56 protein-coding genes, 2 tRNA genes and 1 pseudogene (1 of these 59 only partly in view) are annotated in these 54,810 nt (G+C 62.7%); 24 read left to right on the top strand and 35 right to left on the bottom strand.

All coding sequences use genetic code 11. The features are described from left to right. The 9 genes from AC1DMA_RS00295 to AC1DMA_RS00255 all read right to left on the bottom strand — a co-directional run. A protein-coding gene (locus tag AC1DMA_RS00295) for a head-tail connector protein (protein ID WP_478142893.1) crosses the window boundary here: on the bottom strand, positions 1–19 show its 5' portion. Its footprint begins 479 nt before the window's first position; the window shows 19 of its 498 coding nt (coding positions 1–19); its start codon is at positions 17–19; the stop codon falls past the left edge of the window. 102 nt (positions 20–121) lie between these two features. Next, the gene (locus tag AC1DMA_RS00290) at positions 122–472 is read right to left on the bottom strand and encodes a hypothetical protein (RefSeq protein WP_478142892.1); all 351 of its coding nucleotides are present in this window, start codon (positions 470–472) and stop codon (positions 122–124) included. Positions 473–558: 86 nt separating this feature from the next. Further along, a complete protein-coding gene (locus AC1DMA_RS00285) occupies positions 559–1,788 on the bottom strand; it encodes a phage major capsid protein (RefSeq protein ID WP_478142891.1) in 1,230 nt (409 codons plus the stop codon). Positions 1,789–1,864: 76 nt separating this feature from the next. Next, on the bottom strand, positions 1,865–2,614 hold the full coding sequence (locus AC1DMA_RS00280) for a head maturation protease, ClpP-related (RefSeq protein WP_478142890.1): 750 nt from the start codon (positions 2,612–2,614) through the stop codon (positions 1,865–1,867). Beyond that, a complete protein-coding gene (locus AC1DMA_RS00275; RefSeq protein WP_478142889.1) occupies positions 2,580–3,938 on the bottom strand; it encodes a phage portal protein in 1,359 nt (452 codons plus the stop codon). The genes AC1DMA_RS00280 and AC1DMA_RS00275 overlap by 35 nt, the downstream gene beginning before the upstream one ends. Continuing rightward, positions 3,935–5,641 (bottom strand): terminase large subunit, encoded by a 1,707-nt coding sequence (locus AC1DMA_RS00270; RefSeq protein WP_478142888.1) that lies wholly within the window; start codon positions 5,639–5,641, stop codon positions 3,935–3,937. Before AC1DMA_RS00270 ends, AC1DMA_RS00275 begins: the two co-directional genes overlap by 4 nt. Further along, complete coding sequence (locus tag AC1DMA_RS00265; protein ID WP_478142887.1) at positions 5,641–6,159, bottom strand: phage terminase small subunit P27 family; 519 nt, start codon at positions 6,157–6,159, stop codon at positions 5,641–5,643. The genes AC1DMA_RS00270 and AC1DMA_RS00265 overlap by 1 nt, the downstream gene beginning before the upstream one ends. Before the next feature lie 2 nt (positions 6,160–6,161). Further along, positions 6,162–7,502, bottom strand: a complete 1,341-nt coding sequence (locus AC1DMA_RS00260; protein ID WP_478142886.1) for a site-specific DNA-methyltransferase — start codon at positions 7,500–7,502, stop codon at positions 6,162–6,164. A 124-nt stretch (positions 7,503–7,626) separates the two neighbouring features. Continuing rightward, the gene (locus AC1DMA_RS00255) at positions 7,627–7,992 is read right to left on the bottom strand and encodes an HNH endonuclease (RefSeq protein ID WP_478142885.1); all 366 of its coding nucleotides are present in this window, start codon (positions 7,990–7,992) and stop codon (positions 7,627–7,629) included. Between the two features lie 115 nt (positions 7,993–8,107). On the opposite strand from AC1DMA_RS00255, the gene AC1DMA_RS00250 reads away from it, so the two are divergent. Next, a complete protein-coding gene (locus AC1DMA_RS00250; RefSeq protein ID WP_478142884.1) occupies positions 8,108–8,833 on the top strand; it encodes an MltR family transcriptional regulator in 726 nt (241 codons plus the stop codon). Between the two features lie 61 nt (positions 8,834–8,894). On the opposite strand, the gene AC1DMA_RS00245 is transcribed toward AC1DMA_RS00250, so the two are convergent. The 7 genes from AC1DMA_RS00245 to AC1DMA_RS00215 all read right to left on the bottom strand — a co-directional run bounded on the left by AC1DMA_RS00245 (position 8,895) and on the right by AC1DMA_RS00215 (position 14,149). Next, positions 8,895–9,098, bottom strand: a complete 204-nt coding sequence (locus AC1DMA_RS00245) for a hypothetical protein (RefSeq protein ID WP_478142883.1) — start codon at positions 9,096–9,098, stop codon at positions 8,895–8,897. Positions 9,099–9,229: 131 nt separating this feature from the next. Further along, positions 9,230–9,637 (bottom strand): hypothetical protein, encoded by a 408-nt coding sequence (locus AC1DMA_RS00240; protein ID WP_478142882.1) that lies wholly within the window; start codon positions 9,635–9,637, stop codon positions 9,230–9,232. Beyond that, a complete protein-coding gene (locus AC1DMA_RS00235) occupies positions 9,624–9,911 on the bottom strand; it encodes a hypothetical protein (RefSeq protein WP_478142881.1) in 288 nt (95 codons plus the stop codon). The genes AC1DMA_RS00240 and AC1DMA_RS00235 overlap by 14 nt, the downstream gene beginning before the upstream one ends. A gap of 391 nt (positions 9,912–10,302) precedes the next feature. Next, on the bottom strand, positions 10,303–12,939 hold the full coding sequence (locus AC1DMA_RS00230; RefSeq protein WP_478142880.1) for a VapE domain-containing protein: 2,637 nt from the start codon (positions 12,937–12,939) through the stop codon (positions 10,303–10,305). Further along, positions 12,939–13,244 (bottom strand): hypothetical protein, encoded by a 306-nt coding sequence (locus AC1DMA_RS00225; RefSeq protein WP_478142879.1) that lies wholly within the window; start codon positions 13,242–13,244, stop codon positions 12,939–12,941. Before AC1DMA_RS00225 ends, AC1DMA_RS00230 begins: the two co-directional genes overlap by 1 nt. Then, positions 13,241–13,642: a hypothetical protein gene (locus AC1DMA_RS00220; RefSeq protein ID WP_478142878.1), complete on the bottom strand. Its 402-nt coding sequence runs from the start codon at positions 13,640–13,642 to the stop codon at positions 13,241–13,243. The genes AC1DMA_RS00225 and AC1DMA_RS00220 overlap by 4 nt, the downstream gene beginning before the upstream one ends. Positions 13,643–13,894: 252 nt before the next feature. Further along, positions 13,895–14,149 (bottom strand): hypothetical protein, encoded by a 255-nt coding sequence (locus AC1DMA_RS00215; protein WP_478142877.1) that lies wholly within the window; start codon positions 14,147–14,149, stop codon positions 13,895–13,897. A 73-nt stretch (positions 14,150–14,222) separates the two neighbouring features. On the opposite strand from AC1DMA_RS00215, the gene AC1DMA_RS00210 reads away from it, so the two are divergent. The 13 genes from AC1DMA_RS00210 (at position 14,223) to AC1DMA_RS00150 (ending at position 20,826) form a co-directional block, all read left to right on the top strand. Continuing rightward, positions 14,223–14,618 carry a hypothetical protein gene (locus AC1DMA_RS00210; RefSeq protein ID WP_478142876.1) on the top strand — a complete coding sequence of 132 codons (396 nt, stop codon included), beginning with the start codon at positions 14,223–14,225 and terminating at the stop codon, positions 14,616–14,618. Between the two features lie 226 nt (positions 14,619–14,844). After that, positions 14,845–15,144 carry a hypothetical protein gene (locus AC1DMA_RS00205; protein WP_478142875.1) on the top strand — a complete coding sequence of 100 codons (300 nt, stop codon included), beginning with the start codon at positions 14,845–14,847 and terminating at the stop codon, positions 15,142–15,144. Then, a complete protein-coding gene (locus AC1DMA_RS00200) occupies positions 15,141–15,323 on the top strand; it encodes a hypothetical protein (RefSeq protein WP_478142874.1) in 183 nt (60 codons plus the stop codon). The genes AC1DMA_RS00205 and AC1DMA_RS00200 overlap by 4 nt, the downstream gene beginning before the upstream one ends. Then, positions 15,320–15,550: a hypothetical protein gene (locus tag AC1DMA_RS00195; RefSeq protein ID WP_478142873.1), complete on the top strand. Its 231-nt coding sequence runs from the start codon at positions 15,320–15,322 to the stop codon at positions 15,548–15,550. Before AC1DMA_RS00200 ends, AC1DMA_RS00195 begins: the two co-directional genes overlap by 4 nt. After that, positions 15,547–15,771, top strand: a complete 225-nt coding sequence (locus AC1DMA_RS00190) for a hypothetical protein (RefSeq protein ID WP_478142872.1) — start codon at positions 15,547–15,549, stop codon at positions 15,769–15,771. The genes AC1DMA_RS00195 and AC1DMA_RS00190 overlap by 4 nt, the downstream gene beginning before the upstream one ends. After that, the gene (locus AC1DMA_RS00185) at positions 15,771–15,983 is read left to right on the top strand and encodes a hypothetical protein (RefSeq protein WP_478142871.1); all 213 of its coding nucleotides are present in this window, start codon (positions 15,771–15,773) and stop codon (positions 15,981–15,983) included. Before AC1DMA_RS00190 ends, AC1DMA_RS00185 begins: the two co-directional genes overlap by 1 nt. An 8-nt stretch (positions 15,984–15,991) precedes the next feature. Continuing rightward, on the top strand, positions 15,992–16,366 hold the full coding sequence (locus AC1DMA_RS00180; protein WP_478142870.1) for a hypothetical protein: 375 nt from the start codon (positions 15,992–15,994) through the stop codon (positions 16,364–16,366). Continuing rightward, a complete protein-coding gene (locus AC1DMA_RS00175; RefSeq protein ID WP_478142869.1) occupies positions 16,366–16,719 on the top strand; it encodes a hypothetical protein in 354 nt (117 codons plus the stop codon). Before AC1DMA_RS00180 ends, AC1DMA_RS00175 begins: the two co-directional genes overlap by 1 nt. Next, positions 16,716–17,372 carry a hypothetical protein gene (locus tag AC1DMA_RS00170; RefSeq protein ID WP_478142868.1) on the top strand — a complete coding sequence of 219 codons (657 nt, stop codon included), beginning with the start codon at positions 16,716–16,718 and terminating at the stop codon, positions 17,370–17,372. The genes AC1DMA_RS00175 and AC1DMA_RS00170 overlap by 4 nt, the downstream gene beginning before the upstream one ends. Positions 17,373–17,388: 16 nt before the next feature. Next, positions 17,389–19,563: a ParB/RepB/Spo0J family partition protein gene (locus AC1DMA_RS00165; RefSeq protein ID WP_478142867.1), complete on the top strand. Its 2,175-nt coding sequence runs from the start codon at positions 17,389–17,391 to the stop codon at positions 19,561–19,563. Next, entirely contained in the window at positions 19,560–20,135 is a 576-nt protein-coding gene (locus tag AC1DMA_RS00160; protein WP_478142866.1) for a hypothetical protein, read from the top strand. Before AC1DMA_RS00165 ends, AC1DMA_RS00160 begins: the two co-directional genes overlap by 4 nt. Further along, positions 20,132–20,533 carry a hypothetical protein gene (locus tag AC1DMA_RS00155; protein WP_478142865.1) on the top strand — a complete coding sequence of 134 codons (402 nt, stop codon included), beginning with the start codon at positions 20,132–20,134 and terminating at the stop codon, positions 20,531–20,533. The genes AC1DMA_RS00160 and AC1DMA_RS00155 overlap by 4 nt, the downstream gene beginning before the upstream one ends. Next, a complete protein-coding gene (locus AC1DMA_RS00150) occupies positions 20,530–20,826 on the top strand; it encodes a helix-turn-helix transcriptional regulator (RefSeq protein WP_478142864.1) in 297 nt (98 codons plus the stop codon). Before AC1DMA_RS00155 ends, AC1DMA_RS00150 begins: the two co-directional genes overlap by 4 nt. On the opposite strand, the gene AC1DMA_RS00145 is transcribed toward AC1DMA_RS00150, so the two are convergent. From AC1DMA_RS00145 to AC1DMA_RS00120, 6 genes are all read right to left on the bottom strand, one after another. After that, the gene (locus AC1DMA_RS00145; RefSeq protein ID WP_478142863.1) at positions 20,823–21,863 is read right to left on the bottom strand and encodes a DUF4062 domain-containing protein; all 1,041 of its coding nucleotides are present in this window, start codon (positions 21,861–21,863) and stop codon (positions 20,823–20,825) included. The genes AC1DMA_RS00150 and AC1DMA_RS00145 overlap by 4 nt on opposite strands. Positions 21,864–22,026: 163 nt before the next feature. Further along, positions 22,027–23,433 (bottom strand): 30S ribosomal protein S12 methylthiotransferase RimO, encoded by a 1,407-nt coding sequence (gene rimO, locus AC1DMA_RS00140; RefSeq protein ID WP_478123427.1) that lies wholly within the window; start codon positions 23,431–23,433, stop codon positions 22,027–22,029. Between the two features lie 39 nt (positions 23,434–23,472). After that, positions 23,473–24,006: a polyhydroxyalkanoate synthesis repressor PhaR gene (phaR, locus tag AC1DMA_RS00135; RefSeq protein WP_478123428.1), complete on the bottom strand. Its 534-nt coding sequence runs from the start codon at positions 24,004–24,006 to the stop codon at positions 23,473–23,475. Between the two features lie 126 nt (positions 24,007–24,132). Continuing rightward, on the bottom strand, positions 24,133–24,498 hold the full coding sequence (locus AC1DMA_RS00130) for a hypothetical protein (RefSeq protein ID WP_478123429.1): 366 nt from the start codon (positions 24,496–24,498) through the stop codon (positions 24,133–24,135). A 188-nt stretch (positions 24,499–24,686) separates the two neighbouring features. Beyond that, a tRNA-Val gene (locus AC1DMA_RS00125) sits at positions 24,687–24,763 on the bottom strand. A gap of 47 nt (positions 24,764–24,810) precedes the next feature. Beyond that, positions 24,811–26,952, bottom strand: coding sequence for a RelA/SpoT family protein (locus AC1DMA_RS00120; protein WP_478123971.1), 2,142 nt, complete (start codon positions 26,950–26,952; stop codon positions 24,811–24,813). A 246-nt stretch (positions 26,953–27,198) separates the two neighbouring features. Between AC1DMA_RS00120 and AC1DMA_RS00115 the strand changes: the two genes are divergently transcribed. Further along, complete coding sequence (locus tag AC1DMA_RS00115) at positions 27,199–27,969, top strand: 3-hydroxybutyrate dehydrogenase (RefSeq protein ID WP_478142862.1); 771 nt, start codon at positions 27,199–27,201, stop codon at positions 27,967–27,969. 33 nt (positions 27,970–28,002) lie between these two features. On the opposite strand, the gene AC1DMA_RS00110 is transcribed toward AC1DMA_RS00115, so the two are convergent. Together AC1DMA_RS00110 and AC1DMA_RS00105 are read right to left on the bottom strand one after the other, a co-directional pair. After that, positions 28,003–28,674 carry an SIMPL domain-containing protein gene (locus AC1DMA_RS00110; protein ID WP_478142861.1) on the bottom strand — a complete coding sequence of 224 codons (672 nt, stop codon included), beginning with the start codon at positions 28,672–28,674 and terminating at the stop codon, positions 28,003–28,005. A 96-nt stretch (positions 28,675–28,770) separates the two neighbouring features. Beyond that, on the bottom strand, positions 28,771–29,130 hold the full coding sequence (locus AC1DMA_RS00105) for a hypothetical protein (protein WP_478123432.1): 360 nt from the start codon (positions 29,128–29,130) through the stop codon (positions 28,771–28,773). Between the two features lie 171 nt (positions 29,131–29,301). Here AC1DMA_RS00105 and ompR point away from each other — a divergent pair, with 171 nt between their 5' ends. Both ompR and AC1DMA_RS00095 read left to right on the top strand, forming a co-directional pair. After that, positions 29,302–30,033 (top strand): osmolarity response regulator transcription factor OmpR, encoded by a 732-nt coding sequence (gene ompR, locus AC1DMA_RS00100; protein WP_028250078.1) that lies wholly within the window; start codon positions 29,302–29,304, stop codon positions 30,031–30,033. Between the two features lie 83 nt (positions 30,034–30,116). After that, positions 30,117–31,565: a sensor histidine kinase gene (locus AC1DMA_RS00095; RefSeq protein ID WP_478143335.1), complete on the top strand. Its 1,449-nt coding sequence runs from the start codon at positions 30,117–30,119 to the stop codon at positions 31,563–31,565. Here the strand turns inward: AC1DMA_RS00095 and ispF are convergent. Beyond that, on the bottom strand, positions 31,556–32,041 hold the full coding sequence (gene ispF, locus AC1DMA_RS00090) for a 2-C-methyl-D-erythritol 2,4-cyclodiphosphate synthase (RefSeq protein ID WP_478142860.1): 486 nt from the start codon (positions 32,039–32,041) through the stop codon (positions 31,556–31,558). The two genes, AC1DMA_RS00095 and ispF, sit on opposite strands and share 10 nt — an antisense overlap. Beyond that, positions 32,034–32,750 carry a 2-C-methyl-D-erythritol 4-phosphate cytidylyltransferase gene (ispD, locus tag AC1DMA_RS00085; protein ID WP_478142859.1) on the bottom strand — a complete coding sequence of 239 codons (717 nt, stop codon included), beginning with the start codon at positions 32,748–32,750 and terminating at the stop codon, positions 32,034–32,036. The genes ispF and ispD overlap by 8 nt, the downstream gene beginning before the upstream one ends. Positions 32,751–32,879: 129 nt before the next feature. On the opposite strand from ispD, the gene mfd reads away from it, so the two are divergent. The 3 genes from mfd to AC1DMA_RS00070 are packed head-to-tail and all read left to right on the top strand — an operon-like array spanning position 32,880 to position 38,345. Beyond that, positions 32,880–36,362 carry a transcription-repair coupling factor gene (gene mfd, locus AC1DMA_RS00080; RefSeq protein ID WP_478142858.1) on the top strand — a complete coding sequence of 1,161 codons (3,483 nt, stop codon included), beginning with the start codon at positions 32,880–32,882 and terminating at the stop codon, positions 36,360–36,362. Then, complete coding sequence (serB, locus tag AC1DMA_RS00075) at positions 36,359–37,069, top strand: phosphoserine phosphatase SerB (RefSeq protein WP_478142857.1); 711 nt, start codon at positions 36,359–36,361, stop codon at positions 37,067–37,069. The genes mfd and serB overlap by 4 nt, the downstream gene beginning before the upstream one ends. A 4-nt stretch (positions 37,070–37,073) precedes the next feature. Next, positions 37,074–38,345, top strand: a complete 1,272-nt coding sequence (locus AC1DMA_RS00070; protein ID WP_478142856.1) for a cystathionine gamma-synthase family protein — start codon at positions 37,074–37,076, stop codon at positions 38,343–38,345. 17 nt (positions 38,346–38,362) lie between these two features. Here AC1DMA_RS00070 and AC1DMA_RS00065 read toward each other — a convergent pair whose 3' ends face one another. Beyond that, complete coding sequence (locus AC1DMA_RS00065) at positions 38,363–39,514, bottom strand: serine hydrolase domain-containing protein (protein WP_478142855.1); 1,152 nt, start codon at positions 39,512–39,514, stop codon at positions 38,363–38,365. Positions 39,515–39,647: 133 nt separating this feature from the next. Here AC1DMA_RS00065 and blaOXA point away from each other — a divergent pair, with 133 nt between their 5' ends. Beyond that, a complete protein-coding gene (blaOXA, locus tag AC1DMA_RS00060; protein WP_478142854.1) occupies positions 39,648–40,457 on the top strand; it encodes a class D beta-lactamase in 810 nt (269 codons plus the stop codon). 40 nt (positions 40,458–40,497) lie between these two features. Here blaOXA and AC1DMA_RS00055 read toward each other — a convergent pair whose 3' ends face one another. Beyond that, positions 40,498–41,685, bottom strand: coding sequence for an aminotransferase-like domain-containing protein (locus tag AC1DMA_RS00055; RefSeq protein ID WP_478142853.1), 1,188 nt, complete (start codon positions 41,683–41,685; stop codon positions 40,498–40,500). Between the two features lie 95 nt (positions 41,686–41,780). On the opposite strand from AC1DMA_RS00055, the pseudogene AC1DMA_RS00050 reads away from it, so the two are divergent. Together AC1DMA_RS00050 and AC1DMA_RS00045 are read left to right on the top strand one after the other, a co-directional pair. Continuing rightward, positions 41,781–41,980 (top strand): annotated as a pseudogene (locus AC1DMA_RS00050) (transposase); the annotation flags it as partial. 603 nt (positions 41,981–42,583) lie between these two features. Further along, positions 42,584–42,660: transfer RNA gene (locus tag AC1DMA_RS00045), tRNA-Asp, on the top strand. A gap of 991 nt (positions 42,661–43,651) precedes the next feature. On the opposite strand, the gene AC1DMA_RS00040 is transcribed toward AC1DMA_RS00045, so the two are convergent. Further along, positions 43,652–44,494, bottom strand: coding sequence for a D-alanyl-D-alanine carboxypeptidase family protein (locus AC1DMA_RS00040; RefSeq protein WP_478142852.1), 843 nt, complete (start codon positions 44,492–44,494; stop codon positions 43,652–43,654). Positions 44,495–45,031: 537 nt separating this feature from the next. Between AC1DMA_RS00040 and AC1DMA_RS00035 the strand changes: the two genes are divergently transcribed. Further along, positions 45,032–45,598 carry a hypothetical protein gene (locus tag AC1DMA_RS00035; RefSeq protein ID WP_478142851.1) on the top strand — a complete coding sequence of 189 codons (567 nt, stop codon included), beginning with the start codon at positions 45,032–45,034 and terminating at the stop codon, positions 45,596–45,598. A 225-nt stretch (positions 45,599–45,823) separates the two neighbouring features. Here AC1DMA_RS00035 and AC1DMA_RS00030 read toward each other — a convergent pair whose 3' ends face one another. The 6 genes from AC1DMA_RS00030 to AC1DMA_RS00005 all read right to left on the bottom strand — a co-directional run. Further along, positions 45,824–46,780: a D-alanine--D-alanine ligase gene (locus tag AC1DMA_RS00030; RefSeq protein WP_478142850.1), complete on the bottom strand. Its 957-nt coding sequence runs from the start codon at positions 46,778–46,780 to the stop codon at positions 45,824–45,826. Between the two features lie 80 nt (positions 46,781–46,860). Continuing rightward, positions 46,861–47,808 carry an alpha/beta hydrolase family protein gene (locus AC1DMA_RS00025; protein WP_478123443.1) on the bottom strand — a complete coding sequence of 316 codons (948 nt, stop codon included), beginning with the start codon at positions 47,806–47,808 and terminating at the stop codon, positions 46,861–46,863. A gap of 393 nt (positions 47,809–48,201) precedes the next feature. After that, a complete protein-coding gene (locus AC1DMA_RS00020) occupies positions 48,202–51,297 on the bottom strand; it encodes a UDP-N-acetylmuramoyl-tripeptide--D-alanyl-D-alanine ligase (protein ID WP_478142849.1) in 3,096 nt (1,031 codons plus the stop codon). A 232-nt stretch (positions 51,298–51,529) separates the two neighbouring features. Beyond that, complete coding sequence (locus AC1DMA_RS00015; protein WP_478142848.1) at positions 51,530–51,757, bottom strand: hypothetical protein; 228 nt, start codon at positions 51,755–51,757, stop codon at positions 51,530–51,532. 136 nt (positions 51,758–51,893) lie between these two features. After that, a complete protein-coding gene (locus AC1DMA_RS00010; protein ID WP_478123446.1) occupies positions 51,894–52,916 on the bottom strand; it encodes an OmpA family protein in 1,023 nt (340 codons plus the stop codon). 114 nt (positions 52,917–53,030) lie between these two features. Beyond that, a partial coding sequence (locus AC1DMA_RS00005) for an Ig-like domain-containing protein (protein ID WP_478142847.1) occupies positions 53,031–54,810 on the bottom strand: 1,780 nt, incomplete at its 5' end.

Genomic DNA, 54,810 nt, shown 5'->3' with positions numbered 1-54,810 from the left:
TGATGATCTTGGGGTTCATGGTGTTTTCGTGGTTCACGAAAGGCGAAAGCGTTTGCAGCTTGTGAAAGCCGACGACCTGCCAGCTTTCACAAGGACTCGCGCGAGCGAGCCTTGCAAGCGATCAGGACTTGTTCTGCTCGAGCGTCAGCGCATAGGCGACTGCTTCCTTGCTGCTATCCACAAGGTTCTCGCCCTCCAGCCTCTTGACGTCGGCGGCGTCGACTTCGACGACGTCGTTGCAGTTGCCGATTGCGCTGTCGACCAGCAAGCGCACCCTGGTTCGCTTCACAGCCTTCGCAGGCTTGGTGCTTTCGCCGACTTCGGGCACCACCTCGGCGACCTTGTCGGCCACCAACTTGTCAATCAGCTCTTGGCTGAGCGGCGTATCGATGAGGTCGCCCTTCGCGATCTCGGGCTGATCGGGACCATAGGTGCCGGCAGCGATGAGCGCCAGCGCGATGAGTTTTGCCATGAAAGGGGCTCCTTCGAGTGATATAAGAAAAAGCCGTGCACACGCGTGCACGGCCCAAGGCTCCTGCAAAGGGACAGGTATGCCGATCAGGCGGCCGGATGCTGGTAGACCTTGACGCCGCCCACATCCATGAGGTTGCCGCCCGCGCGGCAGAACGCCAGGAAGCCGACCTGACCCTTCGTTGCGAAGGCGCTGTCGTCGAAGCGATAGATCGTCACCTGCATCGAGTCGCGGATCTTGTAGTTGTGCAGGTTGCCGAACGCGATCGACTTCGCGTTGACCGCCGGCGCCGGCATGTTGTTGTTGATCGCGACCGGAAAGTCGAGCAGCATGTCGGCGCCACCGCCCGAGATGCCCTCGTCATAGCTCGGCGTCCAGATCGGGCGTCCGGCGGTGTCCTTGATCTTGCGCACGACCTTTCGCATGGCCTGCGAGAACATCCAGCCGGGATGCACGTCCTCCGCCCCATCGTCACCTGGTTCGGGCTCAAGGTACGCGACATCCAACGCGTCCGCCATATCCACCAGGTCGTCGTAGGTGACGGTGGCGACCTGACCGGCGGCGCCCACCTTCCCCACACCAGCCGCAGTCACCAAGCCCATCGGTTCGGTCGTTCCGACGCCCACGGTAAATAGGCGATTCTGGATGCGACCGATGCGGCTGCGCAGGCGGCGGTTCACCAGCGCCACAATGTCGATCTGCGAGTCCTGCAGGAGCTCGAGCGGTACCGTGACGACCTTGGAACTGAATTTGAAGACGTTCAACGAGCGGGTACCGAAGCTGATGTCGCCCGTGCTCGCGGGGGCGTTCTGGGCGACGATTTCGCCTTCCTCGCCAGTGCCATCCGTGGTCGGATAGTTGAGGTCCGCGCCGTTCTCGGTGGTGAACGACTCTGCCACACGGCGCATTGCGCCGTACGACTTGAGCGCTTCGATCAGCGTCGCGGACACGATCGGCTGGACCGTGTAGCCGCCTTCGGTGTTGGTCGTGGTGCTCATGGTATTGCGCACCTTGGCCATGTCGTCCGCGCTCATGTCCTTGAACGACTTGCGCAGGAAGAGCTCGAAACCTTCCAGCTTCTCGTTCTTCGGAGCGCCGTTCTTGGTCGGAGCGTTGCGGAAGCTGGACTCGGCTTCCTTGTCCAGCATGCGCTGGTGCGCATCGAGCTGTGATTGCACGCGCTCGGCTTCGTCCATCTTGCCGTCGAAGCTGGCCTGGTCTTCCTTCGACCAAACCGTGCTGCCCTTCTCGGCCAGCATGTTCTTGGCTTCCTTGTTCAGGGCGTTGAGACGCTCCCGGAGTGCTTGCATGCTCATGTGATTTCCTTTCAGGTGTGAATGAGCGGTCGAAAAAAAGCCGCCTCGAAAGGCGGCCGGTCGCTGCGCGAGAGCGTCAGGCGATCTGCAGGACCCGCAGCCGGCGCTCGTTGTGAGCACGCAGCGCTGCGAAGTCGGGTTCAGGGTCGGTGGGCGCCGGCGGCTCGATCAAAGCCTTCGGTGCTTTGTCGTAGGCGGCGAGGTTCCACTTCCGACTGGAGGCGTCGGCTGGGGCCTTCTCGGGCAAGGTGGCCAGGCGCGAAGCAAAGCCGTGCTCGACCGCCTCGCTCGCTTCGAACCAGGTCTCGTCGTCCATCCATTGGGCGAGCTGCGCCACGTCCAGACCGGTACGCCGCGCGTAGTCGGCGACGATCGCCGCGTCGACCTTCTCCAGGAGGTCGGCCGTTTTGCGATGCTCGTGCCGGTTGCCATAGCCCAGCGTCCAGCCGTTGTGGATCATGTAGAAGCCGCCCTCAGCGATCTCGATCTCGTCGCAGGCATCGATCACCGTGGTGGCTGCGCTTGCGGCCAGGCCGTCGACGTGGCCGATGGTCTTGCCCTTGAACTGCTGGATCGCGGTGCGGATGGCCCGACCCTCGAAGACATCCCCCCCCGGCGAGTTAACGCGCACGTGCAGCGTGCTGGCCGCGTCCAGCGACGCAATTACAGGTGCGACTTGCAGCGCAGCGACGCCCCACCAGGCGTCGATGACGTCGTAGATGTAGAGCGTCGACTCGCCGGCATCTTCGTTGCGCACCAAGTTAAGCGGCTTGCGCTCGGTGGCCGCGTTGTCACGCAGCAGCTGGAGTAGGTTCTGGATCTTCATCGGAATTTTCCTTCGGAGTGGTAGCCGGTTTCTCCGGCGGGAAATACACATCGGCGCACTTGCCACCGCGCGGAGGCAGGTTCTTCGAGGCGCGCACCTCGTCCACGCTCATATATCCCGGCCCCTGGCCAGGGCCACCGAGTGCCGCGCGATCACGCTTCGACTGCGCTTCGCTGTCGCCAACGATCAGTGAGTCGCGATCGAACTCGACGAAGTAGCGCGACGTCATAAACAGCTTGCGGTTGAGCTCCTGCTCGATGCGTTTCAGGTGAGGCTGCAGCGATACCATGATGAACGCGCGCATCATCTGTTCGAGACCTGACCCCCAGCTGGTGCTGCCACTGGTCTCGCCGATCAAATGGGGCGGCACGCCGTAGGCGCGGGCAATGTCGAGCACCTGGAACTTGCGAGCCTCGAGCAGCTGGCTGTCTTCAGCATTGAGGCTCAGCTCGTTGGCCTTCAGGCCCTCGGTCAGCACGAGCGGCAGCTTGTGCATGTTCTCCATGCCGCTGTACTTGGCGGCGAAGGCGAGCTGCAGGTTGGTGATCGTGTCCGGCTTCATCGATTTGTCCGTCGACAGGACAATCGATGGATGTGCGCCGCCCGCAAAGAAGCGGCCGCTGTATTCATCCATGGCCATCGCCGAGCCCGCTGCGTTTCTTGCCGCCCACTTGATGACGCTCATGCCGCGCACGCCGTCGAAGCCGAAGCCCGGGAAGTGCAGCATGTCGTCCTGGTCCGCGCCCCAGGTGCGCAGGCCGTCCTGCAGGTAGTACTTCAGGCGATCAGTCGAATCTGTCTGCGACCTCTCGACGCGAACCGCCGCCCATGGCATCGGCACGAACTCCCGCACAGTGCCGGAGCGCGAGCGGCCGATGAATGTGAAGGAGTCGCCCCGCTGCAGTGTGTTGATGCCGACACCCTCCCAGTGCGACGCCGCAGAGAAGCGATCAGTCGGCTCCTCGTTCAACAGGTAGAAGTACGGGGCATCGGGCACTTCCGCGCGATTGCGCCCGCCATCGGTTCGCTCGTACTGCCTGATTGGCATCGAGGCCAGCATGCCGCAGATCGTTCGAACGCAGGCGAACACAGCAGAGACCCGCATCGCGGATTCTGGGCTGACAGTGACGCCAGCGGCCGAATGCCCGATGCCGAACATGTCCAGAACGCGCGGATCACTGCTCTTGATCACCTGGGTGCTGTCGGTGACATCGTTTCGCAGCACGATACCGCCCATGCGATCCGCGGCGCCAGGACGCGACGCCGCCCAGTTCGCCAGGACGCGCGAACCGTGCGCCTTGGCCTGAAGGTCGATCGTGGTCATAGTTGGACGAAGCCCTGTTCAACCGAGTTGGATTCGCGACCGGCGATGATTCGTCCGATCCCCATGATCGTGGCCACGGGCCCGTCGATCTTGTTTTCCTCCCGCTCTTTGCGCGGGTAGATGTTGTCCTTCGCATCGACGTGGCAAACGACGTTGCTCATCATCCAGGCCATCATCGGGTTGCCATCCTGCGTGATCTTTCCATCGAGCACGATCGCCTCAAGCGTCTTCATCGGCTCGCTCATGTTCTGCACCGTTTGCCGGTACTCAACCATGGGCGCCCCTTCCGCCAGCATGTGCGAAGCGAGCTGAGTGGCCTGCCACGGGTCGAACGGGAACTCCTGCATGTCGAGCGTCGCGTTGTCGTTGCGCAGGTCGTCTTCGATCAAGTCGAAGTCGATGACTTCGCCGTCCGTCACGGTCAAATGCCCGGAGCGCCTCCACCCGTCGTACTGGCTGTTGGCTCCGATCTGGATCGCCCGCTCCGGTAGCCAGAATCGCGAGATGAGGTAGTAGTGATCCTTGACCTCGTCGTAGAACAGGTACGGCGCGGCAGCTACGTCGACCTTGCTGGCGAGGTCGAGCGGTCTCCAGCACGGCAAGTGCTTGACCCGCTCGATCGTCAGCGTATGGTCGGCGCAACGGTCCCACGCTTGCATGTCCATCCATGCACTGTCCGAACTGACCCAGACATTCAGGCGCTTAGTCAGGAAGTTGGCCTGCGCGCTGGGCAGGTGGATGGCGCCACGACATGCGGCCTCGAGATCGTCCAGGTAGACGCTGATGCCAAGGTTGGGATTGGCCTTACGCCACACTTTTGGGTCGCGCCAGTCGTCGCCATCGTCGATGGTGTAGATGATCCCGAACCAGGTCTCGTCGACCATCACCCCCTTGAGCACCATGATCGTCTTCGTGCGAAGCTCGTAGCAGATCCCCGCCCGATTGCTGCCGGCCGTCGTGATCGCACTCAGCAAGGCCTGCGAGCGCGCACCGGTGGCCGAATCCAACACATCCCACAGGTCGCGCTTCTTGTGTGCGTGCACCTCGTCAGCTACGCCGCCGTGAACGTTCAGACCGTCCAGCGTCGAGCCTTCGGCATTCAGCGGCTCGAGCGCACTGGCGGTCTCATCGACCGTCAAGGAATGCATTCCCACCAGCACGCCGAAGCGATCGACGAAGCCGCGGGCACGCAATGCCATGTTGCGTGCCACGTCGAAAACCTCGCGGGCCTGCTTGCCAGTCGTGGCCGCGTTGTAGCAGTGCGCACCAGGCTCACCATCCGCGACCAACAGGTACAGCAGCCGGCCCGCAGCGCGCGTGCTCTTCGCATTCTTCCGTGCGATCTCTTCATAGGAGCGGCGGAAGCGGCGCTTGCCCGTGGTGCGGTGCACCCAACCAAACAGCTGGAACTCGGGGAAGACCTGCCAATCCTCAAGACGGATCGTCGGGTAAATCGCCTCGCCGTTGATCCACTCGGGCTGCGCCCAATCGCCTTTGATGTGGGGCAGCAGCTCCTGGAACGCGCACGCACGGGAGCCGGCCGCCTCATCGATGACATAGGGAAACTCGTCGGTGTTCTGCCGATCCATGTCTCGCAGAAAGCGCTCGCAAGCCAAGCGTTCGAAGAGGCCCGCGACCTCCTCGCCCGCAACGATGCGGCGTGCATACATCTGCACGCGTGCGAAATAGGACGCTGCAGGCACTAGCGGAACCCTCCAAAGCCGGTGGGCGCGGGCTGGCCAGCGCCCTCCTCTCCCTCTGCCGGGAACAACGACGTTTGCGACGTCATCGGTACCGCCCGCACGCGCGCCGCCGGCGTCAGACCGAACTCGGCACACAAGCCCTTGTACTGCTCGATCGCCTTGTTGCTGACAGCCAGCCAGGGCGACTGGATCGGAAAGTTGTTCGGCGACTTCACGAACAGGCCTGCCGATCCCGGCGACTGCACCGCGGCCTTCTCGATCATCTCCTCCGCAGCGACATACCGGCCCCAAAGCGTGCAGAGCATCGCGAGCGCGCCGCGATCGACCTCTGAAATCATCCCGTACTTGTCGAGCTCTTCAGTGATCCGCTTCCACTCCTTGCGCGACTCTCCCTTGAGGTGCCGCGGGCACGAGGGAATGGCGCGCTGCGGCTTGAACTCATCCATGCGCATCGGGCGCTTGCCCGGGTTGCCGCGAATGAGCTTAAGGTTCGTCGGAGTGGGCTTACGGCCGCGCATGATCAGTCGACAAAGGGTTGGTCGGTGCGTGCGTGCCGCGCGCGCTGGCCGGTGTATTCCTGCCAGCGGCGCACGATCACGTCCGCGAACTTGGGGTCTAGCTCGACGATGCGCGCGCGCATCCCGAGCCGGTCAGCGGCCACCAGCGTGGAGCCGGAGCCGCCGCATACGTCCAGCGCGATGTCGCCAGGCAGCGCGCTGTTCTTCAGCATCTTTTCAATCAGAGCAACCGGCTTCATCGTCGGGTGCAGGTCGGAGCGTTTCGGCCGCGCCTCAAACACCACCGACGACACCACCTCCTGCACCTCGGCCTCACCGGTGATCAGCAGCACCTGGTCGCCGACCGTGACCTGCCAGCGGCCGTCCTCGAGCTGCACGAAGGCGCTGGCGTTGGGCGAGAGCTGCAGCGTCGTCTGCTTGCGCCCGCCGAACCAGCGGTGCGCTTTGCCGGGCTTCCAGCCGTAGAGGATCGGCTCGTGAATCCACTGGTAGTCGGAGCGACCGAGCACCAGCGCATCCTTGCGCCACACCAGGCAGCCGGACAGCTTGAACCCGGCGGCCTCGAAACCGTTCCGGAACGCGAAGCCCTCGGTGTCCGAGTGCGCGACGTAGAGCGACGCGCCCGGCTTCATGGCATCGAACATGACCTTGTGGAGATCCACCAGGAACGCCCGGAACTTGTCGGCGGCCATGTCGTCGTTCTTGATCTTCCCGGCCGTGCCCTCGTAGGCGACGTTGTAGGGCGGATCGGTCCACACCACGTCGGCCAGCTCGCCCTGCATCAGCGAGGCCAACGTGCCGGCGTTGGTCGCGTCGCCGCACACCAGGCGGTGCGCGCCGAGCACCCACACGTCGCCCGGCTTGGTGATCGGCTCGCGCTCGTTGTCTGGGGCCGGCGCAGCATCGGGATCGCGGCCGTTTTCCTTGGGCGCCGAGTGGGCTGCCAGCTCCTCGGCAGAGAAACCCGTCAGGCCGAGGTCGAAGCCGAGCACCGACAGAGATCCCAGCTCGGACTTCAGCAGCGCGTCGTCCCAACCGGAGTTGAGCGCGATCTTGTTGTCGGCCAAGACGTAGGCGCGCCGCTGCGCGTCGGTCAGGCCGGCCAGGCGGATAAATGGGACGGTCTCGAGCCCGAGCACCTCGGCGGCCAGGACGCGACCATGGCCGGCGACCAGGACGTCCGACTCGTCGATCAGGACAGGATTGGTGAACCCAAACTCGCGCATCGACGCGACCAGCTGCGACACCTGAGCCGCGCTGTGCGTGCGAGCGTTGCGCGAGTACTTGGTGAGCGCGCCGACAGCGATGCGGCCGTGCTCATATTCGACCGTGGACTTGTCCATGTGTTGGGAGACCCCCCCTCCCCTCAATTTCGCGCGCGCAAAAAAAGCACTGAGAGCACGGTCTGGCGCATGTCGCCCCAGACTTTGACCCTCCCCCGGTCGCTCGGCCTCGCCCTCGATCGACCTACCTGCCGAAGCCACCGTCCTCGGTCGCGGTCTTGACGTCATGGCACCGCTTGCACAACGACTGCCAGTTGCTGCGGCGCCAGAACAGCTTCTGGTCGCCCTTGTGCGGAACGATGTGGTCGACGACCGATGCGGCCTCGACGATCTCCATCGCTTCGCACCGAACACAGAGCGGGTGATCGCGGAGCCAAGCGGCTCGAGCGCGCTGCCAGGCAGCGCCATAGCCGCGCTCGCTGGCGTTGCCACGGCGTGCGTCGGACTGCTTGCGCTCGGCATGCTTATGAGCGTCGCACCTGCTCGTGCCATCACGCACCAGGCGACCACAGCTTGGAAAAGTGCAAGGCTTGGGTGCAGCGAATGGCATGATGCTTCTTGTGACGAGCGGCGCGTTGCAGCCAGGTTGGGATCAACTCCGCAGAACTGGTAACTGCTGAGGGCAATAAATCGCAGCTCAGCCTTTAAAGAAGAGGAGTAGACGTTTGAGCAAAGAGGAAGAACTTCGTCAAAAGCAATTTCACGTCATTACGGACACCATTGCATCCGTGATCAACGAGCTCCGCGTGGACCACCCCGCAGCAAAGGAGCTAGTTCTCGAATCCATTGAGTTCAGAACTACGCTCTCCAATGAGTCAGATCGGGGGGCCGCTTTGATGTCAGCGGCTTTTCTTGACGAGAAGCTTAAGAGAGTCCTGTTGGCGACGTTTGTGGATGATGGTCGTAGCGCTCGTTCTGCGCTTGAATTCAATGGGCCTCTAGGAACGTTCTCAAGTCGAATTGAGCTGGCTTACCTTGTCGGCTTGGTGCCGGCGAATGTAAGAGCTGACCTGCACCTCATTAGGAAGATCCGCAACGAGTTCGCACACATCGCCGGGCCTCTGGACTTCAACGCAGAGAAGATTGCGCCCAGGTGCAACCAGCTACGACTTCACGATTCGGAGGGCGCGCCAAACGCTTCGAAGTTTCGCCGGACGGTAATGCGGCTCCTAAGCGTCATCGACGTGCTCATCGTTCGGGCAATACATGCGCCAATGCCTGCGGACATAGACGAGCAACTCGTCCGGAAAGACATTCGCTCGTTCCAACAAGCATGGGAATCCAATCCGGAGCTCGGCGCGTTTCCCCTAACAGACCACTTTCCATACCTGAAAGAGGAACCCGCTTCGCAATTGGCGCCGGCCGAGAAGCCGAAAAGTTCATCGCCGTAAAAATTGACTTCGTCTGCAGTGACCTGAACGGGTGTATGCGCTAGTGCTCAGCGCTTGGTTCTCACCTTTCACCCGCTGGAGCTACTTCGATGATTAGGCGCCGACCGGCGTGAACGTAGCCGTTGAGCAGTTGCGTCGGATAGTCGAGATGCTGCTGGGCCTCGCCGGTGGCAACCCATTCGCCGTCGAGGTTCTTCTGCTCCACTCGCACGACGACACCGGTCGGCGTCACGTCGGCGTTCTCGATCCGCACTTGTTTGGTCACAGGGAGCGCTCCTGGAATGAAAAAACCCGCTGCCGATTGCTCGGGAGCGGGTCGCTTAGGTGGGTGCACACGAATCGAGCGGCTTCCTCGGATGCGTGTCACACAGAATGCCTGAAATATACCGGATACCTCTATGTCGTAAAACTCTTTCGGATGGCCTCCCGCAGTGCTTCCTTCCGATCGGCATGGTCCTGGAACCACGCCGACAGCACGCGATCCGCCACGTTGAGAAGTGAGCTGACGTTGGACACGCTGCACTCGCACTCACGCGCTGTCCCCAGCACGCCAAGCCCACGCGGATAGATGCACTGCAGGACTTGATACAGGTGAGGCCGCGGCACCTTCAACGACTCGACGGCCTGGTCAGTCACCGAGGCGTCGATCTCATCGACCGGAATCCAGGCTTCGGCCCGGGTCTCGCCAGGCGCATCGTTCAGAAAGGACGACTGCGTGGAGTACCCGAGGCCGCCACTGCTCTCGCGCACTTTCCAGAGCGCCCAGTTGTTCAGGCGGTGCTTTACCCACTCAATGCGCGCCATCGTTAGTCCCGGGTTGTTTGAAGAAGCACATCGCGTCGACGCCGAAGGTGGCCATGTGCCAGGCGACCTCCTCGTTCACCGGCCCAGTGAACGGCGTGCCCAGCGTGAGGCCCGCCTCTGATGCATAGAAGCAGTTCGCCTCGCCAGCGATGCCGCGCTTGATGCATCGATTCACGTAGTCGACACCCCACTCGGCCCGACGCCGGTCCACCATGTCTGCCGTCTTCGGCATGCTCTTTCGGAGATCCACCTTCCTCGCAGCTGGCTCGTTCATGTTTGCCGTCCTTTCCGTCCGTCCGTCCAAGATTTCTCTATAGAGACCATCACAAGTTCGAGCACACGCGCGCGTGCACACGCATGCACACCTGCCCACATACGCATGCCTGCGCATTGGCACTCCTCATCCGGTACGGCAATGCAGCGGCTTCGACTGACCGATTCGAGGAACCAGCGCCGTAGGGCCTCCATGCGAATGCCTGGACGGATGGACGGATGGGTGCTAGGTCATGGGCGCGTGCGTCGACTTCCCCGCGGTCGCGCCGCACCGAGGCCGCACTGGCCCCGCCGGTTCCCGGAACCCATCGCGAATCTCGCCTCCCATGGGTTGTGCAGCACGGCGCGTTTTCCTTGCCGTGAGCTTTTCGGCCGCGCGTGGCCTTCGCTGCTCAGATCGGCAAGTCGTCATCGCCCTCTCTCGCAACCGCCTGCGCGAGGCGATCGTCAACACCAGGCGCACCAGGCGCCGGGCTTCCTTCATCTTCAACGGGTGGCACGATCGGCCAGCCCTTCGGCCGCTTCCACCCCCAGGGCCGCGCGCCGACGCCGCTACGCCCGCGCTCCCACCCCTGCGCCTCCAGCCAGCCGCGGATCTGCGACTCGAGGACCGTGGTGCTCTTGCCGACATCGGTCCCGAGCGCGCGCACCAGCTGGTTAATGGAAACGAACGTCGTCAGCTCATTCACCAGCGTGGTCTCGCCGCCGGCGCCGCCCTCGGCCGTGCCAGCCCGGGTGAGCAGCCGTAGCAGCTCGCCCTGGACACCGGTCTCGACCAGGCGCAGCTCCTGCTCAGGGACGAAGTACATCTCCTCCTCTTCGAGCGTCGGCGCATAGCGCTCGCCCGCCTCGTAGAGAGCGACGGCCTCGGCGAACAGCTCGTCGCGCCATTTCATGAACCACTCGATCTTGATCGGCTGATCGATCCACACCGGCCAGAAGCGCCGGTTGCCGGTCGTGTCGTAGAGGTACTGCCGCTTGTTGGTCGTGCAGACGATCACGCATTGGCGCGGATGATTCTGGACATAGCGGCCATAGCTCGCACGGTACCGATCGCTCGCGCTTGAAAAGAAGGCCTTCACCTGCTCCGAGTCGGCCTTGCGCAAAGCGCTCATTTCCGACAGCTCATAGACCCAGAGGCCCTGCAGCTGGTCGAACCCGTCCTTGTTCCCACCGATGTCGAAGTGCGTATCGCTGTAGTACGACTTGCCGGCCATCGCCTCGGCCAGCGTGCTCTTGCGTCGACCGGTCAGCCCTTCGAGCACGAGCGAGTAGTCGAACTTGCAACCCGGCTTCATGATGCGAGCCACCATGCCGATGAGCCAGAAGCGGCTGATCATCTGCAGGTACTTGAGGCGGCGCGGATTCGGCGGCACATCGCCGCGACCGTTGGCAAGCAGGTCGTGATCGATGCCCAGCGCGTGGATCAGCCACTTCTCGCTGCGCGCCTTGCCGTCATGCTTCAGCGACTTGAGGTAGTCGCGCACCGGGTGATAAGGGCGCGCATCGGCGACCGTGTGCATCGCCTCGGTCAGGGCTGCTCGAGGCGCACCAGGCACGCGGTAGGTGCTGCTCAGCCAGTCGCCCAGTCTCAGATCGTCGCTGTCGACCACCGGGCCGGCTTCTCGACGCCATGGCCAGGCGACGCGGGTTGACACCTCGCCACTCAATTCGTTGAAGCCGAGGCAGTCCTGCAGCAGCGGAGCGTTGCGCAGGCACGAGATCACCGTCTTGCGCGTCATCCGGACGCTGCCCGTCTTTTCGTCGACGAACTGCTCGAGCCACCAGGGCAGCGCCGAGTCGTCCTCTGCGGCAGCTGGGCCATCGCGCGATTCGGCCTCGGCCGGCTTGCCCGCAGGCTTGGCGGGCGGAGGCGCGTCGACGGCTGGCAGAGCGCCGGCCTGGCCGAACAAGTGCAGGACCCGATCGAAGTCCCACCCGTCGACGTGGATGGCGTCGTAGCAGTCCCAACCATCGGCGACCACGCCGGGCGCGGGAACAGGAAGCACTTGCACGGCGCACCCGTGGGCGTCCCGGAGCACGGCACCAAGCGCGAGCATGGCGGCCAGGCCCGGCTGCTTGGCCGCAGGCAGGAAGGGCTTGGCAGCAGCAGCGACTGCGAGCGCGACGTCATCCCCGCACTGCGCTTTCTCGGCCTTCGTGAGCGCCTCGCGCTTCGAGTCGCAGTCGGGCCACATCAGCACGGTGCTGCCGGCGAGCCAGCTCCAGGCGGCCTTCTGCCAGGCCTTGCAGCCACCGGGCCAGCTCACGACGCAATACACACCAGGGGCGCCTGTGTCGAGCAGGGCCTGCAGGGCTTCGGACTTCTTCTCGCCCTCGACCACGATGACCGTGCGGCCCTCGGGATGCGCGCGTCCAGGGTAGTAGAGCGGGCGCGGTTCGTCCCACTGCTTCCAATGCCATCGGGCCGCGCCGTCGCGCGCGCTCACGCACCAGGTGTAGGGCAGCGTTTCCTTGCCGCCGTCACTCGTGCGGAACCGCACCACGTAGCCGAGCAGGTGCTCGCCGACGCGGTACTCGGCCTTGTGGACGATGTCGTCCAGGCTGCGGAACTGGTGGCGGAAGGTGGCGGCCGGCGCATGGTCCGGCACCGGCATAAGCGTCTTCCAGCCCTCTGGCGCGCGCGCCGGCTTCGCTGGCGCAGGCGGCCTGGGCGGTGGCGGCGGCGGCGGCGGTCCGTTGGCGACAGAGACGATCCCGGCGACCGACTCCAAGCCCTCCTCGCGCGACACGCGCAAGGCGGCCTCGCCCATGGAGAGCGAGTGCACGGCGGCATAGAGGCTGACCAGGTCGCCGCCCTTGTCGTCGGACGCGAAGTCGGCCCAGCGGCCGGTCGTCAGATTGACGGAGAAGCTGGTGCCCTCGCCTCCGGCCAACGAACCGCAGACGTACTCGTGGCCCCGGCGAGCGCCACCAGGCAGCCACTGTGCGACCAGCTCCGAGGCACGGGCGAGCAGTGCCTCGCCAAGCGCCCGAAAGTCGATGGGAGGCAACGGTGCCCGAGACATCAGACGATCGACGTGGTCGCCCAAGTGGCGAACACGTCACGGAACGGGCACGGTGCACCACCTACACGCTTAAGCGCGTTCGACGTCGAGTACTCGGCGACCGGACGATTGCGGTAGCTGACCCGGCGCGGGCGCACGATCACCAGCACGCCGGCGCGGCGCATGTTGTCAACCGTGCGCCGCGCCGCCAGAAAGCCCACCTGCGCATGCGTTGCCATTTCGACAAGGGTCGGCGCGCGTTCAGCAGTGGTCAGCGCCAGGGCCGCATCGAGCAGGGCCTGGCGTACTTCACCTGGCGGCCTCATGTGGCCGCCCGCCCGTGAGCGCTCGCGCGCAGCCGCTCGAGGCGCGTGGCCAGCTGGCCGGCGACGTTGAGCACGTCCTCCATGCGCTGCAGCACGTCGTTCGCCTCCTCCTCGAAGTCGATCGGCTCCGGGTTCGCGTAGCCCGATTCGGCCATGAAGTGCTCGGCCAGGATGTGGCAACCCTTCTCACGCGCCCAGCGCATGACAAGCAGCAGCTGGGACGGCCGCAGCCGCTCGGAGCGATTCGGGTTGCAGCAGTCGGCCAGGTTCCGGCCTGCGTACTGCGGCGTCTTGTCAGGCCACAGCTTCACACCGACCTGCTGGTAACCGCCCAGGGCCAGGACGGTCGCCTTCAGAGCGTCGACGTCGTCCTCATAGATCCGCTTCGCCTCCGTCATTGGAAGCCTCCTCGACACGTGTGCGCCCGCCCACCGACACGCTCCGACTTAGTCGGTAGCAGTCGGATCGGCTGCAGCGAGCAAAAAAAAGAGACTGCAGCCATGACATGCAGCCTCACGAACAAAAGACCCTGCAGCCCAGGCGTGCTCAAGGCCGCGCACTTGCCTGCGCGCTGCCAAGGGAGACAAGCCGATGAGGAAACGAGCGCGCCAGCGTTACGGGCGGCGGAGGGAAAGTGGTGCACAGCCTGCTCAGCGCCAGAACGCAACGGACGTCGAGTCGGCGGCAGGCGCCTGATCCTCGGTGGCGCCCTGCTTGGCGGCGTCCAAGTGGCGGACAAACTGGCTGACCGTCTCGATGCCAGGGTTCTTCGTGGTCCCATCCCGGATCTTCCAGATCGTCGAGAAAGGGACCCCAGAAAGCCGGGCAAGCCGCTGCGTAGCGGCGTGGCCCAGGCGCTGGAGCTCTAGCCGAATGGCTGCAACGGACGGAATATCAGTGCTCATAGTCGCCGAGCCTACCGAATTCGGAAGGTCAAGTCAACCGCATCCGGAAGGGCGCCTGAACTACCGTATTCGGATGAAGAAGACAGACAGCAAGCTGGTGCTATGGGAGAACGTGTCAGCGTTGATGAAATCGAAGTACGGCCGCGAGAACCTGACGAGACTCGCAACCGAGGCCAAGGTGGGACCAGGCACGGTGTCGCGAATCAAGGCCCACGAGACCAGCGTAGGCCTCGACGTGGTCGAATCGATCGCGCGCCTGTTCAAGGTCGAGCCTTGGCAGCTCCTGGTGCCAGGCATGAGCGCCGAGAGCCTGCCAGCTCTCTCGTCAGCGCCAGACGTCTGGCCCTTCCCTGGAATTGACCGAGACCAGGTCGCCCGATTGCCACCAGAAAAGCGAGGCAAGATTGAGGGTTACATCGAAAGCGTTCTGGAAGGAGCGCAGATCGCAGAAAAGAGAAAGGCTGCGTGAGATTGCACCCCACAAAAATCTACCAGTTCCCTATTTTGGTGCAAGAACCGAAAAGTCCGCTTTTCCCTGCACCGCCACGGAATCCCGCGACTTCCTCACATTCATCGGTGATTTACCTAACTTTGGAGCGCAGGCGGACCCACTGATTCTTTGATCCTACCGAATTCGGTTGCATTGAGATTCCGAATCCGGTAGATTCGGCGCCGTCATCACGACGGAGGCCGAAATGCCATCACAGTCCCAGCCGACTCCGCTCGGCACCCCGACGCCGACCAGCGCGCCGGTCCAACCGCCCTCTGTAAGGCGCCCGCCGCCAGCGAACAACCCGCCCGGCTTCCGCCCGACTAACAGCACCGGCCGCATGAGCGCGGTGCTGTTGGTCGCCAGCATCAAGCGGCACTTTCCTTACCTCTGGCCCGACGAGGCGCAGACCTTCGCTGCCAGCGTGGCCGAACGACGCTCGATCAACGCCTCGCACGAGATCGCCCGCCGCATGGGCGCACGCATGCCTGGAGCCGCAGCATGAGCGCGCAGCACACGCCGGGGCGCGATGAGCCCACTTCGCAGGAATATCGGCGCAAGGTCGCAATGTGCGAGAGCGCGCTCATCGAAGCTCGCGAATTCGTTGCTCGCCTGAAAGTCGGGACGACGCCGCAACGCCGCGACGCGCTTCTCGCAATCATCGATAAGGCGCTTGAATCATGAGCGCGCAGCACACGCCGGGGCCGAAGCCCTCGCCCGCTCAACTTGCGGTCATGCGCAACCTTGCGGCTGGCCGCTCTCCCACAACTCACCTGCGCAGCATGAGCGAGTTCGGCGGATACACCGCGACGAATGCTTCGCTGCATCGCAGGGGCTGGATTGATGACGGCGGCTTTATGACTGACGCCGGCCGAGCCGCTCTCGCCAAGGCCATCGGAAGCGACTCATGAACCGGCGCGCGCTTCCCGCCGGCTACACCGCGCCCACGCCGCTCCACGGCCGCTGCCTCCAGACCTGCAGAGGCATCAAGATCGGCGGCGCCCTGGCGCCCCGCATGCCCGAGTTCAGCGCCGACGCCGAACGCATCCAGGAGGCACTCCTCGAGCGCCGCACCGCCGCAGCGCGCCCGCTGCTGCAGCGGATCGTAGGCGCCGCCTGGAGGTGGTGCTGATGAGGCCCGAGCGCACCGCCGACGTCATCGAAGGGCTGGAGCGGCGCCACCTCGAGCTGCTCGACCAGACCCGCAAGCTGCACGGTGGCAGACCGCCGACGCGCCAGGCAGCGGGCGGCAGCGTCGCCAAGTGGGTCCTGCTTGCGCTGGTGGTCGCCGCCATGGTCCTGGCGGTGATTGCGCTGGCCCTCTCGGGCCTTCCACTGCCATGAGCGCCGCCGTGGCAGTGCAGACGCCTGCACAAGGCTCCGACATGTTCGCCCTCGTGGGCGAGGACATGGCCGCGCACGGCGACTTCCTCGTCGAGATCCACGGCGTCATGGCCCACGCGGCCACGGTTGCCGTCAAGTTGGTCGGCGAGGACCAACGCCCCCTCCCGGTGCTTTGCATGGACATCCGGCCGCTCTCCGGCCTGAAGCGAACGATCCACGCGGAGCAGATCTACAGCGAGGCCACCAGGAAGGAGGCCGAGCTCAAGGCCGCCACGCTGAAGCGAGGCGCGCACATCTCCATCACCACGAACCTGACCGGCATGCGGATCACCTTCCCGCACGTCAAGCACGTGGCCCTCATCCCCCCACCTGAAAGCAACTGATGGCCACCATCACGATAACCATCGTCGACCTGCCGGACGGCAGCGTGAGCGTCCGGACTGACGCTGAACGGCCTCTCGTCGGCCGCGGAGTCACCGTGGCGGAAGCGCTCGCCATGGAGCTCCTCGGCACCGCCTTCAAACGCAACGCCGAAGTCGTCTACGACCCGCACCAGGTGCCTGCCATTTCCCTCGCCCTCGAGCTGCTCGACCCCGAAGGGTTGGGCTTCTCCGTGACGGCCGAGGTCCGCAACCGCGCACGCGACGTCCTCGGCCGACCAGGTCACCAGCGCGAACGGATGCCCGGCGTCGACATCGATCGCGTGTACCTCACCCGCCAGATCACCGGACGATGAGCTCAATCGCCACGCCGCGGCAGCACTACAGCCGCGAACAGTACGACGGCGCCGAGTTGCAGTCGCGCTCGAGCCGACCAGGCGCGTATGACGCAATGCGGCTGCCGAGCCTGTTCAATGGCAAGACGCGCATCCCCGGCGTCACGCCACTGCCGCCACCGATCGCATATGTGCCGCCGCCCCCGACGCCCGCCCCGATGCCGGCCCCGACACCGGCAGCACGCAAGCAAGGCGCACTCCGCAAGCTGACGCCTGGACGAGTGTCGTTGACGACGTACACGCCGCGCTCTGGCAGCGCACCGGACCGCGTGCTGAGTCATCTTCGCAACGTAGGCGGCTCCATCACCTACATCGAAATCGCGGCGCTGTTCGGCATTCCCCAGGCAACGATCACAGCCAGCTTCAAGCCGGCCCTGAAAAAGGGCGCGCTGGTGCGGCACTTGATCGACGGCCATGTCGCGCTGTCGCTGCCCGGCTTCACGCCGCCCGCGCCCGACCCGGAGCTGACCGAGCGCACTGCGCTGCTCGCGCTGCGCCAGGCCGAGCTCAGGCAGTGGCACGAGTACGTGCGTCGGCTCGGCGCGCGCTCCCTCCGCATCCGCATGCCGATCCTTCGGCCCCTTTTCCCACCTGACCACAACCCGGCCGCGTAGGCCATTGGAGCAATCAATGTCCCTCAAGGAATTTTCAGCCGACAGCGGCACGGCCCTCGCCGACCAGGTTGACCAGGCCACCCAGCCGGGCGACGAATTCATGGTGATCGACCTCGCCTTAATCGTGGCCAGCGCCACGAACCCGCGGACCGTCTTCAACATCCCGCGCCTGCAGGAACTCGCCGAGAGCATCAAAGCCAGCGGCGTGCACCAGCCGGTGCTTGTGCGACCGCTGCCGCTCAGCCGCATGCAAGAAACTTTCGAAGGCCGGCGCAAGGGCGAGCGGCCTGCCTACGAACTTATCGCCGGCGAGCGCCGGTACCGCGCGAGCAAGCTGGCCGGCGTGGAAACCATCCCCGCGATGATTCGCCACCTGACCGATGAGCAGGTACTCGAGGTGCAGCTGATCGAGAACCTGCAGCGGGACGATCTCCACGCGATGGAGGAAGCCGAAGGGTACGAGAGGCTGTGCAAGGCGACCGGGATCACGAAGGAGGACATCGGCGCAAAGATCGGCAAGAGCCGCGGCTATGTCTACGCGCGGATCAAGCTGCTGAAGCTCTGCGAGGCGGCCCGCCAGGCGTTCTACGACGGGAAGATCGACTCGAGCCGCGCCCTGGTGATTGCGCGCATCCCCGACACCCAGCTGCAGCAGAAGGCGCTCGACGAAGCGACCAGGACCGACTGGCAAGGCAGCGTGCCGAGCTTTCGCAGCTTCCTGCAATGGGCGCAGCAGAACGTGATGCTGCGGCTGGACGCGGCGCGCTTCAAGATCACCGATGCATCCCTGGTGCCCGAAGCGGGCAGCTGTAGAGACTGCACGAAGCGCACCGGCTGCGAGCCGGACATCTACGCGGATGTCGACAGTGCCGATGTGTGCACCGACCCAAAGTGCTTCCACGACAAGGAAGCCGCGCACGAGGCCAACGTGGTCGCCGAGGCGCAAGCCAAGGGCCAACGCGTGATCACCGAGCGTGAGGCCAAGAAGCTCTGGCCATGGGAGCACAGCAAGATCGAAGGCTACACGCGCATCGATCGCCCCGACAGCCGCGTGGGCGGCAGCAAGATGCTGAAGACCATTCTAGGCAAGGATGCGCCCGAGCCGATCCTGATGCAGAACCCGCACAAAGCCGGCGAGCTGATCGAGGTGCTGCCCAGGGACAAGGTCACCAAGCTGCTGAAGGACTCGGGCCGTATCACTCCACAGCAGGCGCGCAGCGACCGCGTGGTGAGCGCCGACGAGGCCAAGCGCAATGCCATCGCGAAGTTCGAGAAGACTTGGCGCAAGCGCGCCATCACAGCGGTCCATGCGACCATGGCCGAGGCGGTGCACGGCAGCGAGATCAGCGAGCGGGTGTGCCGCCTCATCGCCAGCGAGTTGCTCGGCGGACTGCGCGGCGACGAACGCCAGCATGTCTGCGAGCTGCTCTGCCTCGGCAAGCTTGCCGACCGCGCCGCTATCGAGGACTACCTGCGCAGCGCCAGCGTCGTCCAAGCCGAGCAGTGCATGTACATCCTGCTCATGCAGCAAGACATGCTGCAGCTGATGAGCTGGTCCACCGGCAAGGCGCTCGAGGCCGAGCGCATCGAGGCTGTGGCAGCCGACTACCAGGTCGACCTCGAGCCGATCCGGGCGGCCGTGAAAGACGAGCTGGAGCAGGCCCTGCGCCCCAAGAAACCGACGCTCGCGGCCGAGCAAGCCTCGCCGACGCCGGCGAAGACCAATCGCGGAAAAAAATCGTCTCCCCCGCCTGCGGCGCAAGCACCACGCGCGAGAAAGAAATCTAAAGAAGAAGTCCAGCTGGACATCGCGCTCGCGTTCCAGGAGCTTGATCACGCGCCTGACGGCGCAGAGCAAGAACGAGCGGCTGAAGCCGCTCAGGGACAGGACCACGCGCCTCACGGCGCAGCTCAAGAGGAAGGCGCGGCACCTGCCGCGCTCGCGCCCTCCTCCGAAGTCGCATGGCCATTTCCGACCGGGGCCTCCCGCAAAAAGCGAGTCGACGTCGGAGTCAAGGTGAAGGTCAAGGAAACGCTCGCGGGCACCGGCGGCGATCACGCCGGCAAGGAAGGCGTGGTGAGCGGCCAGGTGGTCGGCGTGGACCGGTGGCAGGTGAAGTTCCCCGGCCGCGGCGGCAAGGCCTCCAAGATCGCAGAGTTCGACACCGACATGCTCGAGGTGCAGGCATGAAGCCGGGCCGCCCCATTCACGGCGGCTACGCCGAACCGAAGGCTGAGCCGAACGCTCGCTGGTGGTCACCGCCGGATTCGTTCGGCGCGAATTGGCTAACCAATGGCGCTGCACTGCACCCGCTGACCGTCAATCTCGTAGTTCGGTTCGCTCGCGCGCTCGCCGCCAAGCTGGCCGCCGCTGAAGTGAAATACGGCTACAGCGACGGGTGGCGCTCTGCCGACTGGATCGACGAATGCCGGGCGAAGTTGCTCGAGCACATTGCGAAGGGCGACCCGCGCGACGTGGCGGCCTACTGCGCGTTCCTCTGGCACCACAGCGCAAGAACCACCGCCGACGCCGAGCAGGCAGCAATGGCAGAGGCCGTGAAGGATTGGACCTATCACCCCGGCGTCAGCGAGCAGGCAGCACCGAAGGCCAAGCCTCTGCGCGACTTGCTCGAAGAGGCCCACAACGGCCTGAAGTGGTACCGGGACGCGCACCCAGAGGACAACAGCGGCGCAGACGACGAGCTCTACGCGCGCATCGAGGCCGCTCTCGCCGTGCCATCTGGAGCGAGGCAAGCCGAATGACTCTCGAGCAGCTTCTCCGGCCCACACGTCCTGCCCTCGTGGCGTTGCGTGAAGGCGTGGCGACAGAGCAGCAGTGGCATACGCTGGCCAGCGCCGTCGAGACGGCCCTGGTGATCGACGTCCGCGGAGTCGTCAAAGGCCTACGTGGCCACCTTCTCCTCGGCGAGCAGGCACTGGCCGGCATCAGGCAGCGAGCGATGGACAGCGGCACCTGGTGCCCGACGCCGCTCTACCTGCAGGAGCTGGACGACATCACCGAGGCCTTGCGCCTTCACGAATACCAGCTCGAGCAGATGGGCGCGAGCCGCATCGCCAGAGCGCTGCGGGCAACGAAGCCGCACGCGCGCCACGCCGGCTGCGCCAGCCACGCGCGACATCAATGGGAGCAGCCAGCATGAATGACCAGGTCGACTTGCAGGCGCTCGCACGCGAGATCGCGGTGCGGATGGCACCGGACGCGCTGCTCGAGGCAGAGGACGTTGGCGCCATGCTGAAGTGCACCGGCAGGTACGTGACGGAGCACTACGTCGCAGCGCCAGGCTTTCCGAAGCCGCTGCGACTCACCGGCCGAGATGGTCGCCGGAGTAAGCCGAGATGGCGGCGCTGTGACATAGTCGCTTGGGTCGAGTCTCACATCGGTGGCCAATCGAAACGCGGCGGCCGCCCTCGGCTCGCAGCCAACTACGACTAGGCTGCCCTGCTCTTCACCGCGCGAAGTTCCATCAGCGTCTGTTTGCCCTTGGGGGTCAAACCCCAGTACAGGTGCATGGTGCCTGCCACGGACTTTAGGTAGCTGACCTTCACCAACCCAAGGGCCTCAAGGTGAAATTTAACCGTGCCAAAAAAGTCATGATCCACGCGGTGGATGGTGAAGTTGTTCACGCGCTCATCCATTCCCAGCTCAAGAAGCGCTTCGCCCAGCTTTGCCTCGACCTTCGCGTCGGGGGGATGCTCTAGGAGCAGAGGGCCCACCGCGTTGAAGACTTGCGCCCATGTCCACTTGATCTTGGTCTTGTTTTCGCGTCCGCCCATGCGCTTATGGCTAAACGGCACTTCCACAATCTCGTCCAGCCCGGCCAAATTCAACACACTTGTAGGCTGCGCCTGCAGTTCAGAGATCTCACGAACTAGGCGTTCGTTCTCGTTTCCGAGTCGGTCGATCTCCTGGGCCAACTTCCCAAGGCTATCGGCGTCTCCACCGCGCACCCATCCGACAATGCCCTCCCGCAGTGCGATCTCTCTTAGGGATTCGAGGACCGCCAACTTGACATCCTTTTCGTCATCGCAGAAACGAGAAACCCTGCCTAGGACGTTCTCACGAAAGAGCAGCAGCTTTGCCCCGTGAGTAGCACTTTCTGCCATAGCGCTGCCAAGCTCCTTCACCCGAAGCTTCAGTGCGGCATCGCTCATCACGATCCCAAACATTGGCAGACCCAATTCCTGGGCGTACTCGTACTCCAGCTGTGTGTAGCTCTTGCCAGAGACAGGCTCAATTGATCCGTAGCGCGCGCCGACTATCAACATGTAGGCGTCGGAATTTTTGATCCATCGTTTGATCACTTCGAGCTGCGACTTGTCGCCGGCGGCGAATAGCTCCATGCCCGCCGGAATGTTTCCGGAGAGGAGCACGCCCTCGACCGCGGCTTGCCGCTCTGGCCTCAGATCACTGAAGGTTGATGAAATGAAGATTTGTAGTTTTTTTTCCATACCTGCAGCTGAAGCGGTCACGTTTGGGGACGGACTCGTCCCCAAACCTGTAGAAACCCGCATGGATAAAGACCTTTGATGCCTCTTCTGGGCACCAAGTTTAAGTTCACCCTTTCCGGGTTTTTCGATTCAAGCCACCGGTCTCCGGTGGCTTTTTCGTTGGGGCTGCCCAACATCACCAACATCAAATGGGCAGCGCAATCAGGTCGTGTCCCTCAGCGCCGACGACGCGTGCGCGAGTGAACTCACCGACCTTCAATGTCTTGCTGATCTTTTCCGGCGGCAGCAGCCGCACGATGCCATCGATCTCGGGCGCATCGGCGTAGCTGCGACCGACGCCGCCCTTGCGTCCCAACCCGGGTGCCGAATCCACCAACACCTGCATCGTGGCGCCGATTCGCTTGCGCAGCTTGGCAATCGACACGGCCTCCGCGACTTCCATGAAGCGCGCACGCCGTGCTTCGCGCTCTCCCTCCGGCAGCATCCCTGCAATGTCGTTCGCAGCGGCGCCCGCCACAGGGCTATAGGCGAAACAGCCTGCGCGGTCGATCTCCGCCTCGCGGATGAAATCGAGCAAGTGCTCGAACTCTTCCTCCGTCTCACCGGGGAACCCGGCAATGAAGGTGCTCCGAATCACCAATTCGGGACAGACCTCCCGCCAGCGCGCGATGCGTTCCAGATTCTTTTCGCCGCTTGCTGGCCGCTTCATGCGGCGCAGAACGTCGGGATGGCTGTGCTGCAACGGCACATCGAGGTAGGGCAACACTTGTCCGCTGGCCATCAATGGAATGATCTCGTCGACGCTCGGATAAGGATAAACATAGTGCAGGCGCACCCACGCCCCATAGGGCGCTGCGATTTCACCCAGCGTCCGAACAAGCTCGAGCATTCGCGTCTTGACCGGCTTTCCGTCCCAGAATCCGGTGCGGTACTTCACGTCTACGCCATAGGCAGACGTGTCCTGGCTGATCACGAGCAGTTCCTTGACGCCACCCTCGAACAAAGCCTTGGCTTCGGAAAGCACGTCGCCGACCGGCCGCGATACGAGGTCTCCTCGCATCGAAGGAATGATGCAGAACGTGCAGCGGTGATTGCATCCCTCGCTGATCTTCAGATACGCGTAATGGCGCGGCGTGAGCTTCAGCCCGGCAACCCCGAACGCCTGCGGCACCAGATCGATGAACGGATCGTGCGGCTTGGGCAGGTTCGCATGCACCGCATCCATCACTTCCTGCGTCGCATGCGGACCGGTGACTGCCAGCACGCTCGGGTGCATCTGGCGTACGAGGTTGCCGCCCCCGTCACCAGTTTTTGCGCCCAGGCAACCAGTGACGATCACGCGACCGTTCTCGGCCAGAGCTTCACCGATCGTGTCGAGGCTCTCCTTGACGGCGTCGTCAATGAAGCCGCAAGTGTTGACGATCACCAGGTCGGCACCTTCGAAGGTCTTCGAAGTCTGGTAGCCCTCGGCACTCAGTTGGGTAAGGATCAATTCGGAGTCGGTAAGGGCCTTTGGGCAACCAAGGCTCACGAAACCAACTTTCGGCGCAGTTGGCGCGGCAATTCGTTCGGGGGAGGCAACTTCGCTCATATCCCCGTATTGTCCCAGCTATCGACCGTCCTGCCTCTTTCAGGGACGCTTGATGCCAAAGGCGCCCAGGACCTGTTCAGTGTTCTTCTGCATCTGCTCCTGCATCTGCAGGAAAACATTCTTGGACTGCTCGACGTAATTCCCCATCAGTCCTTGAAGCACCGGAGACTGCAAGGCCATGAATCTCGACCACATCTCCGGCGTCAGCCCTTCGGACTTTTCGGCAAGCTGGGCCTGCACCTCTGCCATCGCCTGAATATTCTTTTCGAGATACGGCCCCATGTAGCTTTGCATCGCCTGGCCATAGAACCGGATGATGCTGGCGAGAACCTGCTCGGTGAACATGGGCGCCCCGCCCGCCTCTTCCTCGAGGATGACCTGCAAGAGGATGCTCCGCGTGAGGTCGTCGCCCGTCTTGGCGTCGCGCACCACGAACAATGCCTTGTTCATGACGAGCTGCTTCACCTCCGCAAGGGTGATGTAGCTGGAGGTTTCCGTGTCGTAGAGCCTTCGGTTCGGATACTTCTTGATCACCCGCTGGACCGGCTTCACACCGGACTTCTTGCTCTGCACTAGGAACTCCTTCGGTTTCGCAACAATTGGTGCGCGAACAATTCTAGGGAGCGCTCATATTGCACTGCGCCAAGGTTTACCCTGACCGGAGAAGAAGGAGCGGGAGAAGCCAAAGAGGAAGAAGCTTCAGTCCACCGATGTCGCGTATTCGGCGCCACATGTCTTGCAAATTCCAGTCTCGGGACGGGTGTCGGTCGCTTCGCGATATTGCAGTGGGTTCTTCGTGCCGTTGAACACCCAGCAGCGAGGGCAGTGTTCCTGGCCTGCGAGTGGCAGGTAGCCGCGGGCCCGCTGCTCGGCGCGTTCCCGTGTGACGGGCGTCCCGTGGCGGACAGTTCGGGCGACGTCTTCAGCGGCCATGGTTCCAGCGCGCCCGTTGGCGCGATCGTTGAGGCCGTAGACCACGCGAGCGAATTCGAGCGGCGCCTGGCGCACCAGCGCCGCGATTCGGAGTTCTTCCTGCGAAGGATCGATCTCGGCGGCAGTATTCATCGGTTCCTAAACCTGGTGCATTGAGGTGAATGCAGTCAAGGTAACACAACTGCCGCGTCAGTCGCCAGTCGCCCGAACGCCATAGAACGATGGCTGAGCTATGCCGAAAAACAGAGGGAAGAGGAGAGAGGAAGAAGACTTTGATCAGCTGCGCATCTGGTGGTTAATCAGATGCTGTGACCAAAAATTGGTAGGCGCGATTGGACTCGAACCAACGACCCCCACCATGTCAAGGTGGTGCTCTAACCAGCTGAGCTACGCGCCTAGGTTGTATTCGAGAGGCCGAATTGTAGCAGGCTCCGAGAGCACTTTTTAACGGCGTCGTGCAGAACGCACACCTGTCACTCCCGACACCACACCCAACACCTGAGTGAGGCGTGCGGCATCGCTGATTTCGATGGTGAACGTCATCCACGCGGTGCCCTTCACCGACTGCGTCTGCACGCCGATGACGTTCATCTTCTCGCGCGCGAAGACGTCGGAGATGTCGCGCAGAAGGCCCTGCCGGTCGGCCGCTTCGACGGCCACGTCCACTGCATAGACGGAGCCGGCATCGCCTTTCTGCACGCCCCATTCGACATCGATGACGCGCTCGGCGTTCTGACTGGCCATCGAGCGGAAGTTGCTGCAGTTGGCGCGATGGATGCTCACGCCATGGCCCTTGGTCACGAAGCCGCGAATCGCATCGGGCGGCGCAGGCTTGCAGCACTTGGCGAGTTGCGTCATCAACGACGAAACGCCGACGACCAGCACGCCGCCGCGCCCTGCCTGGTCGCTGCCGCGCGCCTTCTTGATGATGACCCCATCGTCCGGCCCGGGCGCTGGCTCGGGCGGCCGCAGCAGCACCTCGATGTTGCGCAGCGAGAACTCGTCCTTTCCCACCACTTCGAAGAGGTTGTCAGCGGACTTGAAACCCAGTTGCGACGCAAGGTCGTCGAGCTTCAGCGCGGTCTTTCCTTCGCGCTGAAGGAGCCGTTCGACGGCTTCCCGGCCACGCGCGACGGTCTCGTGGGTGATCTGTGCGTTGAACCATGCCCTCACCTTCGCGCGCGCACGATGACTCGCCAGATAGCCCAACTCGGCGTTGAGCCAGTCTCGCGATGGGCCACCTTCCTTGGCTGCAATGATTTCGACGGTCTGCCCGTTTTGTAGCGGCGTGTTGAGCGGCACCATTGCGCCGTCGACGCGCGCACCGCGACAGCGATGCCCAAGGCTCGTATGAACGGTGTAGGCAAAGTCGACCGCCGTCGAACCCTGCGGCAGTTCGACGATTGCCGCATCGGGTGTCAGCACATAGATGCGGTCGTCGAAAAGGCCCTGCCCTTGCTGGCCGCCGGACAGGTCCCGCTCCCACGCGAGCAGTTGCCTGAGCACTGCGATCTTGGCGTCGTATTCGCCGCTCGCCCAGACGCCCGCATATCCCTTGTGCCCAGCTTCCTTGTAGGCCCAGTGCGCGGCCACACCGTGCTCAGCGTGGTCGTGCATTTCCTCCGTGCGGATCTGGATCTCGATCGGCTTGCCCGCATGCCCATCGACGACTTCGCGAACGACCGTATGCAGGGACTGATAGCCGTTCGGCTTCGGGCGCGCGATGTAGTCGTCGAACTCCTCGTCGATCGGCTGGAAATGAGAATGCACCCACGCCAGTGCCGCATAGCAATCCTTGACGTCCGCGACAACCACGCGCAGCGCCATGATGTCGAAGACCTGTGCGAAGTCGAGCGACTTGCCGCGCATCTTCTTGACGATGCTGTAGATGTTTTTCGGCCGCCCCTGCACCTTGGCCCTGACTCCTTCGGCAGCCAGGTCTCTTTCGAGACGTGTCCTCAATTGCTCGACATAGCCTTCGCGCTCGACGCGCTTTTCGTCGAGCAGTCGTGCTATGAGCTTGTAGGTCTCCGGCTCGAGGAAACGGAACGAGAGGTCCTCGATTTCCCATTTGACCTGCCAGATACCCAGGCGATTGGCCAGCGGCGCGAACACTTGCAGCGATTCGCGCGCCACGTTCTCGGGCGGCGGGCGCTTGCTCGCGGCGGCGTAGCGCAGCGTCTGCAGTCGCGACGCGAGACGGAGCATCACCACGCGCAGATCGCGCGAGAACGCAAGGAGCATCTTGCGCACGTTCTCGGTCTGGGCGCCGACGCCATCCGCCGCATGAACGCTGGCAGTGGCCGAGCGCGCCTGCTTCTGCACGTGCACGAGTTTCGTTGTCTCCACGGCCAGCGCCGCGAAGTTGTCGCCGAAAACCTTGGCGATGACTTCCTGCGGCCGATTGAGGTGCTGGCAAGAATAGACAAGATAGCTGGCGGCCTGCATGGCCTCCGACCCGCCCATCGACGAGACGATGGCCGCAACCGCATCGGCATGGGAGAGCGTGTTCTCGCCAGTGTCCAGCGTTTCGTCCGCGATCAGGGGCTCGGCGAAAGCCCGCGCCCGCGCGAGCATGTTCTCCATCACCGGCGCGCGCTCGGCGGTTGCCGCCGACAGCGGATAGTCGACCACCTGCGAATCCGAAGCGGGCGGGACGTGCAAATTGGTCTGTTCGCGCTTCACTTTGTCGAATGCAGAAGGATTGCCCGCGGTGCCTGCCAGCAAGCCTCACGGAGGACGTGATGAGAAGCGAGCGCGGTCATGGAAGAAGCGAATTCGCGGTGAAGATAATGGTCTCGTTGCATCCTAATTCATTCGGAGATCGTCATCATGCTCAAAGGCAAAACCGCGCTTGTCACGGGGTCCACCAGTGGCATCGGCCTTGCTATTGCGAAGGCGCTTGCGCAGCAAGGCGCGAACATCGTGCTCAATGGTTTCGGCGACGCGGATGGCCCGCGGGCCGAGATCGCCGCTATGGGCGTCAAGGTGGAATACCACGGCGCGGACATGAGCAAGCCAGCGCAGATCGAGGACATGATGAAGTTCGCTGCCGCCCACTTCGGCCGCATCGACGTCCTGGTCAACAACGCCGGAATCCAGCACGTTGCCAAGGTCGAGGACTTTCCGCCGGAAAGGTGGGACGCCATCATCGCCATCAATCTTTCCAGTGCCTTCCACACGACCCGGCTGGCCGTACCGGCAATGCGGGAGACCAACTGGGGCCGCGTCATCAATATCGCATCGGCGCATGGCCTTGTCGCGTCGGCGCAGAAGTCGGCCTACGTGGCAGCCAAGCACGGCATTGTCGGATTCACGAAATCGGTGGCACTCGAAACGGCCACCACCGGCGTCACCTGCAATGCGATCTGTCCGGGATGGGTCTTGACGCCGCTGGTGCAAAAGCAGATCGAAGACCGCTCGGCACGCGAAGGTATTTCAGTCGCCCAGGCGCAGAACGACCTGCTGGGTGAAAAGCAGCCTTCGCTGCAATTCACCACGGTCGATCAGTTGGGCGGGCTCGCGGTGTTCCTGTGCTCGCCGGCGGCCGATCAGGTGCGGGGCGTCGCCTGGCAGGTCGACGGCGGCTGGACCGCGCAGTAGGCGACGTCCAGCCCCAGCCTGCAGCAGGCGGTCTTACTTGAGCTGCACAGAGCCTGAGACGTTGACGATGACGGTCGTGGTGCCGGCTTCGATCGGCACCGGCGCGTCGGCCGAAGCCATCTTTGCGCCTGCATCCATTGCCATCATGCGCGGGCGGATCGGGCCGCCCATGTGGGCGTTGACCGACACCTCGCGAAGCGTATAGCCACTGAAGCCGAAGCGCTTGGCGAGTTCGTCGGCGCGTTGCTTGAAGTTGTCGATCGCAAGCGCCTGTGCTTCAGTTTGCGACTTGGCCTGCTGCTCACGGCTCAGGCTGAAGCCGACGTTGCTGACGGTCAGCGTAGAGATCTTCGCCGCCGTCTGGGCGATGCGCGGGAAGTCCCGGCCTTCGAGAACCAGTTCGGCGGTGCCTTGCCAGCCCGTCAGCTTGCCGTCGCGGCTGCGTCGGGGAAAGAGGCTGAAATTGCCGGTGTGAACGTCGAGTTGGCCCGTTTGGGCGTTCTTGCGCGCTTCGGTGAGCGCTGCATCGAGGGCCGTCTTCAGCTGGGTTTGGACGCTGGCGGCATCGGAGCCGTCGCGCGTGGTCGAAAGCGTCATGCTGAGTTGGTCCTGCTGCACCTCGATCGACGAGTCGGCCGACAGTTGCAGCACATTCTGCGGTGATGGCAGCGTCACGTTCTGGGACCATGCAGCGGTGGCACTCATCAGGACGGCGCATACCGCGAGTCGTTTGATGTTGATCAATTCAGGAAACCTCAAGTCAGGTGGTGGAAAGTAGGCGGCGCCCGCACGGGGCGCCACTCAGCGACGCGGCCGTCCTGGCGAATCCAGCGTGATGCCCTTGGTAGCGGGTACCGGTGCGATACGGTCCATACGGTCGATTCGGTCAGCAGTCTGGGTTTCTGCCGACCTGGCAATATCCTGCCGCGGAGCCGGAGACCATTGCTGGCGCACCTGCTGCCTCAGCTGCGCCAACTCTGCAGCTGTCAGGCGGCGGCCGCCAGCCATCTCGCTGCGCTTGACACCGATACTGGGCCGTTGCGCGTCGGAGCCGTCGCTCCGCCGCTGGTCGTTGACGTTCATGAAGCTGAAGCTCCCCGCCCAGCCGGTGAGGCAGAAGGTCGTGAGCAAGACAGGTACCGCGAATTTATTGGTTTTCATAAGGATTGCGAGACTTCCAAGCCCACTTTGCCATCGCTGCGCAATGCGGGAACGTCCGGAAGGCTAGCGGCCGCAAGTTTTGTAACTTAGTGTCAAACCTTTCGGGAAACCGGCTCAACGACTCCGCAACACCCTCAAAATTGGTGCTGTTACAAATTTGGCGTTGTAAAAATGAATCAAGCTCCAGCACGCACAGACAAGATCGTGATCGTCGACGACGACGCACGCATCCGCGACCTACTCCGCCGCTACCTCACTCAGGAAGGTTTCGAGGTGATCGTGGCCGAAGACGGCAAGGCTCTCAATCGCATCCTGCTGCGAGACACGGTCGACCTGATCGTCCTCGACCTCATGATGCCCGGTGAGGACGGCCTTTCGGTCTGCCGACGACTGCGCGCAGCCAACGACCGCACCCCCATCATCATGCTCACGGCCAAGGGTGAGGACGTGGACCGTATCGTCGGCCTCGAGGTTGGCGCCGACGACTACCTCGGCAAGCCCTTCAATCCACGCGAGTTGCTGGCCCGCGTGCACGCGGTGCTCCGCCGCCGTCCGCCGCTCGAAGCACCAGGCGCGCCATCGACCGACAACGAAACGGTGAACTTCGGGCCGTTCAGCTTTGACCTCGGCTCGCGCACGCTCAAGAAGGATGGTGAAGAGTTGTCCTTGACCACTGGCGAGTTTGCGATGTTGAAGGCGCTCGTGCGTCATCCCAGACAGCCGCTTTCTCGCGAAAAGCTGGCGCAGCTGGCGCGCGGCCGCGAGTTCGAGCCCTTCGACCGCAGCCTCGACGTCCAGATCTCGCGCCTGCGCAAACTGGTCGAGTCGGATGCCGCAGCGCCACGCTACATCCAGACTGTCTGGGGCGTTGGCTACGTGTTCGTGCCGGACGGCACGACCTGAAAGCGTCGAGATCCGTGGCCGCCACGATCGGCCCCCAGACCACCCAGCCGAGCCCGCTCGCAGAGGACAGCTCCCAGGGCACGCTGCCGAGCCCGCTGGATGCCCTCGGCCAGCGTCGGCGCCGGACCCGGCTGCAGCTCGGGCTGAGTCTTTTCTGGCGGACCTTCTTCTTGCTCGTGCTGCTGCTGGTCGGCTGCACGGTCGCGTGGCTGCAGACTTTTCGCGCGCTCGAATACGAGCCGCGCGCCATCCAGACCGCGCACCAGATTGCCTCGCTCGTGAACCTCACTCGCGCGGCGCTGGTGTATTCGGACGCCATCACCCGCGTTTCGCTCATCAAGACGCTGGCCGACCAGGAAGGCGTGCGCATCCTGCCGCGCGAACCCGGCGATCGCTTCCTGCCCTACACCAGCGGCGCGCTGGACCAGCGGGTCACCGAGGAGTTGATCGCCCGCCTCGGCGAGGGAACGACTGTGGCGAGCCGCGTCAATGATGAGCCCGGCCTCTGGATCGGCTTCACCATCGAAAGCGATACCTATTGGCTGCTGGTCGACCCCACCCGCTTCAGCCGTCTCGATCGCCGAACCTGGCTCATCTGGCTCGCGACCACCATGGCGCTGTCGCTGGCGGGCGCGGCGCTGATCACCCGGCTGATCAACCGGCCGCTCAAGCAGTTGTCGCAGGCAACGATGCAGGTGCGCGAAGGCGAATACGAGGCGCACCGCCTGGACGAGCGCGCGCGGACCAACGAAATCCGGGCGGTGAACGTCGGCTTCAACCGCATGGCCGACCAGCTCGCCAAGATCGAGCAGGATCGCGCCGTGATGCTCGCCGGCATTTCGCACGACCTGCGAACTCCGCTGGCGCGATTGCGGCTCGAAACCGAAATGAGCGTGGCCGATGAGGACGCGCGCGATCACATGGCCGCCGACATTGCGCAGCTCGACGCGATCATCGACAAGTTCCTCGACTACGCACGCCCGGACCATGTGGACTTCAAGCCCGTGCTGCTGCGTGACGTGATCGACGCCTGCACCTATGCCGTTCAGGATCATGAGGACATCAAGATCACGGTCGATGTGGCGTCCGATCTGCGGGTGATGGCTGACGAAGTCGAGTTGCAGCGCGTGATCTCCAACCTCGTCGAGAACGCACGGCGCTACGGCAAGACGCCATCGACGGGCGTGGCCGATATCACGATCCAGGCGCAGGCGCACAACGATGCGGTGCTGATCAAGGTGCGCGACCACGGCGCGGGCGTCGCACCTGCCCTGCTTTCGCAGCTGAGCAAGCCGTTTTTCCGGGGTGACGTGGCGCGAACTTCCGCGGCCGGCGCCGGGCTGGGTTTGTCCATCGTCACGAAGAACATCGAGCGCATGGGCGGCACCTTTGCACTCACGAGCACGCCAGGACGCGGACTGGCTGCGCACATTCGCATGCCGCGTGCGGCATCGGCCAAACCTGATCCTTCAGCATCGAAGGACAAGGAGGCACAAGGCCAGGCAAAAAGGGAATTCGGCGTTCAGCGGTGAATCAGCACGATGGCGCGCGCTTCCATGGCGCGGCCCTCGCCCACTGGCCCGAGTTTTTCGGCGGTCTTTGCTTTCACGTTGACTTGGTCGATGTCGACGGCAAGCGTCGCGGCGATGCGCTTGCACATCGCCGGGATGTGAGGCGCGAGCTTCGGCGCTTGCGCGATGACGGTGCTGTCGACATTGCCGATCTGCCAGCCCGCGGCACGCACCCGTTGTGCGGCCTCGGCCAGCAGGACAGCCGAGTCCGCGCCGAGAAACTGCGGATCGGTGTCCGGAAAATGCCGCCCGATGTCGCCGAGGCCCGCCGCACCCAGCAATGCATCCGTGATCGCATGCAGCAGCACATCGGCGTCCGAATGACCCAGCAGGCCGGTGATGTGCGGCACTTCGACGCCGCCGAGCACCAGCTTGCGGCCGGCGACCAGCTGGTGAACATCCCAGCCCTCGCCGATGCGGAAGTTGAAATCAGTCATGGTGCGTCGTCCGCCGGCTGCGCAGAATCGCTTCGGCGAGCGCAAAGTCCTCCGGGAACGTGAGCTTGAAGTTCTGGCCGCTTCCTGGAACCAGCAGTGGCGCGAGGCCGACCGACTCGATGGCACTGGCCTCGTCCGTCACTGCATCACCGGCGCGCTCCAGCGCATCGAGCAGCATGCCGATGCGAAACATCTGCGGCGTCTGAGCAAGCCATTTGTCGGCGCGGGTTGCCGTGCTGGCGACGCGCCCGTCGGGCGAAGCGACCTTGAGCGTGTCCGCCAGGCGATGCGCCAGCAAGCCGCCGACGGCATCGTGCTCGCAAGCAGCGATCAGGGCTTCGATCTGCGTTGGTGTCACCAGACAGCGCGCCGCGTCATGAACCAACACCCAATCGTGAGGCCCGGCCCCAGCCTGGCGCAGTGCCCGCAAGCCATTGCGAACCGTCGCCGCGCGCGTAGCGCCGCCGACTCGCAGCAGGTGTTCACCTGCCGCTGGGAAGCGAGGAAGAACGATCCCCACCTCAGCGTCTTCCGGCGCCACCGCCAGCGCGATGCCCTCGAACAGACCCTTCAGAGACCGGAAGACCTCCAGCGTGTGCTCCACCACCGGGCGGCCAGCGATGCGCTGATACTGCTTCGGCCCCTGTCCACCGGCGCGAATTCCGGACCCCGCGCAAGGGATCAGGACGAAAAATCTGGAAGCTGACATGGGTGCGACATCGGCCTGCGACAAAAGAGCAGCCATTCTAGAATCCGCTTTCACACCCCTCGCCGCCCGGCGCGGGGTGTTCTGCATTCCCCGGGCATTTTCAGGCTTCCCAGGCTCTCCAGGCACTTCATGGACCTCCCTCAACTCACGGCCGGCAAGCGTTTCACGCTGCCGCGCCCACCGCTGTCGGCCGATGCACTGTTGCTGGCGCAATTGGCTCAACGCGAAAAGTCTGCCGGCCGTGCAACCGCCGTGATCACCGCGGACGCGACCGATGCACAGCGCCTCATCGATGAGATCGCATTCTTTGCGCCCGACCTGCGCTGTGCGCTCTTTCCGGACTGGGAGACGCTCCCCTACGACGCCTTCTCGCCGCACCAGGATCTGATCAGCGAGCGTCTGGCAACCCTCTGGCGCATCAGCCAGAAAGAGGCCGACGTGGTGCTCGTCCCGGCGACCACGGCGCTCTACCGGCTCGCGCCGCCCGGGTTCCTCGCGGGCTACACCTTCCAGTTCAAGAGCGGTCAGAAGCTTGAAGAGGCGAAGCTCAAGGCCCAACTCACACTGGCTGGCTACAGCCACGTCACGCAAGTCGTGAGTCCCGGTGAATACGCAGTGCGCGGCGGGCTGATCGATCTGTTTCCCATGGGCTCCCCAGTGCCCTTCCGTGTCGACCTGTTCGATGACGAGATCGATTCGATCCGCACCTTCGACCCGGACACGCAGCGCAGCCTCTATCCGGTACCCGAAGTGCGCCTGTTGCCGGGCCGCGAGTTCCCGATGGACGACGATGCGCGCACGCGCTTTCGCAGCCGCTGGCGCGAACTTCTCGAAGGCGACCCCACCCGCAGCCGCATCTACAAGGACATGGGCAATGGCGTCGCGACGGCGGGCATCGAGTACTACCTGCCACTTTTCTTCGAAGAAACCGCGACCGTCTTCGATTACCTCGGCAGCGAAGCCACCGTCGTGCTGCACGGTGACCTCGAACCCGCTTTCCAGCATTTCTGGCAGGACACCGGCGAGCGCTACCGACTGGTGCGTGGTGATCCCGAACGGCCGGCGTTGCCGCCCGAAGCACTTTTCCTGAATGCCGAGCAGTTCTACCAGCGCGCCAAGCCCTACGCACAACTCGCCATCCGCGGCGATGTGGCGACCGAAGCGCCTTACGCCGAATTCGACGTGCTTCCGGCCTTTGCCGTGGTTCGCGGCGCGGACGACCCGCTTGTCAAGCTCAAGGAACACATCCGCGTCACGCCGCACCGCGTGCTTTTCATCGCCGAAAGCGACGGCCGGCGCGAAAGCCTGCTCGACTTCCTGCGCGCCAGTGGCGTCGGTCCGCCGGCCTTCGATTCGCTCGCCGAATTCGAGGCGTCGCCGGACGAGAAGATCGGCATCGCCACCGCCGCGCTGGTCTCCGGTTTTGCATGGCGTGAACAAGGCATCGACCTCGTCACCGAAACCGAACTCTTCGCCGCCGCGCCAACCACGCGCCGCCGCAACCGCAAGCAGGAGCAAGTCAGCGACGTCGAAGCGCTGATCAAGGACCTGAGCGAGCTCGCCATCGGCGATCCGGTGGTGCATTCCGCACACGGCATCGGGCGCTATCGCGGGCTGATCAACATGGATCTCGGCCAGGGCACGGGACCTGACGGCAAGCCCCTGATGCAGGAAATGCTGCATCTGGAATATGCCGACAAGGCCACGCTCTACGTCCCCGTGTCCCAACTGCATCTCATCAGCCGGTATACCGGCGTCAGCGCCGACGAGGCGCCCCTGCACAAGCTCGGCTCCGGCCAGTGGGAAAAGGCCAAGCGCAAAGCGGCGGAGCAAGTGCGCGATTCGGCTGCCGAGTTGTTGAACATCTACGCGCGCCGTGCCGCGCGTGAAGGCCACGCGTTCCGCTTCTCCGCGGCCGACTATGAGGTCTTCGCCAACGATTTCGGATTCGACGAGACGGCCGACCAGAAGGCCGCCATTCACGCGGTCATCCAGGACATGATTTCGCCGCAGCCGATGGACCGCCTGGTTTGCGGCGACGTGGGCTTCGGCAAGACCGAAGTGGCGTTGCGCGCCGCATTCATCGCGATGACTGGCGGCAAGCAGGTCGCCTTCCTCGCGCCCACCACGCTGCTGGCTGAACAGCACTATCAGACACTGGTCGACCGTTTCGCGAAATGGCCAGTCAAGGTCGCCGAGATGAGCCGCTTCCGCTCGGCCAAGGAAATCACCGCCGCATCCAAGGGCCTCGCCGATGGCAGCATCGACATCGTGGTCGGCACGCACAAGCTGCTTTCGCAATCGGTCAAGTTCAAGAACATGGGCCTGCTGATCATCGACGAGGAGCATCGCTTCGGGGTGCGTCACAAGGAAGCGATGAAGGCACTGCGCGCGGAAGTCGACGTGCTGACGCTCACCGCCACGCCAATCCCGCGCACGCTGGGCATGGCGCTCGAAGGCCTGCGCGACCTGAGCGTCATCGCCACCGCGCCGCAGCGGCGACTCGCGATCAAGACCTTCGTGCGCAATGAGGGCACGGGCGTGATCCGCGAAGCCGTGCTGCGCGAACTCAAGCGCGGCGGACAGGTCTACTTTCTGCACAACGAGGTCGAGACGATCCAGAACCGCCGCCAGAAGCTGGAAGAAATCCTGCCGGAAGCGCGCATCGCCGTGGCCCATGGCCAGATGCCCGAGCGCGAACTCGAGCGCGTGATGCGCGACTTCGTGGCCCAGCGCTACAACCTGCTGCTGTGCTCGACCATTATTGAGACCGGCATCGACGTGCCGAGCGCCAACACCATCGTGATGAGCCGCGCCGACAAGTTCGGCCTGGCGCAGTTGCACCAATTGCGTGGCCGCGTTGGCCGCAGCCACCATCAGGCCTATGCCTATCTGATGGTGCCGGACATCGATGGTCTGACCAAGCAAGCGGCGCAGCGGCTCGACGCCATCCAGCAAATGGAAGAACTGGGATCGGGCTTCTATCTTGCGATGCACGACCTGGAGATTCGCGGCGCCGGCGAAGTTCTCGGCGAAAACCAGAGCGGCAACATGATGGAGATCGGCTTCCAGCTCTACAACGAGATGCTGTCCGAGGCCGTTCGCTCGCTCAAGGCCGGCAAGGAGCCCGATCTGCTGTCGCCGCTCAGCGTGACCACCGAGATCAACCTGCACGCACCCGCCCTTCTGCCCGACGACTACTGTGGTGACGTGCATCTGCGCCTGTCGTTCTACAAGAAGCTCGCGACGGCCAAGACGCCAGACCAGATCGACACGCTTCTGGAAGAAATCGTCGATCGCTTCGGCAAGCTGCCGCCGCAGGCACAGACATTGATCGACGTGCACCGCCTGCGCGTGCTCGCGCGACCCTACGGCGTGACGAAGGTCGATGCGGCGCCTGGTGTGATCAACATCACCTTCAAGAAGGACCCGCCAATCGATTCGATGAGCATCATCAATTTGATCCAGAAGAACAAGCACATCAAGCTCGCGGGCAACGAAAAGCTGCGCATCGAACGCGAGTTGAAGGAGCCCAAGGACCGCGCGCAGATGGTGCGCGACGTGCTTCGCAGCCTGGGCCAACCCAAAATACAGGAAGCCGCAACGGCATGAACGCCAAAGAACATTCGCCCGGGCTCGTCGTCCAGCGCTTCACGCCGCCGCTGGCGCTCGCCGATTTCAAGCTGATCGCGTTCGACATGGATTCGACGCTGATCAACATCGAGTGCATCGACGAGATTGCCGATGCGGTGGGCAAGAAGGCTGAGGTGGCCGCGATCACCGAGGCCACCATGCGTGGCGAGATCAAGGACTTCAAGGAAAGCCTGCGCCGCCGCGTGGCACTGCTGAAGGGCGTGCCGATCGATGCATTGCAGCGGGTCTATGACGAGCGGCTGCGACTGAACCCCGGCGCTGAGAAGCTCGTCTCGGCCTGCAAGGCGGCTGGCATGAAGGTGCTGCTGGTCTCTGGCGGCTTCACGTTCTTTGCCAATCGGGTGAAGGATCGACTGGGCATCGACTTCGCCCGCTCGAACCTGCTGGACGAAGCCGAAGGCCGGCTCACCGGGCAGGTCGTGCAGCAATCGTGGGGCGACATCTGCGACGGGGCCGAGAAGCGGCGGACCTTGCTGGAAGTGGCGTCGCTGCTCGGCATTTCCCCCGGCGAAACGATTGCGGTCGGCGACGGCGCCAACGACTTGCCGATGATGGGCGAAGCCGGTCTCTCGGTGGCCTATCACGCCAAGCCGAAGGTGCGCGAACAAGCCATGGTCGCGATCAACGAGGGCGGTCTCGACCGTCTGCTCGAACTACTGAGGTGACACCATGACCCACCCCACCGAAGCCAGCGACAAGAATCCGCCGGCAGCCTCGGACATCTTGCATGCCGATCGGCGCTTTGGCACCGAGCACGGCAGCATTCACAAGCCGATTCATACGGCGGTGCAGTTCGGCTTCGACCGGGTGGAAGACCTCATCGGCGTGTTCCAGGGCACGCTCAAGGGCAGCTACAGCTATGCACGCCAGGGCACGCCGACCACGGCCGCGCTCGAAGCCAAGATCACGTTGCTCGAACAAGGCATCGGCACCGTCTGTTTTTCCACCGGCATGGCTGCCATCAGTGCGGTCTTTCTCACGCTGCTGCGGGCCGGCGATCACATGGTCTCGAGCCATTTCGTGTTCGGCAACACCAACAGCCTTTTCGGCACGCTGGGCGACCTGGGCGTCGGTGTCACCAAGGTCGATGCGGGCTCGGTGGACAACGTGCGCGCGGCGCTGCGGCCGGAAACGCGGCTGGTCTTTGTCGAAACCGTTGCCAATCCCGGCACGCAGATTCCGGACATCGAAGCGATCGGCGCGCTGTGCCGCGAACGCGAGCTGCTCTACGTCGTCGACAACACGATCACATCGCCTGCCCTCTTCCTGCCGAAAACCGTCGGCGCGGGGCTCGTCGTAAATTCGCTGACGAAGACCATCGGCGGACATGGCGCCGCGCTGGGCGGAGCCGTGACCGACACGGGGCTTTTCGACTGGTCGGCCTACCCCAACATCTCGGTCAGCTATCGCAATCTCGATGCACGTCAGCAGGGCTTGCAGCAGCTTCGTAAGAAGGGGCTGCGCGACATGGGCGCATCGCTGTCGCCCGAGCAAGCCCACCGCATCAGCCTCGGCGCCGAAACCCTCGCGCTGCGTGTCGCGCAAACCAGCGCGACGGCGCTGTCGCTCGCTCGCTTTCTGCAGACCCATCCGGCCGTCGGCGCCGTGCACTACCCCATGCTGGAAAGCCATCCGAAGCACGCACTGGCGCTGCGGCATTTCAAGGCGGGCTCGTGGCTGCTCGCGTTCGAACTGCGCGCAGGCATCGACATGCTCGCGGCGCTTGACCGGCTCAGGCTTCCGATCAAGGCGACCGGACTGGGCGACAACCGCACGCTGGTGATTCCGGTCGCGCCGACGATCTACTGGGAAGCCGGAGCCAAGGTGCGGGCCGAGATGGGCATTGCCGATGGGCTCGTGCGCGTCTCCGTCGGGCTGGAATCCGCGGACGAACTGATCGCGGATTTCGATCGCGCTCTGGGTTCAGACATTCGCGCCTGACCGAGCGCGCTCTTCGCTCAGGCTGCCGGCACGGCCGCACCCACCTGCTGATAGACCGCCATCTCGAAAGCGATGAGCGTCTCGACGACCGGCATGTCGAAGAAGGGAAGCACCTGGGTCATCAGCACGCCGCCGATTCCTTTCGAGCGGTCGATCCAGTAGTACGAATTGAAGACGCCCGCCCAGTCTCCGGTTCCTTTGCTGCGCATGCCCGGCAGGTCGGCCAGCGTGAGATGGAAGCCCAATCCCCAGGACTGCGGAACCGGAAGTGAGGGGACATCGTTCGACAAATCCGGCATCGCCGACTTCATTAGTTCGGGCAGTTGGATGTCGCCAAGGTGGTTTTGCAGCGCCAACTCCACGGTGGCTGGCTTGAGAATGCCGGCGCCGTCGTTCAGCCAGGCCTGCACGAAGCGGCCATAGTCCTGCACCGATCCGTAAGAGCCGTGGCCGGCGGCGTCCCACTCCGAGGTGGGCGGCAAGTCATAGGGCGATGGCGCGAGCTTGCCGTCCGGCTGGCGCTGCATCACGCGGAGCAATCGATCCCGCTGTTCAGTACTGGGCTCGAAGGTCGAATCAGTCATTCCCAGCGGCCCATAGACGTACTGCTGCAGATAGCTGCCGAGGCTCTGACCCGAAATCTTTTCCACGATGAGCCCGAGCCAGTCGCTGTTGACACCGTATTCCCAAGCAGTGCCCGGGTCGTTGACCATTGGCACCGACAGGCTGCGCTTGAGCCCCGACAGCGCATTCGGCTCTCCCGTCACCGAGTGGTACTGGACCAGTTTTTCATTGAGGAAGAAGTAGCCGAGGCCGGCCGAATGCGTCATGAGCTGACGCACAGTGGCTTTGGTGGCGGGCGGGCGCAGGCGCGGCTTGTCGCCGTCGAAGCCGTCCAGAACGGCCAACTCCCCGAACTCCGGCAGGATCGATTCGACCGCGGCGTCGAGGCTCAGCCGCCCCTGCTCCACAAGCTGCAGCGCGGCGGTGGTGGCAACGGCCTTGGTCATGGACGCATTGCGGAACAAGGTGTGCTCGGTGGCCTCGCCGGCCGCGTGATGGAACAGCTGACCGTTGCGGTCGACCACCACCGCCGCAATGCCATGCAGAGCGCCTTTCGATACAGAGCCATCCAGCAACGCCGTAATGGCCGAACCGTCGAATGCCATGATCATCTCCAGTTTGTTGAAGGGAAATCGCGCGCGGGACATTCTGCGCTCGAAGCGATTCGGGGCTTCATCCTTTTCACTGATGGGGGTCTTTGCAGATTCGGGCGCGCACTTGCTCTTTAGACTTGCCGCCATGAATCGCAGAAACATCGTGCTCTCCGCCCTCTCCGCCCTCACTGCAGGGTTTGCGCCATTCGCATTGGCCGCCCCGCAGTTTCAGGAAAAGACCGAATGGTCCCGCTTCTTCACCGAGGCGAATGCTCAAGGCAGCATCGTCGTGCTCGACGCCCGCGGCAAGTCCCCGCAGACCCTGGTCTATGATCCGGCGCGCGCCGAGCGGCGCTACTCGCCGGCGTCGACCTTCAAGATTCCGCACAGCCTGTTCGCGCTCGACGCCGGCCTGCTGAACGATGAATTCCAGGTCATCCCCTGGGACGGCGTAAAGCGATCGCAGCCTGCCTGGAACCAGGACCAGAACCTGCGCTCCGCGATCAGAAACTCGACGGTCTGGGTCTTCGAGCGCTTCGCCAAGGAACTTGGCGAAGAACGCGAGGTTGCCTACATGCGAAAGATCGGCTACGGCAATGCGGTTGCCACTGGCGACAAGCCGTTCTGGGTCGAAGGCGATCTCGCCATTTCATCCTTCGAGCAGATCGATTTCCTGCAGCGGCTTTACCGAAACCAGCTGCCCTTCAAGGTCGAGCACCAGAGGCTCGTGAAGGACGTGCTCGTCAATGAAGCGGGGCCGGACTGGATCCTGCGGGGCAAGACCGGGTGGACCGGCAAGCTCGGCTGGTGGGTCGGCTGGGTCGAATGGCCGACCGGCCCCGTGTTCTTCGCCATGAACATGGACACGCCGAAGAGGCTCGCCGACCTTCCGAAGCGGCAGAGCATCACGCGAAGCGTTCTGCTCTCGATCGACGCGCTACCTAAAGCCCAGTAGGCGCATCAAGGCGCAGTAGGCCAGGACGGCGCGCCCGCTATCAGAGCGCCGCCCCAAGCCGCGCGACGCCTTCCTGAATCTTCTCGACGTTCGCGGTGGCAAAGCTCAGCCGCAGCGTTGCGAGGTCGGGCTTTTCCGCAAAGAAGGGAGCGCCCGGCACGAAGGCCACGAGCTTCTCGATGGCGCGCTTGGCGAGCACATTGGCGTCGGCGACCTTGCCATTGGCGCCGGTCAGGCGCGCCCAGAAGAACAATCCGCCACCGGGCTGCGTGAAGCTGATCGCATCGCCGAGCTCCTTCTGCAGCGCCGCCCCCATGGCCTGTGCACGCTCGGCGTACACCTTGCGCACATTAGCGAGCGTCGCAGGCATGCGGCCGCTTTTCAGATACTGCGCCGCCGTCGCCTGCGCGAACGTGCTGGTGTGCGCATCGCTGAACTGCTTGCACATCGTGGCCTTTGCCAGGAGTTCGGCCGGGCCAATCATCCAGCCAATGCGCAGGCCCGGGCTCAGCACCTTGCTGAGGCTGCCGCAGTGCACCACCAGCTCACGGCTGCCGGGCACGTCGCGGGTCAGCGACATGATCGAAGGCGGCGGTGCCTTGTCGAAATAGAGATCGCCATAAGGGTCGTCCTCGACGATCAGCGTCTGGTGCTTCACCGCCATTTCCAGCACCTTCTTGCGCCGCTCCAGGCTCAGCATCGCGCCGCTTGGATTGCCGAAAGTCGGGATGAGGTAGACGAACTTCGGCTTGTGCTCGGCGATCAGCTTTTCGAGTTCATCGGTGCGCACGCCGTTGGCGTCGATGGGCGCGCTGATCAACTGCGCGCCATAGAGGCGGAAGCACTGGATGGTTGCCAGGAAAGTCGGGCCTTCGACGATGACCTTGTCGCCGGGGGAAATGAGCGTCTTGCCGATCAGGTCGAGCGCCTGCTGGCTGCCGGTGGTGACGATGAGACCGCTTGGGTCGACTTCAACGCCCTTGGTCTTCATGAAGGCGCTGAGTTGCGTGCGCAACGGCTCGTAGCCTTCGGTCGCGCCATATTGCAATGCACCGCCGGCCTCTTCGGCCAGGGCCCTGGAGCTGGCTTCCCTTAGCCCTTCGACATCGAACATCGCGCTGTCCGGAAAGCCGCCTGCAAAGCTGATGATGCCGGGCGTGCCGAGCAGCTTGAAGAGTTCGCGGATGGCGGAGGATTCAACATTGTCGAGACGGGAAGCGAATTGCATGTCGGGGCCTTCTGTCGAAGAGTTGCAGGCGTCCATTGTCGCAGGGGGACTAGGATGGTCTGCAAACAAGCCCGGGCCTTGCGTGATCTGGAGCCATGAGTTCCAAACGCGTGAGGCGCCGGACGCAGCTCGGTCAGGGCTTGAATATGTCGACGAAGAAGACGCGCAAGCGCGAATCCTCGACGAGATGGATCGGGTGGCGCCCTGGCGCGCGTTGATGCAGATCGTCGAGCCACTCAGCCCGAGGGCAAAGACTGGCCGCCCGCCGTTCGCCATCGAGACGATGCTTCGCATTGGGTCGCCGCCTTCAGCACCTTCTCGTGCACATTGACGTCACGGGCAGCCTGCGGCACGGCCATGCCCTCATTCCTCCACCAACATGGCTGCTTCACGCTTGAACTCTAGGCTGAATTGCCTTTTCGTTCGCGTGAACCACCTCCCGTTTCAAAGACACCTTAACAAGGGGTCTTTGAAACCGGCAGCAGCCCACTCCGCCCGTCACGCCACGAGTTGGTGTGCCCGCGAAACATCTATCAGCTCAGCTCCATGAGGCTCGAGACGCTCACTCGCAGGAGGCCGATGACAGTGATACGGCGACCTCTTCTTTGTATCGATCAAGCTTACGTCACCGGCAACATGACAATGCCGCCACGCGATCACTTGGCGGCGCTCATCAGCGCGCCGAGCACGAGGCACTGACCCAACTCGTCGATATCCCGCGCGGCCGAACCCGAACCGGACCGATGTTGATCTCGATGCCGCCACTCGGCTTGCGCACTGGTCAGTGCTCGGATGTCGCTGTCATCTGCGCAGGTTCAATCAAATAAGCCCGCAACATACGGGACACGTGACAGACAAAGCGCAGGCAGGCATACTCGCGTGGGTCGAGGGTTAGTCAGGAGTGGTAGTTCAGTTGGTTAGAATACCGGCCTGTCACGCCGGGGGTCGCGGGTTCGAGTCCCGTCCGCTCCGCCACATAGCTATGAAATACGGGCCTTTTCGGCCCGTTTTTCTTTTCTACCCGCCAACGCGCCGGCCATTCTTTGAATGGACCAAAAAGGGCTACTTCCGCGCTTGGGCGCCGCATACCGGGTCCTCCCGGGAGAGGCCGCGCACGGAGTGCTCTGGCCGCATGCACTCTCTGGTTCTGGCCGTGCCCTGGAGGAACGTAAGGACGAGGATGCGCGAGAAGTGCGGCATGAGAGCGAAGGGGCAGGACCAGATTGCCGCGCTCGAGCCCCATCAAGGCTGCGCATGCGATCCAAAAGCGGCAATGAGTCTGCCTCGCCTTCAACGAAAACGCGACGGCGTAGAGCACGGCAGCCAGGTACAGCATGCCGGCGAGCAGCGCGGTCGCGGTGTCGAGTGTGGTCTCGCTCATGGGGCGCTTTGCCTCGACGCCTTGCCGTCCCGGTCTGGCTCGGCGGCACCGCGCCCGGGTTTTGCCGGCACCAAATAGGCGCCGTGCAGGCGCTGCAACTTCAGCAGCAACGGCAGATGCTTGGGCACCCATTGGGGATATCCGCGCCTTCGGTGCGGCAGCGCGAGGGCGTATTGCGGTGCAGGCCGGTCATACGGCAGAAGTCGGAGACCCTCCGGCGCAGGGCGGCTAGCGCCGCGCCGAATTCGTCCAAGGTCATGGCGATTGCCCTCACGTGCGGAAATGGTAGATGAATTCCCGGATATGTGCGATTTGCAGCTTGTTAGGCACAGTATTTAATATGGCGCCGTTGTGTTAACCGTTGTTAGCGCTCTTCCGCACACATTCAGGAATATCCAACGCTAACAAGGACTTGGGCGCAGGGCTGGAAGTGCTCAAGAAATAGGCATCATCGCTCGACGGGAAGTCATCCACAATCCGTCAGGGCGCTTCGTCTTTCTTGGCCACCATGGGTCCTACGCAGCCAGCAGCGCAACCATTCGCACGCGCGCAGAAGGCTATTCCGTTCCGCGCAGAATGGAATTTTCAACGATTCCGATGACGGCGGACCACTGGCACTAGATTCGGCCAGTCGATGCCTTTTTCAGCCGCGTCGAGCACCGCACTTGCATCGGCGTAGCGGTCAGCATTTGTCGGCGCGCCGAAGGCGACGTAGTAATAACGATCGCCTTTCGGCGCTTTTACTTCGCAAAGTAGACTGCAACCCGAGGCGCGAGTGGTCCCCGTCTTACCCCAAGTCACGTTATGGCTGCTGTTTCGAATGAAGTTTGCCGAATGCGCAATAACGATTTTCCGTGCTTGAGGCCCCCCGACGGTCACTGACAGTTTTGCCTTCGACCATATCCGCGAGATTTCGGGGTGATTTTGGTCCGAGATTTCGCATAACAGTGCTAAGTCACGGGCGCTGGACAAGTTGTTTCCGCCGTCCAGGCCCGAGGGGTTGCCCCAACGGCTGTTCTTCATGCAAAGTGCCTTACTTACAGTGTTCATCTCGGCGACGAATCGCGCCAAGCCACTTCCCTTCTTCTCCTCCTGTTCAAGAATCATCGAGCCGATGGTCCGTGCCCACACGGAGGTAGTTACATTAGAAGACGGAAGTCCCATATTGGCAAGCGCGTCGTCCACATGAAGGATATCCCCGGCCACGAGGTTGTTAGCTGAGCCCCCGGTGGCGTCCTCGGGGCGACACACTAGTTGGACGTCGAGAGCCTTCAGCCTCTTTAACCAGAGCAGCCCGGTATAGGCGGTCAGCAGCTTCGTCATAGATCCAGGCCGCAGAGCCTTGTCGGCCCCCTTGCCCCAAATCTCTACACCATCAAAGCCGTTAAAAGGCTTTGATCGGATTACAGCCGATGCGGATGTCAGCACGGGCTCTAGCCACGGGGAAAGCTCATCCCCGGGTGCATGACCGTCGCCCAAGCCTGCCACCGAAACGGTAGGCCCATACGGTGAGGTCTCGTGCTCTGTTACTTGTCTGAATTCAAGGTCCAACCTGGCCTACCAATTTATTCTAGAGATAGGGCGCGATTAAGCAGATCCCCTAGCGTTGCAAAAATACCTCCCATTACATTCCATATTTTTTCATAGATCAGAAATTTCTGTTTCAGACTTGTCCTAATTTTTTGGCAGCACGTGAGGCGCCGCCAGTTTGTTTTTGAGTTGATATGCTGCATTTGCTCAGTGAATGCTACAAATCTCTGAGTCACATCATTGTTTAATGAAAGGTAAAAGAAAGTTCTAATGAAACTTAGAAGAATTGCAATTCTTCCATCTCTGCTTTTTAGTGGACTGTTTTGGCTTCAAAATGCAAACGCGCAGGCGTCCTTAACAATAATACGAATTACCCGGTAGCAATATTCGGGTTTTTTACGCCTTCCGGTGAGAACGCATTGCCGGATCAACAGGATGTTCTTTCCGAATGAAATTCCCGACTATGTTGAGAACGTGGCAAGACAGACGTATGCGATCAGAAAAGCATATAACCTGCTTGGCTTTCGTGATCCTCTTGAAAGTGCACGTTTTCGATCTGCCACGTACATAGATATTAATCTAGTGAACCAATCGCGTATGGTCGTAGCGCAGCCACTGCCTGCAAGCATGGAGGAAATGCAGTCGCGGGTTTTTTCTCAGAATTTTCCTTATGACTTCTGGAGCCGATTGGCGAGCTTTATGGACGAAGCTGATCGGAGCATGCAGCTTCCATACGACCTTAGATCTGCGACTTATACCGACGGCAGTGCAATATTCAAAGATGATCTTGTCCGTGGTCTTCCTTTCCTCAGCGTTGTTATGCAATCCTTGGATGCAGAAGACGGCATTGTGGCGAGTTTGAATGGTTGGCCGGAATACGATTGGAAGGGCAACCAGACGAGCGCCGTATTCAACACCCGAATTCTCAAGGTCATCCAGCGTGCTGTTCGCCGAAGCGGTGTTCGAAACAATGAAATAGACGCTTTTCTAGCGATTGAATAGGGGTACAGGGCAACGCAGCCCGTCCCGGGAACATGAGGCGCGCACACAGGCCTCCATGTCACTAAATCGGGGAGCGCTTGTCCTGCCTTGCCCCCTCCAGAACTTCGAGTTTCCGGGACGACACAGGTGCCCTCCGGCGCGTCGAAGTCCATTACGTTTCCATGCAGCGCGAGGCGGCGAAACAGCCGGACCTCCTGCCGGTGCAACCGGGTGACGAACGTCGCTTCAGCTATCGATCCTGTCATCCTTCAGCGTGAGTGACAATATCTTCAGGACCAGTTCCCGGTAGCTGATGTCAACAGCGCGCGCCGCCTTCGGCAGCAGTGAGTGATCGGTCATTCCGGGCGCCGTATTCACTTCGAGGAAGTACGGATTGCCCGCACCGTCCAGCATGAAGTCGGCACGACCCCAGCCGCTGCAGCCGAGCACCTCAAACGCTCGGCGCGCGAGCACTTTAAGGCGCATCTCCTCCTGCGAGGCCAGTCCGCACGGAATCAGGTATTGCGTCGTGTCGTGGATGTACTTCGCGTCGTAGTCGTAGAACTCGCCCGCCGGCACGATCAGAATGACCGGCAGATCGAGATCACCCACAATGCACACGGTGTATTCACCACCGTCTTCAATGCTCTTCTCGACCAGCACGATCGTGTCGAACCTTGCCGCCTGCGCGATCGCCGCGGGCAGCGCCCCGGCCACTTTCACCTTGATCACCGCGACGCTCGAGCCTTCGCTCGCCGGCTTCACAAAAAGCGGCAGGCCGAGTTGCGCGACGATTGCCTGCGCGCGCGCATCGTAATCGTCACCGCGCATCACAGCCTCGAACGGCGGCGTCGGAATGCCCAACTGCTGCCATACGAGTTTCGCGCGGAACTTGTCGAGCCCGAGTGCCGAACCGAGCACCCCGGTGCCTGTGTAGCGAATCCCATAGAAATCGAGCGCGCCCTGAATCTGGCCGTTTTCGCCGTAGCCGCCGTGCAACGCGTTGAACGCGCGAGCAAAGCCCTCGTCCTTCAGCGCCGACAGCGCCCGCGCAGACGGATCGAAGGGGTGTGCGTCGACACCCGCGTCGCGCAAACGCTGTAGCACGAGACGGCCAGAATTGAGCGACACTTCACGCTCAGCGGACACGCCGCCTAGTAGCACCGCCACCTTGCCGAATCGTTTTGGATCGATGCTGTCCATTTCGCCCCCTGTTTCTGCGCGAGGCGCTCCCCGCGCAAGCCCACGATCAGCGCGCTCACCCCATTGCGGGACAACGCTCCTCATTGTGACAACGCCTGACCATGCTCCGCCGCCGGGTGTAGCTTATCGCGGCTTACAACTTGCGGCAGATCAAGTTCAGCAAGCGCCATGCGGATGTCCTCCGCTGATTTGCCCTGGGCAAAGAGCGCTGCGGCGCGTTTCGCGTGTCCGGCGAGCAGGTGACGTTGCGGCCCGGGCGCATAGGCGTAGATGTGATGCGGCTTGAGGCCGAGGGCACGCAGGCGGCGGACGTAATAAAGCTGACTGTAAAAGGGAACAATACGATCCTCTGGATCCGATATCACGTAGATTTCCGGCAGCGGATCCCGGCGAATGCGCCAGATTTCGTCGACGGGATCGTAATAGCTCTGGGCGTCGTAAAGTAGTCGGCCAGGGATTTCACGCCTAAATTCCCAATACGCGGTAACCTGCTTCATGGAAACTAGGCCGGACGAAAGCACCGATGCCGCGATGTCCCGACGCCTGTTCAGGAGCGCCGCGACGATCTGGCCACCACCGGAATGTCCGATCAGGATGAATGACGCGATGTTGTAGCGCACCTTGAGCAGGTCCAGTGCGCGGTCCATCAGTTCGATCTCGCGATGTGTACGCCACTTGTTATGGTCGCCAGAGGAGCCATAGATACCCGGGCGCGCAAGATAGAGCGCGGGGTGGCCGGCATCAGCGGACCAGTCAGCCATATCCTTCTCAATCTTCATGGGCGAAAAGGACTGGTAGGAGGATGTAATGTGCCTGACACCCTTCGTGGTTCTCAGCATGACATCGCCGCTGAAATATACAAGGACAGTGGCATTTTCGCCGCCGGACAGTCCATGCTCGTAGTACCGGATGCAATCCCCCTTACCACTGACCTCCACCCAGAGGCTGTCGAGCACCCGTGCACACTGTTCTGGTGAACTGAAGGAACCATTCAGAGCCTGCGCGGCATCGAAAGGCTCATTTCCCACGGGGATATTGAGCTCTGCAGGCCGTGGAGCCTCAAACGGCCCCAGCCTCGGCCGCCCCCCTAGACTCGGCTCGATGACGCCAAAAACGCCAAAGGCAACGAACAGGAACCGCCGGAACCTCCAGTGCAGAAGGTGCGACAAACGCCGACAGTATCGGACAAGCGATTGCATGAATAAGGGTCCGTCAGGTTGTCTAAAAAAGAAATGACCAATGATGTGCAAGCGCGCGGGCGGCACGCGCTCCTACGCCCGACACGGTTCGTGCGTTCCACTCCCCTGCCGCGCGCGGACTGCCCTCTGAGGCGCGACCATCATGGGAAACGGGCTGACCTCTCCGAGTCATTCAGCGCGCCGGACAGGTATATTGTTTGCCGGGCTGTCAAGGTGGCCTGCTTACGCACACGCCTTCATCCACGCCACGATGTGATGTACGCCCGTACTGTTCGATCCCTTGAGCAGCACCACATCCCTGTCGACGAGTTCGTCGTCAAGTGCGCCCTTCAACTCGTCGAGAGAATTCGTGTAGCGTCCACGGCGCGCGACCGGTAGCAGTTCCCAGAAGTCGGCATAGAGTTTGCCCATGACATAGACGCGATCGACCGCACAACGCTCGACGACAGCAGCGAGTTCGGCATGAAACAGCGGCGCCTGCGGGCCGAGTTCCGCCATCTCGCCCAGCACAGCGACCCGTCTGGGGGCATCCTTAATATCCCTCAAATGTTCCAAAGCGGCCTGCATCGAACCGGGATTGGCGTTGTAAGCATGGTCAACGACAGTCAGGTGTCGTCCGCGGAGCGTCAACTCAATCTCCTCTCCCCTGCCAGGCAGGGCAGCAAAGTTTGCGATTCGTTCGAGCGCGGGCTCGAGAGGATAGTTGAGCGCCGAGATGGCGGCGAGAACGGCCAGGCTGTTCAGCGCCATGTGCGAGCCTGCGGTCCCGATCGGGTAGGTGATATCGCGCCCCCTGATACGGGCAACAACCCGCTGCCCGGACGCGTCATGGTCGACGAGCTGAAATTCGCACCCGGCGCTCGTGCCATAGGCAAAGATTCTCAGATCTCGTCCCACGGCCTCTTGGCGGACGGTCTCCCATTCCAGCATGTCGCGATTGAGCACCGCGACACTTCCCGCAGACATGCCCTCGAAGATCATGCTCTTGGTCCGGGCAATATCGGTGACTGTGCTGCTTTTGCCGAGGTGGGCAGGCTGAATGTTGGTAAAAATGCCTATGTCCGGGCGGGCAATGGCCGCGCTCTTCCGCATGTTGCCGACGGCAACTTCCAGGACGACGTGCCGGGCGTCCCAGGGGACTGATGCAAGATTCCAGCTCACGCCATGTGGGAGGTTGGCGTTGAACGCACTCGCTGCGGTCTCGCCGTAAGCATTGAGGGCGTCCGCCAGCATGGCCACGAGCGTTGTCTTGCCGGCGCTCCCCGTCACCGCCAGGACGGTGCCGCTCATCTGCCGGCGTGCGTAGGCCCCCATCGCAAGAATGGCTTCACCCGTATCGGCGACATGCAGCACCGGCACATCCTCAAGTTGGGCCTGCGCATCAGGATGGCTCGTGATGACACCCGCGGGCCGCGTCTTCAGTTGTCGGATGACGGAAACAGGGATCCCCCGGTCTGCCTCACCGACCCGGGCGACCACGACGTTTCCGGCCTGCATGGCCGGCGCGTAAATGCACAGGCCGCTCGCCGTCCACCCCGCTGGCGGCGGCGTAAGCCACGTCCCCTGGGTGGCCGCCTGGATCCCGGCGGCGCTCCATTCCCGCGCGGGCGTGGAGGATGAGGAAGGCCGCTGCGCGTCCAGATATTTCAGATAGGCGACCAAACCGGACAGATAGTGCTCGACGTCGTCAATGCGGACCCGGAAAGCGTGATGACGGATGAAGAAGCTCCCGGTGATCCTGCCCGGATTGGCAAAGTACATGGCGAGTTCTGGCCAGAAATAGCCGTCCAGCAGGCGCTTTGCCCGCGTATGCAGTGCATGGAAGAATTTATCCAGATCGAGCCCGGCGAGCAGGTGCCCCAGCCCGGGCTGCTGCTGCATGCGGCTGATCATCTGCTCGGCCGCCATCATCAATTCAAGCAGGGTCGGAAACGTCGTGACCCTCTCGATCACGAAATCGAGATAGCTGGCGAAATTCTGGATCCCGAATCTGTAATACGCTTCCAGCGGCCGGTGACGGGTGAGTTCGTTCACGCAGTAGCTGAGCCAGTGGTCATGCGCTTTCCAGTGTTTCGCCTCGATGAAATGGTCGAACGCCTTTTCCACCGCGGCGAGCCACCTCGCATCGCCAGTCAGGCCGTAAAGGCGCATCAGGCCGAAGGCCGCTTCGCCGTCGTAGTAGATGATCCGGAACGGCTGTTTGACCGACAGGTCCGGATAGTTCAGCACATGGATGAACTTGCCGGTGCCCGCATCCTGCATGAAGAGCACGCCTGTCGCGAGTTGTTCGAGCAGCGCCAGATATTCGCCTGAGCCGGTCAGCTGGCTGTATTTGACCAGCGCCAGCAGGCACACTCCGTTTCCGCCCAGTTTGATTTCGGTCTGCCCTTCGACCAGAAACGCAGCCCGGGCGCCGCCGGGCAACTCCATCGGTCGGATGAGATCGTTCACGAGATAATGCAGCGCTGCATCGATGGCTGTCTTGAGTTCACTGTCCCGGGTCACCTCCCAGGCTTCGAGCATCGAATAGACCGAACTTGCATGGCGCAGGCTGTTGTAGGCGCCGATGGGCCGATCGAAGCAGGGATGCCAGCCATAGTGGAAGCGCCCGCCTGGCTGCACCTGGCTGGCCAGATAGCGGCTGCCAGATGCAACGAGCGCCCGGACGTCTGCCGGCTGGAGAGAGGCGATGATGCGGCGTCCGGCATTCAGACCCGTCCCGTGCAGGAGGTGGACTTCCTGCGACTGCCGGCTTGCAAACGCCCCGCGGGCCGAGAACACATAAACATCCCGCCCGCCCTCGAAATCCACGCTGGCAAGCTGATGTCGGCTGGCGGCATATCGTTCGAAGTTCTTCGTGTTCACCATGGCATGCGCCTGGGCCGGGCCACCATAGAGCATGGCACTGGCATTCAGTTCGGTCTCCAGGAAGGCCTGCCTGAAATCGCTGTCCAGCGACAGGCCGCAACGAAAATAATTGCGTTTGGTCTGTGCCAGGCGGTCCCGCAGCGCGTCCCAAGTCATGGCCTCAACGCTATCGACCCAGTCCACCCGAAGCCACTGGACGGCCATTCCGGTGGCGCCGGCAGCCTGCATCGCCTGCGCCATGCCGGCGTCCCAGGCCAGGGCAAATGTCGGCGCCGTTGCGCTCACGACATCGGCCCGCCGCTGCCCATCACTCCATGAAAAGAACAGGACAAAGGACGGCCACGGCGCCGCCAGGGGCTGGACTTTAGGTTCAACGACGCAGCGCATTCGCGCGAACAGTGCAGGGAAGTCTGTGGGGTTGGGATGCGCGTGCTCAGAAGGGGTAGTCACTATGGGTTACTCCTGGGTAGGGACAGACAACACGCCTGCGGCCCGATACTTGGCGATGATGCTTTGTCTGACAGCGGCAATGAAATTTGACCGGACACGATGCCTCATTGGCGCTCACCTGTCGAGCGCTTGCGAGATGTTCATCGGCGGCCTCGCTGGTCACTTACATCAGCCCGGCCAGGCTTGAGGGAGCAAGCCTTATTGACAGGTTGCCGGCCCAGCGAGCCGGACATCATTTATTGCCCGGCCCCCTTCGATCAGTTGTGTGTATCGACGGTATCGGCGCTTCACAAGTAGCCGCGAGCGCTCGTTGCCACTGCTCGATAAACTCATGTTTGCGCGACGGGGCCGCAAAGACAAACTCATTGAGTCCCCTGTTAAAGAATTCCTGATCCTTGTCGCGCAACGCCGCATAGGCGAGCAGTACCTTGATTGCAGGGGTGGCTGTTTGTTTGGTCATCGCGACACTCCGTGTTTGGACCGTCACCGTTTACCGGAGGCGCGCGGTGAAAGGCGGGGTCAAGGGTACAGTGGGTACGGCGACCTTCCCGATCCAGGAAGGTCGCTCGCCAAAGGCCAGCGCCCGCGTCCCGTTATCAGGCTGGACGGGAAAGATTCACGCGCACCACCACGCGGCGGTTGGGTGCGTTGCAGGCAATCTTCTGCTGCATCGTGCCGCTGCACTCTGTGACCAGCGGATTGGAGTTGCCCGCGCTTTCCGCTGTGATCTTTGACGACGGAATACCATGCTCGATTAGCATCCGGCGAACCGTCATCGCACGCTGCTCGCCAAGTTTCTGCGCCGCTGCGTCCGGGCCGATGGGGTCCGCGTGGCCGATCACCGTGACTGCTTCCAACGAGGCGTTCTCCGCGAGAATCTGCTCAGCAAGGTGCGAAATTTCCGCTCGGCCCTTGGCAGTCATGTCGCGAGTGCCAGCCTTGCCGAAGGCGAACAGCGTGTCGCCCTTGAGCGTGTACTCTCTCGCCGTGGCAGGTTGTGCCGCCGCAGTAGCCTGTACCACGGGGACTGAGGGATAGTCACACGCCTGAACTGCCGATGCACGGGAAAGCACGTGCATTTGGGCGCGCATGCCCTGCAACTGGGCTTCGGCTTCGTTGCGCGGCACCACCACCGGTGCGCCATTGCTGTCAATCGGCCCGACCTTTACGAAGTAGGTCATGCCGCCCTTCAGTTCAGCACGCGATCCACCAGCGTTCTTGCCCTTGTACAGCGGCGCATCGTGGGTGTACGCACCCAGCGTGTGTTGGCCCGGCTTGACGCAGAAGACGCTGTAGCCGTTGGGCAGCAACGCGGTCTGCAATTCGCCATCAAGGTAGACGTGAGCGGCGGCCGAACGGCCTGCCCCTGCGGATGCTTCACGGTAGTAGATGATCTGCGCCTGCTGAGGGCCGACCTGTCCGACCGGCGCGTAGCTCTGGCCGAAAACCTTCCCAGGCTGCGTACCGGCACGGACCGTCGGCGTGGTGTCGGATGCGCCTGCCTGAGTGACCGGCGGTTGCGGATTAGAGAAAGTCTGTTGTGCGATGGCGGGCAAGGTACCCGCCGTCACGAGCAATGCGCCTGCGAGCGCACGCATCAGGGTTTGATTGGAAGTCATGATTGGTTCAAAAGCGGTCCCCCGGGGCAGCGCAATGCTGCTCAGAGAGCCTGATTAAATGATTGGTGATTCCGGGTCCGCGACGCAGGTCATGCGTCGCGGACCATCTGGAGATCAGTTGTTGTTCAGCGTTGTCTCGACGCCGTGCTGCACCAGCAGTTCGGCATTCAGACCCGAGTGGTAGAAGACGTCATACTGGATGCCATCCACAGTCGTGTTGTCAGACTGTTGCGTCCAGTCGCCGTTGTCCTCTCCCTCAGGCAGCAGATCAGACAGCGCGACCTTGTCGCCCGCATCGCCCTTGACCATCACTTGCGTGCGGCCGTCAGCAATGAACAGGTCCTGGCTGCCATGCTCGAGCACATCGCCCAGCGACAACTTAAGCGTGTTGCCGCCCGTGCCGGTGATATCGAACACTTCGACCGAGGACAGCTTCACTTCAACGTTCGCCAGATCCAGCACCAAGTCTGAACCTGTCAGCGTCAACACGTCCACACCACTTTCAGTATGAACATCACCGTCCATACCGGTCGAATACTCAGTGCCCTGAAGATCAAGCGCTGTATCCGGGCCCTCAGTCGAGGTCACGGCTACTGACTGATCGTCACTGTCGAGTGCCGAATCGGAATAGCTTGGCTTCTGATCGTCGACGCCACTGTCAGCAGGGACATCTGCATCTGCCGTTGCACCTGCATCAGACGAATCCTCGGCGTCCTGAATCTCGAAAACCGCGACCTCGTCCGTCAGAACATCAGAGACGCGGATTTCGGGCTGGTATTCAGCAGTGTAGTAAGAACTACCCGTTATATCGAAACCGGGAGATGCGTTGTCAAACTGAATGTCCAGTCTTAGCAACGTGTAGCCTTCCGGCAAGATCATTTCAATATGATTTGCACCTTTAGCATCCAAATTAAAGACAGTTAATACCTGTGAATTCCCGTAGGCTCCATTCGTTTCGGTGACAACGACCCTCACAACATAGTTGTATTGCGGATCGATCCGATCGAAATCAACCGAAAAGGCAGTCGGTCGATCTTCCGAGGTTCCAAGTTTGTAATAGAGCAATGACGTCGGGTCCTGTCCCGGAACTTGGGAATGCGTGCCTATACGCATTACACCATTCACCATCTTTACATCATGACGATCACCAGCGTTGTAGAAGTTGTGAGCTAGGCCAACGACGTTTGAGTTACTGAAATCCAACTCGTGGTGTCCGGGCAGCAAGAACGAGAACCCGAATTGCCCGCTCGGTTCACTGGTGCCCACTGCGTTCGTCGCCACAGCCGTCAGGTTATGTTTCCCTTCGGCCAGCGGCGTGTCCGGCGTGAAGCTCCAGTTGCCATTGTCATCAGCCTTCACCTGCCCCAGCACCTGACCGCCATCGAAAATCGTCACCGTGCTGCCCGACTCCGCTGTACCACGGACTTCCAGCTTTGCATCATCCGTCGTCGCGCCCTCGGCGATCGGGCCCGTCACCGTGCCTTGATCGTCAATCACTGCGCTGATCACCGGCGCGTCTGGCTTCTTCGTGTCCACGATCACGGTCCACGAATCCGACGGCTTGCTTTCGTTGCCCGCCTCATCACGCTCGACCACCGTGAACTCGTGCTTGCCTTCGCCCAGCGGCGTATCAGGCGTGAAGCTCCAGTTGCCGTCCTCGTCGACCTTCGTCTCGCCAACGGGCGTGCCGTTGTCGATCACGACGATCGTGTCGCCCGGCTGACCCTTGCCCACCAGTGTCGGTGTCGTGTCGTCCGTGATCTCGCCATTGCCCACCGGACCCTGAACCAAGCCCACGTCGTCAATCACTTCGCCAATTGCCGGCTTGCCCGGTCCCATCGCGTAGATCCTCACAGGGGTAGTCGGGCTCGGCGATGAGCCGTGGCCCGCTGCG

The organism is Variovorax sp. 05N34 (assembly GCF_056397405.1).
Note: the sequence above shows the minus strand (reverse complement) of the source record. Positions and strands in the feature narration are given on the sequence as shown.

Bases quoted from the DNA above. Each gene is read 5' to 3' on its own strand.
- AC1DMA_RS00290 (WP_478142892.1), bottom strand. From the start codon at position 472: ATGGCAAAACTCATCGCGCTGGCGCTCATCGCTGCCGGCACCTATGGT.
- AC1DMA_RS00285 (WP_478142891.1), bottom strand. From the start codon at position 1,788: ATGAGCATGCAAGCACTCCGGGAGCGTCTCAACGCCCTGAACAAGGAA.
- AC1DMA_RS00280 (WP_478142890.1), bottom strand. From the start codon at position 2,614: ATGAAGATCCAGAACCTACTCCAGCTGCTGCGTGACAACGCGGCCACC.
- AC1DMA_RS00275 (WP_478142889.1), bottom strand. From the start codon at position 3,938: ATGACCACGATCGACCTTCAGGCCAAGGCGCACGGTTCGCGCGTCCTG.
- AC1DMA_RS00265 (WP_478142887.1), bottom strand. From the start codon at position 6,159: ATGCGCGGCCGTAAGCCCACTCCGACGAACCTTAAGCTCATTCGCGGC.
- AC1DMA_RS00260 (WP_478142886.1), bottom strand. From the start codon at position 7,502: ATGGACAAGTCCACGGTCGAATATGAGCACGGCCGCATCGCTGTCGGC.
- AC1DMA_RS00255 (WP_478142885.1), bottom strand. From the start codon at position 7,992: ATGCCATTCGCTGCACCCAAGCCTTGCACTTTTCCAAGCTGTGGTCGC.
- AC1DMA_RS00240 (WP_478142882.1), bottom strand. From the start codon at position 9,637: ATGGCGCGCATTGAGTGGGTAAAGCACCGCCTGAACAACTGGGCGCTC.
- AC1DMA_RS00235 (WP_478142881.1), bottom strand. From the start codon at position 9,911: ATGAACGAGCCAGCTGCGAGGAAGGTGGATCTCCGAAAGAGCATGCCG.
- AC1DMA_RS00230 (WP_478142880.1), bottom strand. From the start codon at position 12,939: ATGTCTCGGGCACCGTTGCCTCCCATCGACTTTCGGGCGCTTGGCGAG.
- AC1DMA_RS00225 (WP_478142879.1), bottom strand. From the start codon at position 13,244: ATGAGGCCGCCAGGTGAAGTACGCCAGGCCCTGCTCGATGCGGCCCTG.
- AC1DMA_RS00220 (WP_478142878.1), bottom strand. From the start codon at position 13,642: ATGACGGAGGCGAAGCGGATCTATGAGGACGACGTCGACGCTCTGAAG.
- AC1DMA_RS00215 (WP_478142877.1), bottom strand. From the start codon at position 14,149: ATGAGCACTGATATTCCGTCCGTTGCAGCCATTCGGCTAGAGCTCCAG.
- AC1DMA_RS00210 (WP_478142876.1), top strand. From the start codon at position 14,223: ATGAAGAAGACAGACAGCAAGCTGGTGCTATGGGAGAACGTGTCAGCG.
- AC1DMA_RS00205 (WP_478142875.1), top strand. From the start codon at position 14,845: ATGCCATCACAGTCCCAGCCGACTCCGCTCGGCACCCCGACGCCGACC.
- AC1DMA_RS00200 (WP_478142874.1), top strand. From the start codon at position 15,141: ATGAGCGCGCAGCACACGCCGGGGCGCGATGAGCCCACTTCGCAGGAA.
- AC1DMA_RS00195 (WP_478142873.1), top strand. From the start codon at position 15,320: ATGAGCGCGCAGCACACGCCGGGGCCGAAGCCCTCGCCCGCTCAACTT.
- AC1DMA_RS00190 (WP_478142872.1), top strand. From the start codon at position 15,547: ATGAACCGGCGCGCGCTTCCCGCCGGCTACACCGCGCCCACGCCGCTC.
- AC1DMA_RS00185 (WP_478142871.1), top strand. From the start codon at position 15,771: ATGAGGCCCGAGCGCACCGCCGACGTCATCGAAGGGCTGGAGCGGCGC.
- AC1DMA_RS00175 (WP_478142869.1), top strand. From the start codon at position 16,366: ATGGCCACCATCACGATAACCATCGTCGACCTGCCGGACGGCAGCGTG.
- AC1DMA_RS00170 (WP_478142868.1), top strand. From the start codon at position 16,716: ATGAGCTCAATCGCCACGCCGCGGCAGCACTACAGCCGCGAACAGTAC.
- AC1DMA_RS00165 (WP_478142867.1), top strand. From the start codon at position 17,389: ATGTCCCTCAAGGAATTTTCAGCCGACAGCGGCACGGCCCTCGCCGAC.
- AC1DMA_RS00160 (WP_478142866.1), top strand. From the start codon at position 19,560: ATGAAGCCGGGCCGCCCCATTCACGGCGGCTACGCCGAACCGAAGGCT.
- AC1DMA_RS00155 (WP_478142865.1), top strand. From the start codon at position 20,132: ATGACTCTCGAGCAGCTTCTCCGGCCCACACGTCCTGCCCTCGTGGCG.
- AC1DMA_RS00150 (WP_478142864.1), top strand. From the start codon at position 20,530: ATGAATGACCAGGTCGACTTGCAGGCGCTCGCACGCGAGATCGCGGTG.
- rimO (WP_478123427.1), bottom strand. From the start codon at position 23,433: ATGAGCGAAGTTGCCTCCCCCGAACGAATTGCCGCGCCAACTGCGCCG.
- AC1DMA_RS00130 (WP_478123429.1), bottom strand. From the start codon at position 24,498: ATGAATACTGCCGCCGAGATCGATCCTTCGCAGGAAGAACTCCGAATC.
- AC1DMA_RS00120 (WP_478123971.1), bottom strand. From the start codon at position 26,952: ATGGAGAACATGCTCGCGCGGGCGCGGGCTTTCGCCGAGCCCCTGATC.
- AC1DMA_RS00115 (WP_478142862.1), top strand. From the start codon at position 27,199: ATGCTCAAAGGCAAAACCGCGCTTGTCACGGGGTCCACCAGTGGCATC.
- AC1DMA_RS00110 (WP_478142861.1), bottom strand. From the start codon at position 28,674: ATGAGTGCCACCGCTGCATGGTCCCAGAACGTGACGCTGCCATCACCG.
- AC1DMA_RS00105 (WP_478123432.1), bottom strand. From the start codon at position 29,130: ATGAAAACCAATAAATTCGCGGTACCTGTCTTGCTCACGACCTTCTGC.
- ompR (WP_028250078.1), top strand. From the start codon at position 29,302: ATGAATCAAGCTCCAGCACGCACAGACAAGATCGTGATCGTCGACGAC.
- ispF (WP_478142860.1), bottom strand. From the start codon at position 32,041: ATGACTGATTTCAACTTCCGCATCGGCGAGGGCTGGGATGTTCACCAG.
- ispD (WP_478142859.1), bottom strand. From the start codon at position 32,750: ATGTCAGCTTCCAGATTTTTCGTCCTGATCCCTTGCGCGGGGTCCGGA.
- mfd (WP_478142858.1), top strand. From the start codon at position 32,880: ATGGACCTCCCTCAACTCACGGCCGGCAAGCGTTTCACGCTGCCGCGC.
- serB (WP_478142857.1), top strand. From the start codon at position 36,359: ATGAACGCCAAAGAACATTCGCCCGGGCTCGTCGTCCAGCGCTTCACG.
- AC1DMA_RS00070 (WP_478142856.1), top strand. From the start codon at position 37,074: ATGACCCACCCCACCGAAGCCAGCGACAAGAATCCGCCGGCAGCCTCG.
- AC1DMA_RS00065 (WP_478142855.1), bottom strand. From the start codon at position 39,514: ATGGCATTCGACGGTTCGGCCATTACGGCGTTGCTGGATGGCTCTGTA.
- blaOXA (WP_478142854.1), top strand. From the start codon at position 39,648: ATGAATCGCAGAAACATCGTGCTCTCCGCCCTCTCCGCCCTCACTGCA.
- AC1DMA_RS00055 (WP_478142853.1), bottom strand. From the start codon at position 41,685: ATGCAATTCGCTTCCCGTCTCGACAATGTTGAATCCTCCGCCATCCGC.
- AC1DMA_RS00035 (WP_478142851.1), top strand. From the start codon at position 45,032: ATGTTCTTTCCGAATGAAATTCCCGACTATGTTGAGAACGTGGCAAGA.
- AC1DMA_RS00030 (WP_478142850.1), bottom strand. From the start codon at position 46,780: ATGGACAGCATCGATCCAAAACGATTCGGCAAGGTGGCGGTGCTACTA.
- AC1DMA_RS00015 (WP_478142848.1), bottom strand. From the start codon at position 51,757: ATGACCAAACAAACAGCCACCCCTGCAATCAAGGTACTGCTCGCCTAT.
- AC1DMA_RS00010 (WP_478123446.1), bottom strand. From the start codon at position 52,916: ATGACTTCCAATCAAACCCTGATGCGTGCGCTCGCAGGCGCATTGCTC.